At 72.2% G+C, this 57,039-nt stretch carries 49 protein-coding genes and 1 pseudogene (1 of these 50 only partly in view); 25 read left to right on the top strand and 25 right to left on the bottom strand.

From position 1 onward, the window contains the following. Positions 1–1,414 carry the 3' portion of a phosphocholine-specific phospholipase C gene (locus IE242_RS33845; protein WP_189866289.1) on the top strand. 644 nt of this gene lie to the left of the window's left edge, so the window shows 1,414 of its 2,058 coding nt (coding positions 645–2,058); its start codon lies beyond the left edge, outside the window; its stop codon occupies positions 1,412–1,414. Positions 1,415–1,430: 16 nt separating this feature from the next. Here the strand turns inward: IE242_RS33845 and IE242_RS33840 are convergent, their stop codons facing one another. Continuing rightward, positions 1,431–2,411 carry a hypothetical protein gene (locus tag IE242_RS33840; protein WP_189866287.1) on the bottom strand — a complete coding sequence of 327 codons (981 nt, stop codon included), beginning with the start codon at positions 2,409–2,411 and terminating at the stop codon, positions 1,431–1,433. Continuing rightward, positions 2,408–3,286, bottom strand: coding sequence for a phosphatase PAP2 family protein (locus tag IE242_RS33835; protein WP_189866285.1), 879 nt, complete (start codon positions 3,284–3,286; stop codon positions 2,408–2,410). Before IE242_RS33835 ends, IE242_RS33840 begins: the two co-directional genes overlap by 4 nt. Positions 3,287–3,510: 224 nt before the next feature. Here IE242_RS33835 and IE242_RS33830 point away from each other — a divergent pair, with 224 nt between their 5' ends. Continuing rightward, positions 3,511–4,170 (top strand): TetR/AcrR family transcriptional regulator, encoded by a 660-nt coding sequence (locus IE242_RS33830; protein ID WP_189866283.1) that lies wholly within the window; start codon positions 3,511–3,513, stop codon positions 4,168–4,170. Positions 4,171–4,361: 191 nt separating this feature from the next. Here the strand turns inward: IE242_RS33830 and IE242_RS33825 are convergent, their stop codons facing one another. The 3 genes from IE242_RS33825 to IE242_RS33815 form a co-directional block, all read right to left on the bottom strand. Next, complete coding sequence (locus IE242_RS33825) at positions 4,362–5,381, bottom strand: DUF2510 domain-containing protein (protein WP_189866281.1); 1,020 nt, start codon at positions 5,379–5,381, stop codon at positions 4,362–4,364. Positions 5,382–5,468: 87 nt separating this feature from the next. Beyond that, complete coding sequence (locus IE242_RS33820; protein WP_189866346.1) at positions 5,469–6,623, bottom strand: anhydro-N-acetylmuramic acid kinase; 1,155 nt, start codon at positions 6,621–6,623, stop codon at positions 5,469–5,471. Then, positions 6,614–7,933 carry an MFS transporter gene (locus tag IE242_RS33815; protein ID WP_189866279.1) on the bottom strand — a complete coding sequence of 440 codons (1,320 nt, stop codon included), beginning with the start codon at positions 7,931–7,933 and terminating at the stop codon, positions 6,614–6,616. The genes IE242_RS33820 and IE242_RS33815 overlap by 10 nt, the downstream gene beginning before the upstream one ends. A gap of 280 nt (positions 7,934–8,213) precedes the next feature. Here IE242_RS33815 and IE242_RS38730 point away from each other — a divergent pair. Beyond that, a pseudogene (locus tag IE242_RS38730) lies at positions 8,214–10,897 on the top strand (ATP-binding protein). Positions 10,898–10,965: 68 nt separating this feature from the next. Here the strand turns inward: IE242_RS38730 and pcaDC are convergent. The 7 genes from pcaDC to IE242_RS33775 are packed head-to-tail and all read right to left on the bottom strand — an operon-like array spanning position 10,966 to position 17,462. Then, a complete protein-coding gene (gene pcaDC, locus IE242_RS33805) occupies positions 10,966–12,093 on the bottom strand; it encodes a bifunctional 3-oxoadipate enol-lactonase/4-carboxymuconolactone decarboxylase PcaDC (protein WP_189866277.1) in 1,128 nt (375 codons plus the stop codon). Then, positions 12,090–13,421, bottom strand: a complete 1,332-nt coding sequence (gene pcaB / locus IE242_RS33800; RefSeq protein WP_189866275.1) for a 3-carboxy-cis,cis-muconate cycloisomerase — start codon at positions 13,419–13,421, stop codon at positions 12,090–12,092. The genes pcaDC and pcaB overlap by 4 nt, the downstream gene beginning before the upstream one ends. Then, positions 13,418–14,023 carry a protocatechuate 3,4-dioxygenase subunit alpha gene (gene pcaG / locus IE242_RS33795; RefSeq protein WP_189866272.1) on the bottom strand — a complete coding sequence of 202 codons (606 nt, stop codon included), beginning with the start codon at positions 14,021–14,023 and terminating at the stop codon, positions 13,418–13,420. The genes pcaB and pcaG overlap by 4 nt, the downstream gene beginning before the upstream one ends. Before the next feature lie 6 nt (positions 14,024–14,029). Then, positions 14,030–14,803: a protocatechuate 3,4-dioxygenase subunit beta gene (gene pcaH, locus IE242_RS33790; RefSeq protein WP_189866270.1), complete on the bottom strand. Its 774-nt coding sequence runs from the start codon at positions 14,801–14,803 to the stop codon at positions 14,030–14,032. A gap of 9 nt (positions 14,804–14,812) precedes the next feature. After that, complete coding sequence (locus IE242_RS33785; protein WP_189866344.1) at positions 14,813–16,015, bottom strand: thiolase family protein; 1,203 nt, start codon at positions 16,013–16,015, stop codon at positions 14,813–14,815. 2 nt (positions 16,016–16,017) lie between these two features. Further along, the gene (locus IE242_RS33780) at positions 16,018–16,707 is read right to left on the bottom strand and encodes a 3-oxoacid CoA-transferase subunit B (RefSeq protein ID WP_189866268.1); all 690 of its coding nucleotides are present in this window, start codon (positions 16,705–16,707) and stop codon (positions 16,018–16,020) included. Next, positions 16,707–17,462: a CoA transferase subunit A gene (locus IE242_RS33775; protein ID WP_189866266.1), complete on the bottom strand. Its 756-nt coding sequence runs from the start codon at positions 17,460–17,462 to the stop codon at positions 16,707–16,709. Before IE242_RS33775 ends, IE242_RS33780 begins: the two co-directional genes overlap by 1 nt. A gap of 206 nt (positions 17,463–17,668) precedes the next feature. Between IE242_RS33775 and IE242_RS33770 the strand changes: the two genes are divergently transcribed. Next, positions 17,669–18,133, top strand: a complete 465-nt coding sequence (locus IE242_RS33770) for a MarR family winged helix-turn-helix transcriptional regulator (RefSeq protein ID WP_189866264.1) — start codon at positions 17,669–17,671, stop codon at positions 18,131–18,133. A 21-nt stretch (positions 18,134–18,154) separates the two neighbouring features. Here the strand turns inward: IE242_RS33770 and IE242_RS33765 are convergent, their stop codons facing one another. Continuing rightward, the gene (locus tag IE242_RS33765; protein WP_189866343.1) at positions 18,155–19,126 is read right to left on the bottom strand and encodes a DUF3048 domain-containing protein; all 972 of its coding nucleotides are present in this window, start codon (positions 19,124–19,126) and stop codon (positions 18,155–18,157) included. A 190-nt stretch (positions 19,127–19,316) separates the two neighbouring features. Here IE242_RS33765 and IE242_RS33760 point away from each other — a divergent pair, with 190 nt between their 5' ends. Further along, positions 19,317–20,507 carry a zinc-dependent alcohol dehydrogenase gene (locus tag IE242_RS33760; protein ID WP_189866262.1) on the top strand — a complete coding sequence of 397 codons (1,191 nt, stop codon included), beginning with the start codon at positions 19,317–19,319 and terminating at the stop codon, positions 20,505–20,507. Between the two features lie 45 nt (positions 20,508–20,552). Here the strand turns inward: IE242_RS33760 and IE242_RS33755 are convergent, their stop codons facing one another. Next, the gene (locus IE242_RS33755; protein ID WP_189866260.1) at positions 20,553–21,614 is read right to left on the bottom strand and encodes an ATP-dependent DNA ligase; all 1,062 of its coding nucleotides are present in this window, start codon (positions 21,612–21,614) and stop codon (positions 20,553–20,555) included. 74 nt (positions 21,615–21,688) lie between these two features. On the opposite strand from IE242_RS33755, the gene ligD reads away from it, so the two are divergent. Continuing rightward, positions 21,689–22,708: a non-homologous end-joining DNA ligase gene (ligD, locus tag IE242_RS33750; protein ID WP_189866258.1), complete on the top strand. Its 1,020-nt coding sequence runs from the start codon at positions 21,689–21,691 to the stop codon at positions 22,706–22,708. Positions 22,709–22,778: 70 nt separating this feature from the next. On the opposite strand, the gene IE242_RS33745 is transcribed toward ligD, so the two are convergent. Continuing rightward, positions 22,779–25,028, bottom strand: coding sequence for an OmpL47-type beta-barrel domain-containing protein (locus tag IE242_RS33745; protein WP_229859791.1), 2,250 nt, complete (start codon positions 25,026–25,028; stop codon positions 22,779–22,781). Beyond that, entirely contained in the window at positions 25,028–27,556 is a 2,529-nt protein-coding gene (locus IE242_RS33740) for a ThuA domain-containing protein (protein WP_189866256.1), read from the bottom strand. Before IE242_RS33740 ends, IE242_RS33745 begins: the two co-directional genes overlap by 1 nt. Before the next feature lie 225 nt (positions 27,557–27,781). Between IE242_RS33740 and IE242_RS33735 the strand changes: the two genes are divergently transcribed. The 3 genes from IE242_RS33735 to IE242_RS33725 all read left to right on the top strand — a co-directional run bounded on the left by IE242_RS33735 (position 27,782) and on the right by IE242_RS33725 (position 30,327). Then, the gene (locus IE242_RS33735) at positions 27,782–28,753 is read left to right on the top strand and encodes a multicopper oxidase domain-containing protein (RefSeq protein ID WP_189866254.1); all 972 of its coding nucleotides are present in this window, start codon (positions 27,782–27,784) and stop codon (positions 28,751–28,753) included. A 61-nt stretch (positions 28,754–28,814) separates the two neighbouring features. Continuing rightward, positions 28,815–29,015 (top strand): type II toxin-antitoxin system VapB family antitoxin, encoded by a 201-nt coding sequence (locus tag IE242_RS33730; protein WP_189866339.1) that lies wholly within the window; start codon positions 28,815–28,817, stop codon positions 29,013–29,015. Between the two features lie 253 nt (positions 29,016–29,268). Continuing rightward, complete coding sequence (locus IE242_RS33725) at positions 29,269–30,327, top strand: LacI family DNA-binding transcriptional regulator (RefSeq protein ID WP_189866252.1); 1,059 nt, start codon at positions 29,269–29,271, stop codon at positions 30,325–30,327. Between the two features lie 164 nt (positions 30,328–30,491). On the opposite strand, the gene IE242_RS33720 is transcribed toward IE242_RS33725, so the two are convergent. Beyond that, positions 30,492–30,671 (bottom strand): hypothetical protein, encoded by a 180-nt coding sequence (locus IE242_RS33720; RefSeq protein ID WP_189866250.1) that lies wholly within the window; start codon positions 30,669–30,671, stop codon positions 30,492–30,494. Positions 30,672–30,946: 275 nt separating this feature from the next. Here IE242_RS33720 and IE242_RS33715 point away from each other — a divergent pair, with 275 nt between their 5' ends. Then, positions 30,947–31,210, top strand: coding sequence for a WhiB family transcriptional regulator (locus IE242_RS33715; protein ID WP_229859789.1), 264 nt, complete (start codon positions 30,947–30,949; stop codon positions 31,208–31,210). Positions 31,211–31,376: 166 nt separating this feature from the next. Then, positions 31,377–31,589: a hypothetical protein gene (locus IE242_RS33710; RefSeq protein ID WP_189866247.1), complete on the top strand. Its 213-nt coding sequence runs from the start codon at positions 31,377–31,379 to the stop codon at positions 31,587–31,589. A gap of 140 nt (positions 31,590–31,729) precedes the next feature. On the opposite strand, the gene IE242_RS33705 is transcribed toward IE242_RS33710, so the two are convergent. The 4 genes from IE242_RS33705 to IE242_RS33690 form a co-directional block, all read right to left on the bottom strand. After that, on the bottom strand, positions 31,730–32,704 hold the full coding sequence (locus tag IE242_RS33705) for an acyl-ACP desaturase (RefSeq protein ID WP_189866245.1): 975 nt from the start codon (positions 32,702–32,704) through the stop codon (positions 31,730–31,732). 239 nt (positions 32,705–32,943) lie between these two features. Continuing rightward, entirely contained in the window at positions 32,944–33,720 is a 777-nt protein-coding gene (gene ddaH, locus IE242_RS33700) for a dimethylargininase (protein WP_189866243.1), read from the bottom strand. A 198-nt stretch (positions 33,721–33,918) separates the two neighbouring features. Next, on the bottom strand, positions 33,919–36,249 hold the full coding sequence (locus IE242_RS33695; RefSeq protein WP_189866241.1) for an ATP-binding cassette domain-containing protein: 2,331 nt from the start codon (positions 36,247–36,249) through the stop codon (positions 33,919–33,921). Between the two features lie 10 nt (positions 36,250–36,259). Then, complete coding sequence (locus tag IE242_RS33690; RefSeq protein WP_189866239.1) at positions 36,260–37,885, bottom strand: ABC-F family ATP-binding cassette domain-containing protein; 1,626 nt, start codon at positions 37,883–37,885, stop codon at positions 36,260–36,262. Positions 37,886–38,258: 373 nt separating this feature from the next. Here IE242_RS33690 and IE242_RS33685 point away from each other — a divergent pair, with 373 nt between their 5' ends. Continuing rightward, entirely contained in the window at positions 38,259–38,447 is a 189-nt protein-coding gene (locus IE242_RS33685) for a hypothetical protein (protein ID WP_189866237.1), read from the top strand. A gap of 48 nt (positions 38,448–38,495) precedes the next feature. On the opposite strand, the gene ssgD is transcribed toward IE242_RS33685, so the two are convergent. Beyond that, positions 38,496–38,912: a spore wall synthesis regulator SsgD gene (ssgD, locus tag IE242_RS33680; protein WP_189866235.1), complete on the bottom strand. Its 417-nt coding sequence runs from the start codon at positions 38,910–38,912 to the stop codon at positions 38,496–38,498. Between the two features lie 423 nt (positions 38,913–39,335). Here ssgD and IE242_RS33675 point away from each other — a divergent pair, with 423 nt between their 5' ends. The 3 genes from IE242_RS33675 to mmpA all read left to right on the top strand — a co-directional run bounded on the left by IE242_RS33675 (position 39,336) and on the right by mmpA (position 40,833). Further along, entirely contained in the window at positions 39,336–39,659 is a 324-nt protein-coding gene (locus IE242_RS33675; protein ID WP_189866233.1) for a plasmid stabilization protein, read from the top strand. 215 nt (positions 39,660–39,874) lie between these two features. After that, complete coding sequence (locus IE242_RS33670) at positions 39,875–40,564, top strand: endonuclease V (protein ID WP_189866231.1); 690 nt, start codon at positions 39,875–39,877, stop codon at positions 40,562–40,564. Positions 40,565–40,686: 122 nt separating this feature from the next. Beyond that, the gene (gene mmpA, locus IE242_RS33665; RefSeq protein WP_189866230.1) at positions 40,687–40,833 is read left to right on the top strand and encodes a morphogenic membrane protein MmpA; all 147 of its coding nucleotides are present in this window, start codon (positions 40,687–40,689) and stop codon (positions 40,831–40,833) included. A 57-nt stretch (positions 40,834–40,890) separates the two neighbouring features. Here mmpA and IE242_RS33660 read toward each other — a convergent pair whose 3' ends face one another. Next, positions 40,891–42,144, bottom strand: coding sequence for a saccharopine dehydrogenase family protein (locus IE242_RS33660; RefSeq protein WP_229859787.1), 1,254 nt, complete (start codon positions 42,142–42,144; stop codon positions 40,891–40,893). A gap of 233 nt (positions 42,145–42,377) precedes the next feature. Between IE242_RS33660 and IE242_RS33655 the strand changes: the two genes are divergently transcribed. From IE242_RS33655 to IE242_RS33640, 4 genes are all read left to right on the top strand, one after another. Beyond that, a complete protein-coding gene (locus IE242_RS33655; RefSeq protein ID WP_189866227.1) occupies positions 42,378–43,514 on the top strand; it encodes a CaiB/BaiF CoA transferase family protein in 1,137 nt (378 codons plus the stop codon). A 67-nt stretch (positions 43,515–43,581) separates the two neighbouring features. Next, positions 43,582–44,796: an acetyl-CoA C-acetyltransferase gene (locus tag IE242_RS33650; protein WP_189866225.1), complete on the top strand. Its 1,215-nt coding sequence runs from the start codon at positions 43,582–43,584 to the stop codon at positions 44,794–44,796. Positions 44,797–44,853: 57 nt separating this feature from the next. Then, positions 44,854–47,028 (top strand): 3-hydroxyacyl-CoA dehydrogenase NAD-binding domain-containing protein, encoded by a 2,175-nt coding sequence (locus tag IE242_RS33645; RefSeq protein ID WP_189866223.1) that lies wholly within the window; start codon positions 44,854–44,856, stop codon positions 47,026–47,028. A gap of 109 nt (positions 47,029–47,137) precedes the next feature. Beyond that, complete coding sequence (locus tag IE242_RS33640; protein ID WP_189866221.1) at positions 47,138–47,803, top strand: SDR family NAD(P)-dependent oxidoreductase; 666 nt, start codon at positions 47,138–47,140, stop codon at positions 47,801–47,803. Positions 47,804–47,848: 45 nt separating this feature from the next. On the opposite strand, the gene IE242_RS33635 is transcribed toward IE242_RS33640, so the two are convergent. Next, on the bottom strand, positions 47,849–48,547 hold the full coding sequence (locus tag IE242_RS33635) for a MerR family transcriptional regulator (protein WP_189866219.1): 699 nt from the start codon (positions 48,545–48,547) through the stop codon (positions 47,849–47,851). A 260-nt stretch (positions 48,548–48,807) separates the two neighbouring features. Between IE242_RS33635 and IE242_RS33630 the strand changes: the two genes are divergently transcribed. The 5 genes from IE242_RS33630 to IE242_RS33610 all read left to right on the top strand — a co-directional run bounded on the left by IE242_RS33630 (position 48,808) and on the right by IE242_RS33610 (position 54,740). After that, entirely contained in the window at positions 48,808–50,286 is a 1,479-nt protein-coding gene (locus tag IE242_RS33630) for an amino acid permease (RefSeq protein WP_189866217.1), read from the top strand. Positions 50,287–50,328: 42 nt separating this feature from the next. Next, positions 50,329–50,808, top strand: coding sequence for a macro domain-containing protein (locus tag IE242_RS33625; RefSeq protein WP_189866215.1), 480 nt, complete (start codon positions 50,329–50,331; stop codon positions 50,806–50,808). Positions 50,809–50,951: 143 nt separating this feature from the next. Next, positions 50,952–51,428, top strand: a complete 477-nt coding sequence (locus IE242_RS33620) for a F0F1 ATP synthase subunit B family protein (protein WP_189866213.1) — start codon at positions 50,952–50,954, stop codon at positions 51,426–51,428. Positions 51,429–51,666: 238 nt separating this feature from the next. Then, complete coding sequence (locus IE242_RS33615) at positions 51,667–52,908, top strand: M14 family metallopeptidase (RefSeq protein WP_229859795.1); 1,242 nt, start codon at positions 51,667–51,669, stop codon at positions 52,906–52,908. A gap of 92 nt (positions 52,909–53,000) precedes the next feature. Next, positions 53,001–54,740 (top strand): BCCT family transporter, encoded by a 1,740-nt coding sequence (locus tag IE242_RS33610; protein WP_189866209.1) that lies wholly within the window; start codon positions 53,001–53,003, stop codon positions 54,738–54,740. A 201-nt stretch (positions 54,741–54,941) separates the two neighbouring features. On the opposite strand, the gene IE242_RS33605 is transcribed toward IE242_RS33610, so the two are convergent. Then, positions 54,942–55,913: an FAD-dependent oxidoreductase gene (locus IE242_RS33605; RefSeq protein ID WP_189866207.1), complete on the bottom strand. Its 972-nt coding sequence runs from the start codon at positions 55,911–55,913 to the stop codon at positions 54,942–54,944. 66 nt (positions 55,914–55,979) lie between these two features. Between IE242_RS33605 and IE242_RS33600 the strand changes: the two genes are divergently transcribed. Continuing rightward, positions 55,980–57,014 carry an oxidoreductase gene (locus IE242_RS33600; protein ID WP_189866205.1) on the top strand — a complete coding sequence of 345 codons (1,035 nt, stop codon included), beginning with the start codon at positions 55,980–55,982 and terminating at the stop codon, positions 57,012–57,014. Positions 57,015–57,039: the final 25 nt, after the last annotated feature.

Here is a 57,039-nt window from a genome sequence, read left to right as displayed (position 1 = left end):
GATCTCCTGGAAGATCTACCAGGACATCGGCGACGGCCTGGACGCGAAGGGCTCCTGGGGCTGGATATCCGACGCCTACCGCGGCAACTACGGCGACAACTCCCTCCTCTACTTCAACAAGTACCGCAACGCCCAGCCCGGCGACCCGCTGTACGACAAGGCCCGCACCGGTACGGACGTCAAGGCGGGCGACGGCTACTTCGACCGGCTGAAGGCGGACGTGAAGGCGGACCGGCTGCCGCAGATCTCGTGGATCGCGGCCCCCGAGGCCTTCAGCGAGCACTCGAACTGGCCCTCCAACTACGGCGCCTGGTACATCGCGCAGGTCCTGGACGCGCTCACCTCCAACCCCGCGGTCTGGGCGAAGACGGCACTGTTCATCACGTACGACGAGAACGACGGCTTCTTCGACCACATCGTGCCGCCGCTGCCGCCGGCCTCCGCCGCGCAGGGCAAGTCGACCGTCGACGTCTCCCTCGACCTCTTCCCGGGCAGCGGCAGCCGGGTCGCCGGGCCCTACGGCCTCGGCCCGCGCGTGCCGATGCTGGTCGTGTCGCCGTGGAGCAAGGGCGGCTACGTCTGCTCCGAGACCTTCGACCACACCTCCATCGTCCGGTTCATGGAGCGCCGCTTCGGGGTCCGCGAGCCGCAGATCTCGCCCTGGCGCAGGGCCATCTGCGGCGACCTGACCAGCGCCTTCGACTTCTCGCGCAAGGACAGCAGGCCGGCCGCGCTGCCGGACACCGACGCGTACGAGCCGCAGGACCGCGACCGTCACCCCGACTACCGTCCGACGCCGCCGTCCGACGCGCGCCTGCCCCGGCAGGAGCGCGGGCTGCGCCCCGCCCGCCCGCTGAGGTACGCGCCGTCCGTGGACGGCTCGGCGGACCCGGCGGCCGGGACGTTCACGCTGACCTTCGCCTCCGGGGCCAGGGCGGGAGCCGCCTTCCACGTCACCTCCGGCAACCGCACGGACGGCCCGTGGACGTACACCACCGAGGCGGGGAAGCGCGTCTCCGACACCTGGAACGCGGCGTACTCGAACGGCTCGTACGACCTGACCGTGCACGGCCCCAACGGCTTCCTGCGCGTCTTCCGGGGTCCGGGCGGGGCGGCCGGTCCCGAGGTGACCGCCCGGCACGCGGGCGACGACATCGAGCTGTCCTTCACCAACAAGGGCTCCGGCACGGTGAGCCTGAAGATCGTCGATGGATATGGCGGGCGGCCCCGCACGGTGCGCGTGCGGGCCGGCGCCACCGTCCGTCACACCGTGGACCTGCGCGCGAGCAGGCGCTGGTACGACCTGACCGTCACCTCCGAGGGCGACTCCGGCTTCCTGCGCCGGTTCGCCGGGCACGTCGAGAACGGGCGGGCGGGCGTCAGCGACCCGGCGATCGGCGCGCTGGGGCGGTGATGTCGCACCGGTCGCGCTAGAGGCGCGTGAGACGGGTGCCCGGCTGCCTCGGCAGCCGGGCCGGCTCGTGCGGAACCGGGTGCGCGGGCAGCGCGAGGACCGCGGCGACCGGGTGCTCCTCGCCGGCCGGGCCGGCGGGTGACTGCCCGGTGGCGGTGGCGGCGGTGGCAGGGGCCGGTTCCGGTGCCGAGCGGCACAGCGCCACCACGCCGAGTGCCGCCGCCACCGCCCCGGCGAGGGCGAGCAGCAGGCCCGCGGCACCGCCCCGCAGCTGCTCGCCGAGCAGGGAGAGGCCGATCACCGCGGCCGCCACCGGATTGGCCAGCGTGACCACGGCGAGCGGGGCGCCGAGACCGTCCCGGTAGGCGGTCTGCGACAGCAGCAGCCCGCCCGCAGCGAACACCGCGACCAGCACGGCGACGCCGATCACCTGGGCGTCGAACGGCGAGCCCGAGCGGTCCGTCGCGGCCACCGTCACGGTCTGGGTGAGCGCCGACGCGACGCCCGAGGCGACGCCGGACGCGGTCGCGTGCCGCAGCCCGGGCCGGGTGCCGGGCCGGGCCAGCAGCCCGATCAGCGCCGCCGTCGCCCCGGCGACCGCCAGCGCCTCCGGCACGCTCAGTACGTCGTCGGGGGCGGGCCCGGAGGCGGCGGCCAGGAGCGCGGCCAGCCCGCCGAGCGTGAGGGCCGTGCCCCGCCACTCCACGGCGCTCACCCGCCGTCCGGCCAGCCGCGCCCCCAGCGGTACCGCGGCCACCAGGGTCAGCGCGCCGAGCGGCTGCACCACGGTCAGCGGGCCGTACTTCAGGGCCACGACATGCAGCAGGGCGGCCGCCGCGTTCAGCGCGACCGAGCCCCACCACGCCCCGCTCGCCAGCATCCGCAGCGCTCCCGCGCCGCCGCTGCGGGACGCCAGCCGTTCCTGGGCGACGGCCGCGGCGGCGTACGCGACCGCCGAGACCAGCGACAGGACGACGGCGACGAGGAAGGCACTCATCGGCCCGCTCCCGCCAGGGCGACACGGTCGGACGGCAGGAGCTTGTGGTGCCGGGTCCGCCCGGCACCGGACGCGTCCGGTCGTGCCCAGCGCACCGCGGCGAGGGCGAGGCCGAGCAGCGCGGAGGCCACGAGCGAGTCGAGCCAGTAGTGGTTGGCCGTGCCGACGATCACCAGCAGGGTGAGCAGCGGATGCAGCAGCCAGAGCCACCGCAGGCGCGACCGGGTCGCCGCGATCAGGCCGATCGCGACCATCAGCGCCCAGCCGAAGTGCAGCGAGGGCATCGCCGCGAACTGGTTCGCCATGGTGTCGGTGGCCGGCGCCGCCCCGTACACCGTGGGTCCGTACACCCGCCCGGTGTCGACGAGCCCCGACACGTCGAGCATGCGCGGCGGTGCGAGGGGGAAGGCGAGGTGCAGCACGAGGGCGGCGGCGGTGACGGCGGCCAGCGCCCGGCGGGCCCACACGTAGTGCGCCGGGCGCCGCAGATAGAGCCAGACCAGGAAGGCGGCGGTGGCGGGGAAGTGAACGGCCGCGTAGTAGGTGTTCGCCACCCGTATGAGGCCGTCGCCGTGCAGGAGCAGCGACTGGATCGCGCCCTCGCCGGGCAGGTGCAGCGCCCGCTCCCAGCTCCACACGTGGTGCGCGTTGCGGAAGGCCTCGCCGGTGTGCCCGTTGGCCAGCAGCCGGCCGGACTTGTAGACGAGGAAGAGCCCCGCGACGAGCAGCAGCTCACGGACGAGCGGCGGGCGTGCGGCGGGGGAGGGGTCCGGGGGGACGGTGGGGCGTTGCGGGGGTACGGCCGGGCCGGGCGGGGACTGCCGTCGTGCGGGCGCGTCGGACGCGCGTGCCGCCGGTGCGGTTCGGGTTTTCATCCCCGGCCCTTTCGTCCGTGGTCGGGCCGGCGGGTGCGCCGGCTTCTGGTGCTCGCCGCGGCCGTACCGGTACACAGCGAGCTGTACGTGTCAGCGATACACATCAGTACCGATACGGGGCGGTTTCGATACGCCAGTGTACCGATACGCGGTCGTATCGGTACACTGGCGTATCGGAGAGCTGGACAGAGCGAAACAACGGGTCAGTCGGAAAGCGAGGAGCCATGACGTCGCAGGCAGCGGGCGGTCCCGGGCCGGAGTCGGCCGTCGCCTCGCGCCGCTCCAAGCTCACGCCCGAGCGTGAGCGGGAGTTCTTCGACGCCGTGCTCGACCAGATCCGCGAGTGCGGCTACGAGGCGGTGACCATGGAGGGCGTCGCCGCGAGCACCCGCTGCAGCAAGTCCACCCTGTACCGTCAGTGGAAGACCAAGCCGCAGTTCGTGGCGGCCGCGCTGCGCGCCAGCCGCTGCCCCCGGTTCGCGGACATCGACACCGGCTCCCTCGCCGGGGACCTGCGCGAGGTGGCGCGGGAGGGCGGCACCCGGTCCGGCCGGGACACACGGCTCCTCCAGGCGCTGGCGCACGCGATCACGCAGGACGAGGAGCTGCAGCGCGCGCTGCGGGACGCCTTCGTCGAGCCGGAGCTCGCCGCGCTGCGGAAGATCATCGACCGTGCGGTCGCCCGGGGCGAGATCGCCGCGGACCACCCCGCGCTGGAGTACGTGCCCGCGCAGATCCTGGGCGTGCTGCGGATGCGCCCGGTGCTGGACGGGCAGTACGCGGACGAGACGTATCTCACCCGGTTCGTGGAGGCAGCGGTGCTCCCGGCGCTCGGGCTCGGCCCCACGCCGCCGGGCGACAAGCCGTCGGAGGACGGCACCTAGAACCCGGGCCGCCGTCCGAGGGATGACCGGACGCGCGGACCCGGCCGCGCCGCACCGTGGGGACGGGGGCGGCGCGCACCCCCCGGCCGGGTGGGGTCCTTCTTGAGCGGAGAGGGATCCCACCCGGCTGAAGCCTCGTGGCCGGCGCCGCGGCTCGCCGGCTGTTCCGGGCCGCCGCTGCGCGCGGCCCGTCAGACGTTCTGGCCGCTGCCGCCGCCGGAGACCTTCTTGATGCCCTCGGTGATCTCGTCGATGACGGCCTGCCCGGGCGCGCCGGAGCCGGCGTCGGTGCCGAAGCGGACCACGACCAGCCGGTCGGGGTCGGCGGGCGCCGGGAACACGAGCGACTGGACGTACCCGTCGGCGCCCTGCTGCGTGACGACCTTCCAGCGGACCGCGTAGCCCTTCTGCCCGGCCACCGTCACCGCCTCGGAGACGAGTTCCTCATGCGAGGTGATCTTCCCGTAGGTCGTGCCGCCGTAGGATTCCTCGGCGTTCTCCTCGATGTCCGCCTTGGCGGCGGCCTCGGCCGTGGTCGCCTCCAGGCCCAGCGCCTCGGCCGGTGCCGAGTAGGCGCCCCCGGGCGTGCACGACTTGGAGGTGTCGCCGGGGCACTCGTAGGCGCCGTCGGCCGTGATCTGAGCACCCACCGAGAGCGCCGAGGCCGACCAGCCGTCGGGTACGGGGATGCCGATGCCGTTCATCGAGTCGACGGCGTACCCGTCCTCGACCTGCGGCTGCGCGGACCCGCCCGGCGCCGGCACACCGCCGTCCGAGCCGCCCGAACCGCCGCCGGGTCCCCCCTGGCCGCCTTGTCCGCCCGGTCCTTCCTGTCCGCCGGGACCGCCCTGGCCGTTCTGCCCGCCCGGACCCTGGGAGGAGCTCGCGGAGTTGTCGCCGTCGTTCGCGGTGAGGGCGTACGTGCCGATGCCTATGCACCCCAGGACCACCGCGGCCACGCCGACGGCGATGCCGGTGTGCAGGCCGCGCCGCGCGCCGGGCGCCGGAGGGACCGGGCCGGGCGGGTAGGGGGCGTACGGGCCGGCGGCCGGCGGCTGCGCCGGTGGACCCCACGCGGCGTCGGCCGGGGCCGCCTCCGCGGGCCGGATCCGGTCCGTCCATGCGTTGCCGTCCCACCAGCGCTCGGTGGCGGGGCCGTCACTTGTCTGCCCCGGGTCGGGGTACCAGCCGGGAGGAGTCACCTGCGTCATGGGGCCACGGTATGAGGTCAGGCTGAAAAGCGGATGAGAGGGGCCGCGGCTGCCGGCCGGCCCCTGCTCCCGTGTTCCGTCAACCGCTCACGTCACCACCAGCCGCACCGGCGCCCGCCCGGCGCGCGGCACCACCGGCAGCCCGCCGCGTCCGGGGGTGACCGACCCGAGCACGCTCGCGTGCCGCGCGCCCGTGCTCACCGGATCGGTGCCCGGCAGCCCGTGCACCGTCAGGAAGCCCAGCACGGCGAACGCGTACGCCTCCTTCGCGGCCGCCGGCAGGCCCAGCGCGTCGGAGACGCGCAGCGGCACGCCCGGCAGCTCCTCGCCCAGCATGCGTATCAGCACCGGGTTCCGGGTGCCGCCGCCGGAGGCGAACACCTCCGTGGCCCGTACGGAGCGCACCGCGTCCGCGACCGTGCGGGCGGTGAGCCGGGTGAGCGTGGCGACCACGTCCTCCGTCGGCAGTCCGGGGAACCCCGCCAGCGCGGCGCGCAGATGACCGCCGTGGAACAGCTCCTTGCCCGTCGTCCTGGGCGGCGGCAGCGCGTAGTACGGCTCGTCGAGGAGCCGGGTCAGCAGCGGACCGTGCACGGTGCCCCGGGCGGCGAGGGCGCCGTCCACGTCGTACGGCAGACGCCCGCCGGTGCGCTCGCGTACCGCCGTGTCGAGGAGGGCGCATGCCGGCCCGGTGTCGAACGCGGTGCCGTCCGGCGCGGTCAGGTTGGCGATGCCGCCGAGGTTCAGCGCGACCGGGGTGCCCGGCCGGCCGCGCAGCCACAGCAGGTCCACCAGGCTCACCAGGGGGGCGCCCTGCCCTCCGGCGGCGATGTCGCGCGGCCGGAAGCCGGAGACCACCGGCAGTCCGGTCGCCTCGGCGATCCAGGCGGGCTGCCCGATCTGGAGGGTGCCGTGCACCGTGCCCCGGTCGGCCCAGTGGTACACGGTCTGGCCGTGCGAGGCCACCAGCTCCGCGCGCCCGCCGCACAGTTGACGGTCCGCCTCCGCCGCGACCGCCGCGAAGGCCCGCCCGATCAGCGTGTCGAGCCGGCAGACCGCCGCGAGGGTGGTGGCCGCCGGGGGCAGGGCCGCGGCCAGCGACGCGCGCAGCCCGTCGTCGTACGGCTCGCCGAGGTGCCCGAGCGGCCTGAGCGTGAGCGTGTCCCCGGCGAGCTCCAGATCCGCCGCCGCGGCGTCGACGGCGTCGTACGACGTGCCCGACATCAGCCCGATCACCCGCACCTCCGCCCCCTCGGCCCCCTCGGCTCCCTCGACCCCCCTGGCTTCCACGGCTTCCCCGGCTTCCTCGACGGCAGGAGCGCGAGCGCGCTCACCGCGCACGTCGCCGCCGCGTAGTACGCCGGGATGTCCACGTTCCCCGTCCGCTCGATCGTCTCCGTGATGATCAGGCCCGCGCTGCCCGAGAAGACGGCGTTGGACAGGGCGTAGGCCAGGCCCAGGCCCGTGTAGCGGACGGTCGTCGGGAACATCTCGGCGAGCATGGTCGGACCGGGTCCCGCCATCAGCCCCACCACCGCGCCCGCCAGGCACACCGCCGCGCCCTTGGCCCCGTTCGGCGTGCCCTCGTCCTGCAGCAGGCCGAGCAGCGGCAGCGCGAGCGCCGTGACCAGCAGCGCGCCCGCCAGCATCACCGGCCGCCGCCCGACCCGGTCGCTGAGCCACCCCGCGGGGACGATGGTGAGGGCGAAGCCGAGGTTGGCCAGCACCGTGGCCACCAGCGCCTGCTGGAACGTGGCGTCCAGGCTGCTCTGCAGATAGGAGGGGAGGACCACGAGGAAGGTGTAACCGGCCGCCGCCCAGCCCATGATGCGCGCGGCGCCGAGGGCGATCGCCGCCGCGACCGCGCGGGGCGGCGGCCGCACCGCCGCCCGCTCCGCCCGGAACGCCGGCGTCTCGTCCAGCCGCAGCCGCAGCCACAGCGCGCCCAGCCCGAGCGGCAGCGTCAGCAGGAACGGCAGCCGCCAGCCCCAGGAGTTCAGCTCCTCCGTGCTGAGGACCGTGGCCAGCAGTGCCGCCACCCCGGCCCCGCCCAGCAGCCCCAGCGCCACCGTGAACGACTGCCACGACCCGTACAGCCCGCGCCGGCCCGGCGGGGCGAACTCCGTCATCACCGACACCGCGCCGCCGAACTCCCCGCCCGCGGACAGTCCTTGCAGCACGCGCAGGAAGGTCAGCAGCCACGGGGCGAGGACGCCGACGTCCGCGTACGTGGGCAGCGCGCCGATCAGCGTCGTCGCGCCCGTCATCAGCGAGATCACCAGGATCAGCACCGGGCGGCGCCCGAACCGGTCACCGAGCCGGCCGAACAGCGCGGCGCCGACCGGCCGGAAGAAGAAGGCGAGCGCGAACGACGCGTACGTCTTCACCAGGGCCTCGATCTCGCTGCCGCCCTCCGGGGTGAAGAAGCGGGCCGCGATGACCGTGGCGAAGTAGCCGTAGACGCCGAACTCGTACCACTCGATGAAGTTGCCCACCGAGCCCGCCAACAGCGCCCTGCGGGATGCCCTGGGGGAGGGCGCGGAGGTGGTCATGCCGATTCCTCCCGGAGAGGGCCGGAGACGGGGCGGAGGGCGGAGGGCGGAGGGCGGAGGACGGAGGACGGGCGGACGATGTTGGAAAATAAGCTTCAGTTCAGCGGCTGTTGACTGTCAATAACTTTCACCACGGCTGGTCGGTGGCCTGTCGCGTCGTCCCCGGATGTCCCGTGTCACCCGTGATGGCCACAGGTGTACCGACCGTCCGCCATCGCGGCCACAGGACGGCTACGCTCGAAAGCCGTACGTCGTTTGGGCGACCTGGGGAGGTAGCGGGATGACGGAGGCAGCGCCGGGAGCGGTCGCCTCGGCCTCCCTGTGGGAGCGCGACGAGGAACTCGCAGCCGTCAGAGAGGCCGTCGACGCCCTGCGCGAGGACCACGCCTCACGGGGGAGCCTGCTGGTCTTCAGCGGCGAGGCCGGGATCGGCAAGACAGCGCTCCTCGGCGAGACCCGCCGGATGGCGGAGGCCCTCGGCTGCACCGTGTGGGCGGCGCGCGGCGGCGAGACCGTCACCTCCGTTCCCTTCAATGTCGTACGGCAGCTGCTCCAGCCCGCGCTCGTCTCGCTCATGCCCGACGAGGCACGGGAGTACCTCGGCGACTGGTACGGCATCGCCGGACCCGCCCTCGGCATAGCGGAGCCGGGCGACCGGCAGGCCGACCCGCAGGGCGTGTGCGACGGACTCGTCGCGGCCGTCACCCGGCTCGCCCGGCGCTGCTGGCCGCTCGTCCTGCTGGTCGACGACGCGCACTGGGCCGACCAGGAGACCCTCCAGTGGCTGGCCGCGTTCACCGAGCGCCTCACCGAGCAGTCCGTGCTCGTCGTGGTCGCCCACCGGCCGGGCGAGGCCGGCGGCGAGCGTGCCCGGCACCTCGACGCGGTGGCCGCCGCGGCGGCCCGCCCGGCGGCCATGCTGAGCGCGCTGACCCCCGAGGCGACCGCCGGGCTCACCCGCGCCACGGTCGGCGCGCAGGCCGACGCCCCGTTCTGCCGCGAGGTGTGGGCGGTCACCGGCGGCAACCCGTACGAGACGGTGGAACTGCTGGCCAAGGTCCAGGACAGCGGCCTGGAACCGGTCGAGGGCTCGGCGACGGAGCTGCGCGCCCTGAACCGCTCGGCACGCGGCCGCGGTCTGGTCGCCCGCCTGGAGGGCCTCGGCATCGATGCCACCCGCTTCGCCTGGGCCGCCGCCATCCTCGGCACCGGCATCTCCGTGGACCTGGTGGCCACCCTCGCCACCATGCGCCGCGAGGACGCCGCGCGCTGCGCCGGACTGCTCACCGCGGCCCGCATCCTCTCCCCGACCGACCCGGCGGCCCGGCGGCCCGGCGGTTCGGCGACGGCGAGCTGGAGTTCGTCCACCCGCTGATCGCCAGCGCCGTCTACAACTCCATCCCGGACGCGCTGCGCACCGCCATGCACGGCGTCGCCGCCCAGGTCGTCGCCGACTCCGGCCTCGGCGCCGCGGCCGCCTCCCGGCACCTCCTCGAAGTGCACCCGGACGACGACGCCGAACTGGTCCAGCAGATGCGCGAGGCCGCCCGCGAGCACCTCGCCGTCGGCGCCCCCGACGCGGCCCGCCGCTGCCTGGAGCGGGCCCTGCTGGAACCGCCCGAGAGGCACATCCACGCGCGCGTGCTCTACGAGCTGGGCTGCGCCACCCTGCTCACCTCGCCCGCCACCACCATCGAGTACCTGCAGGCCGCGCTCGCCATGCCCGGCCTCGACGGCGACGTACGCGTGGACGCCGTCTACCGTCTCTCCCAGGCGCTGCTGCACAACGACCAGCTGGAGGAGGCCGTCCGCACCGTCGACGCGGAGGCCGCCCGGCTCGGCCCCGGACCCGCCCGGATGCGGCTCCAGGCCGTGCACTACATGTGGGAGGGCATTCACGCGGGCGAGGGACACTCACCGGCCCGTTCCCGCGAACTCGCCACTCTCGCCGCCACGTGCACCGGCCGGGACAACTCCGAGCGCGCGCTGCTGATCCTGCGCGGCTTCGACGCCATGACCCGCGGCGAGAACGCGGAGGAGGTCGTCGAGTTCTGCGACCACGCCCTCGTCAACGGCCGGCTCGCCCCCGGACTCGGCTGGACCGACACCGAGTGGGGCATCGAACTGCTGCTGATGCTGGCCAACTGCTACGCGTACGCGGACCGGCTCGACCGCGCCGAGAGCCTCTACACCGAGGCCCTGCACGCCTATGAGACCGCGGGCTGGAGCGGCGGCCACCTCTCCCTGGCGCACGCCTACGTCGGCCTCGGGCACCGCAGACGCGGCAGGCTCCGGGAGGCCGAGACGTCCCTGCGCGAGTCCCTGCGCATCGCCGAGCGGGTCGGCCGCGGGCTGCCGCTGTACTGGACCGCCACATGCAACCTCGTCGACACGCTGCTCGCCCGCGGCCACGTCGACGAGGCGTGGGAGATCGCGGAACGGTACGGCTTCGCACCGCCGTACCCCTCCACCATCGTGCTGCCCGACTGCCGCACCGTCCGCGGCCGGCTGCTGCTCGCCACCGGCCGCCGGGAGGACGGCGTCAACGAACTGGAGGCCGCGGAGAAGGCCGCCATGGCCCGCGGCCACCACAACACGGTCCTGGCGCCCTGGGCCGGCGAGCTCGCCCGCGCGCTGGCCGATGAGGACCCGCGCCGCGCGGCCGAACTCGCCGTCGCCGTACGCCGCCAGGCCGAACGCTTCGGCACGGACACGGCCATCGGCGAGGCCGTCCGGGTGGCCGCGGCCCTGGAGACCGGCCCCCGTGCCGTCGCGCTGTACGCCCAGGCGGTCGCCTACCTGGAGGCGTCCCCCTGCGCCTACGAGCACGCCGCGGCCCGCGTGGAGCACGGCGTCGCCGCCCGCTCGGCCACGGAGGTCCGCAAGGGCCTGACGCTGGCGCGGTCGTGCGGGGCGGACGGACTGGTGGCCCGGGCGCGGCAGACGCTCGAGGAACTGCCGTAGCGCGATGTGACGGTGGGGGTGGAGGAACGCGGATCCGCGTTCCTCCACCCCCACACCCGCTCATCTCGTCAGGCCCGCTCCCCGTCCTCCTCCGCGAGCACCCGCTGGGCCACCGCGAACGCCGAGTTGGCGGCCGGGACCCCGCAGTAGACGGCCGTCTGCAGCAGTACCGCGCCGATCTCCTCCGGGGTGAGCCCGTTGCGCCGGGCGGCGCGCACATGCATGGCCAGCTCGTCGTAGTGACCGTGCGCCACCAGCGCCGTCATGGTGATCATGCTGCGCTCGCGGCGCGCCAGCGTCGGGTCCGTCCAGATCTCGCCCCATGCGTAGCGGGAGATGAAGTCCTGGAACCGGGCCGTGAACGCGGTCTGCCGGGACTGCGCGCGGTCCACGTGCGCATCGCCGAGGACCTCCCGGCGCACTTCCATCCCCCGCAGGGCGCCGCCGGAGAAGTGCGTGCGCAGCGCCGTCAGCACGGCCTCCGGGCGCTCGGCGGGAGCCAGGTGGGAGGCGCCGGGGATCTCGACGAGGGCCGCGCCGGGCACCGCGTCGGCGATCTCCCGCAGATGCGCGGGCGGTGTCGCCGGGTCCTCCCGGCCCGCGATCAGCAGGGTCGGAACGGAGATCTCCGCGAGCCGGTCGCGCAGGTCGAACGCCGCGAGCGCGTCACAGCAGGCGGCGTACGCCTCCGGGTCGGCGTTCCGGTGGTCGTCCACCAGCCGGGGCACGGCGAAGCCGGGCGTGAACCAGCGCGCGTCCGCCGACTCGGCGAGCCCGGCCAGGCCCTCGCGGCGGACCAGCTCGGCCCGCTCCTCCCACGGCTTCGAGCCGTTGAAGTGGGCCGACGAGCAGATGACGGCCAGGGACGACACCCGCTCGGGGTGGTGCAGGGCCAGGTGCAGGCCCACCGCGCCGCCCAGGGAGACACCCGCGTACGCGAACCGCTCGACGCCGAGCGAGTCCGCGAGCCGCAGCACCAGGCCGGCGAGGTCGCCCACGGTCGCCCCGGCGCCGACCAGGCCGGCCGCCGAGCCGCCGTGCCCGGGCAGGTCCCAGCGCACGACCCGGTGCGCGGTCGACAGCTCGGGCGCCACCTTGTCCCACAGGGCGTACGAGGTGCCGAGCGAGGGGCCGAGGAGCAGCGGGGGAGCGCTCTCGGAGCCTTCGGTGCGGTGGTGCAGCAGTGCGTGTGTCAACGTCGCTCCAGAGCGCGGTCGATCAGGGCTCCGGCGGAGCCGGTGTAACGGGCGGGGTCGGTCAGCTCGCCGAGGTCGACGTCCTTCAACTCCGACTCTTCCGCCAGGAGTTCGGCCAGCGACCGGCCCTCGCTGTAGGTGCGCTTCGCGGCCTCGGTGAGGAGTTCCTTGGCGCGGGCCCGGCCGAGCACCGGGGCCAGCTCGGCGGCCAGCCGCTCGGAGACGATCAGTCCGTGGGTGAGGTTCAGATGGCGGCGCATGGCGTCCGCGTGCACCTGGAGCCCCTCCGCCAGCTCGGTGGCGTCCCGGGCCGCGGCCCCGGCCAGCCGGAGCAGGTCGCGCAGCGGCTCCCACTCGGCGTGCCAGGCGCCGGCGGGGCGCTCGTCCTCGGCGGCCAGTGAGCCGTACAGCGTGGCCGCGAGCTGCGGGGCGCGCCGGGCGGCCGCGGCGATCAGCGTGGACCGTACGGGGTTCGCCTTGTGCGGCATCGCGGACGAGCCGCCGCCGCTGCCCTCGGAGACCTCCGCGATCTCGGTCCGGGCGAGGACGAGCACATCGGCCGCGATCTTCCCGAGGGCGCCCGCGGTGAAGGCGAGCGCACCGGCGAGGTCAGCGACCGGGGTGCGCAGGGTGTGCCAGGGGAGGAGGGGTTCGGCGAGGCCGAGTTCCCGGGCGTACGCGGCGGTCAGCTCCGTCGGGTCGGACGCGCCGAACGCGGTGAACGCCGCCAGCGTGCCCGCCGCGCCCGCGAGTTGAGCGGGCAGACCGTCCCGTACGGCCGTGAGGCGGTCCCGTGCGTCGAGGACCAGCGCACGCCAGCCCGCCGCCTTCAGCCCGAACGTCGTCGGCACCGCGTGCTGGGTGAGCGTCCGGCCCGGCATCGCGGTGTCGCGGTGTTCCGCGGCCAGCCGGGCCAGCGCGCGTTCCGTGCGGGCCAGGTCCTCCAGGGCCGGGCCGAGCGCGCGCACCGCGACCAGCATCATGGCGGTGTCCATGATGTCCTGGCTGGTCGCGCCCCGGTGGACGTACGGGCCGTACTCCTTGCCGACCGCCTCGGTCAGGTCCGCGACCAGCGGGATGACCGGGTTGCCGCCGCCGCGGGCGCGCGACGCGAGGGACCGTACGTCGAAGCGGCCGACGTCCGCCGCCTCCGTCACCGCGGTCGCCGCCCCGTCCGGGGCGAGCCCGAGCGAGGCCTGCGCGCGCGTGAGGGCGGCCTCCGCGTCGAGCAGCGCCCGCAGGAACGCGGTGTCGCTCGTCGCGGAGGCGGCCGGGGAGCCCGTCCAGCCGGGGGCCAGCAGCCCGCCGTCGGAATCGGCAGGGATCACGTGAACTCCAGGAAGACCGTCTCGCCCTCGCCCTGAAGGCGGATGTCGAAACGGTACGTGCCGTTGCCCTGGTCCTCGGCGATCAGCGTGTCGCGGCGCTCCGGCGCGAGCTGCGCCAGCAGCGGGTCCGCGGCGAGCGCCGCCTCGTCGCCCGGCAGGTAGATGCGGGTGAACAGGTGCACGAGCAGACCGCGCGCGAAGATGCACGCGCTGATGTACGGGGCGCTCTGCCCGCGGGCGCCGGGCCGCAGCGTGTGCGCGTACCAGTGGCCGTTGGCGTCGGTCTGGATGCGGCCGAAGCCGGTGAACTCCACGCCGTTGCGGCCGAGGAACCCGCCGCTCGCGGGGTCGCGGCGCATCGAGCCGTCGGTCGTGGAGATCTTCCCGTCCGGGTCCGGCCCCCACAGCTCGACGAACGCGTCCGGCAGCGGCTTGCCCTCGCCGTCCAGCACATAGCCCTGGACGGTGATGGTGTCGGGGTGGTTGAGGGGCGCGATGTCACCGCCGCCGGGGAAGGGGAGCGCGTACCCGTAGAACGGGCCGACCGTGTGCGACGGGGTGGGCAGCACGTTCTCCGGGCTGCTGGTGTCGATCTTCGTCATGGCGGGTCAGCGACCTTCCTCGATCCAGGTGGCGTTCGGGCCGTCCAGCACGATGTCCCAGTGGTAGCCGAGCGAGAACTCGGGCACCGACAGGCTGTGGTCGTACGTGGCGACCAGCCGCTGCCGGGCCGCGTCGTCCGTCACCGACTGCAGGATCGGGTCGTACGGGAACAGCGGGTCGTTCGGGAAGTACATCTGGGTCACGAGCCGCTGTGTGAACGCCGAGCCGAAGAGGGAGAAGTGGATGTGGGCGGGGCGCCACGCGTTGACGTGGTTGCGCCACGGGTACGGGCCCGGCTGGACGGTGGTGAAGCGGTAGAAGCCGTCGTCGTCCGAGAGCGTGCGGCCCACACCGGTGAAGTTCGGGTCCAGCGGGGCGTCGTGCTGCTCGCGCTGGTGGGCGTAGCGGCCCGCCGAGTTCGCCTGCCAGATCTCGATGAGCTGGCCGCGCACCGGGCGCCCGTCGCGGTCCAGCAGCCGGCCGGAGACCGTGATGCGCTCGCCGATCGGCTCACCGTTGTGCTGCCGGGTCAGATCGTTGTCGATCTCGGTGATGTCGCGCTCGCCGAAGGCGGGGGAGGACAGCTCCACCAGCTCCGGGTCCTTGGTGACGTCGATCTGGACCGGCGGCTGTTTCGGGTGGCGCAGGGTGGAGGAGCGGTAGGGGGCGTAGTCGCGGCGCGGGTGGTGCTCCACGGGCGCACCGGCGGCGACGCGCTTCTCGTACGCGGCGTGGTTCTCCGCGATCTCCTGGTCCATGTCCTGCTGGGTCAGAGTCATCAGTGGTTCCTACCGTTCGAGAACGAGGGCGAGGCCCTGGCCGACGCCGATGCAGAGGGTGGCGACACCGGTGCCCGAACCCTTGCGGGCGAGCTGGTGGGCGACGGTGCCGGCGAGGCGGGCACCGGAGGCGCCGAGCGGGTGGCCGAGGGCGATGGCGCCGCCCTGCGGGTTGAGGACCGCCGGGTCGAACTCGGGCCACTCGGCCACACAGCCGAGGACCTGCGCGGCGAACGCCTCGTTCAGCTCCAGCACGTCCAGGTCGGCGAAGGACCTGCTCGCCTTGGCGAGCGCGCGGTTCGTCGCCTCCACCGGGGCGAGCCCGAAGTACTGCGGGTCGATGGCGGAGACCCCGGTCGCCGAGACCCGGGCGAGCGGCTCACGGCCGGTGGCCTTCAGGCCCTCCTCGTCGACCAGCAGCAACGCGGCGGCGCCGTCGTTGAGCGGGGAGGCGTTGCCCGCGGTGACGGTGCCGTTCTCCTTGCGGAAGGACGGCTTGAGCTTGGCCATCGCCTGGAGGGAGGCGTCCTGGCGGACGCACTCGTCGGCGGCGTACAGCACCGGGTCGCCTTTGCGCTGCGGCACGGGCACGGCGGCGAGCTCAACGTCGAACAGGCCCTCGGCCTGCGCCTTCGCCGCCTTCCGGTGCGAGGCGAGCGCGAACTCGTCCTGCTGCTCACGGCCGATCTTGTGCTTGTCGGCGATGAGCTCGGCCGACTCGCCCAGCGGGATCGTCCACTGCGGGTCCATCCTCGGGTTGACCATGCGCCAGCCCAGCGTGGTCGAGTACAGCTCGGCGTGTCCGGCGGGGAACGGCTTGTCGCTCTTGGGCAGCACGTACGGGGCGCGGGTCATCGACTCCACACCACCGGCCAGCGCGATGTGCGCGTCCCCGAGGGCGATGGCGCGGGCCGCCTGGATCACGGCCTCCAGACCGGAAGCGCACAGCCGGTTGACGGTCACGCCGGGCACGGAGGTGGGCAGACCGGCGAGCAGGGCGGCCATGCGGCCGACGTTGCGGTTCTCCTCGCCGGCGCCGTTGGCGTTGCCGAAGTAGACGTCCTCGATGCGGGAGGGGTCCAGGTCGGGCATACGGGCGAGGAGTTCGCGGATGGCATGCGCGGCCAGGTCGTCGGGGCGGACGGAGGCGAGGGCGCCGTTGTAGCGGCCGATGGGGGTGCGGACGGCATCGACGATGTAGACGTCGCGCAGACTCATGACGAAATCTCCTCGTTGAGCGTTTCGAGTTCTTCTGCTGCTGCCGCGATCTCTTCCGTGATACGGACCTTCGCGGCGGTCTTGGCGACGATCTCGTCGACGGTGACGCCCGGCGCGGTCTCGACGAGGACCAGGCCGTCCTCCGTGACGTCCAGGACACCGAGGTCGGTGATGATCCGGTTCACGCACGCCTTGCCGGTCAGCGGCAGCGCGCACTCCTGAAGGATCTTCGGCGAGCCGTCCTTCGCGGTGTGCGTCATGACGACGATGACGGTGCGGGCACCGTGCACCAGGTCCATCGCCCCGCCGATACCGGTGATCATCTTGCCGGGGATGGCCCAGTTCGCCAGGTCACCGCCGGCCGACACCTGCATGGCACCGAGCACGGCGACGTCGATGTGCCCGCCGCGGATCATCGAGAACGACAGCGACGAGTCGAAGAAGGACGCGCCCGGCAGCACCGTCACGGTCTCCTTGCCCGCGTTGATCAGGTCGGGGTCGACCTGGTCCTCCGTCGGGTACGGACCGGTGCCCAGGATGCCGTTCTCCGACTCCAGGACCACCTCGACGTCCGCCGGGAGGTAGTTGGGGATCAGCGTCGGCAGGCCGATGCCGAGGTTGACGTACTGGCCGTCCTTGAGCTCGCGCGCGGCGCGGGCGGCCATCTCCTCACGGGTCCAGGACATCAGTTGCTTACCGTCCGCTTCTCGATCATCTTGTTCGCCGCCTGCTCGGGCGTGAGCGCGACCACGCGCTGCACGAAGATGCCCGGCAGGTGCACCGCGTCCGGCTCGATCTCGCCGGGCTCGACGAGCTCCTCGACCTCGGCGATCGTCACCTTGCCCGCCATCGCCGCGAGGGGGTTGAAGTTCCGCGAGGACTTGCTGAAGACGAGGTTCCCGTGGCGGTCGCCCTTGGCGGCCCGGACGAGGGCGAAGTCGGTGCGGATGCCGCGCTCCAGCACGTACTCGGTGCCGTCGAACTCGCGGACCTCCTTCGGTGGCGAGGCCAGGGCGACGCCGCCGTTGCCGTCGTAGCGCCAGGGCAGTCCGCCGTCGGCGACCTGCGTGCCCACGCCGGCCGGGGTGTAGAAGGCGGGGATCCCGGCCCCGCCGGCCCGCAGCCGCTCGGCCAGGGTGCCCTGCGGGATCATCTCGACCTCGAGCTCACCGGCCAGGTACTGCCGCGCGAACTCCTTGTTGGCGCCGATGTACGACCCGGTCACGCGCGCGATCCGGCCGGCCGCCAGCAGCACCGCGAGCCCGGACTCCATCGCGCCGCAGTTGTTGGAGACCACGCTCAGCCCGCCGGTCCCGCGCTCGTACAGCGCCTGGATCAGTACATTCGGCACGCCGCTCAACCCGAACCCGCCGACCGCCAGCGACGCGCCGTCCGGCACGTCCGCCACCGCCTCAGCGGCTGTCGGCACCACCTTGTCCATCGGTACAGCCCCATCTCTCGATGCAGAAAATAGTCAGCGCACTGATTATTTCCGCGAGGTTTCCCGTACGCTGCCACTCCCCGGGGCGACCGTCAAGACCTTGAAGAAAAACCTGGTCAACGCCACAAGGGAAGCGGCAGGACTCTGGGGACATGCACACGGTCACCCGCTATCGTTCAGTACACGGAACGAATTGAGGAGCGCATATGGCGGCGGTGGACCTGACCTCCCACCCCGGGCACCTCGCCCGGCGGCTCCAGCAGGCGCACTACCTGCTGTGGAACACGATGGTCTCCGAGGAGATCACCTCGCCGCAGTTCGCGGTCCTCAACACGCTCGTCGCCGAACCCGGCCTCGACCAGCGCACGGTGGGGGAGCGGGTCGGACTCGACCGGTCCACCATCGCCGAGGTGATCAGCAGGCTCAGCCGGCGCGGGCTCCTCGACAAGGTCCGCGACCCGCAGGACGGCCGCCGCTTCCTGCTGCGCCTCACGGACGACGGCACCCGCACGCACCGCAGACTGAGCGTGCGCACCGCCCGGATGAACCAGGTCTTCCTGGCCCCGCTCTCCGCCGCGGAACAGCATCAGTTCTTCGACCTCATCCAGCGCGTGGCCGACGCCGCGGAGGGGCTCCGCAACCCGGCGGAACCCCTCGTCACACGGTCCTGAACAGGGCGGCCGCCGCTCGGCTCAGGCCGGGGAGTCCTGGGAGTCCTGGGCGTACACCACCCACACCTGGCCCTCGGCGAAGTTCACCGGGCTGCCGTCCGCCGTGGTGAACTCCGTGCCCTCCGTGGCCGCCGGACGCTGCCAGTTCACGTCGAACACCTTCCCGTCCCGCAGCACCCGCGCCTTCCCCGAGCCCACGGTCTCGGTGTACGGCGTGGTGCTGCCCCGGACGTCGTGGTAGGCGGAGTCGCGCACCTTCACGTACTGCACGACCACGGTCGCGGGAGCCGGCCGCCCGCCGTCCGTCGTCTCCGCCGGCGCGCCGTCCATGCTCACCAGCCAGCGCTGCCGGTCCGCCGACCAGGTGAAGGTGAAGCCGGCCGTCGGGTAGCGGACGGTGTACGAGTTCTGCGGGGTGCCGCCCTCGGGAGCCGGGCCCTGGCGGAATCCCGTCGTGAGCCGGCCGGCGCCCGGAGCGGAGCCGACCAGCCGCTCGGGGCGCAGATAGAGGTTGTGCGGCGCACGCCTGCCGGAGTCGCGGTAGTAGGCGTCGGGCGCGTCCTTCGGCGTCTCCGCGTGCAGCGGCGCGCTGTCGATCAACGGCAGCAGCTTGTTCTGTGCTCCCGAGAACGCGAGCGTCGGCTCGTCGAACTGCCGCAGCAGCTCCAGGTCCGACTCCCGCGCGCTGCGCACCGGCCCGACGGCCTCCGGCAGCTTCGTCGCGTACACGGCCATCAGCCGGCTCAGCCCGCCCTCGACCTGTTCCGCGTACACGACGTCCGCCGCGTCGAGCCCCGTCTGCGGGCGCGCCGCACGTACGTTGTCGATCTTCACCGCCAGAACGGACGTCCCGCCCTCCGCGGGATCCTCCCCGCTCCCGTCGGTGCCGCTCACGGTGCAGCCCGCCGTCACGACGGCCAGCAGCGCCGCCGCCGCACCGTGCCGCAGCACCTTCGTCCTCTTCGCCACGCCCGATAAGCCCGCCACACCCATCATGGCCCCCTGTCCGTCTCTCCCGATCGTGCGTCGATTGTCCGCCGGCCGTTTCCGGGACGTCCCTCGATTCGGCACCGGGGGCCCGGGTACCCGACCGTCACCGACGGACGGACGTGGCGAGACACCACAAGGAGCCACGAACCGTGACGAGAAGAGCTACGAACCGTCAGGGACGGAGCATCAGGCGATGAAGGCAGTGACATGGCAGGGCAGGCGGGACGTACGGGTGGAGACCGTGCCCGATCCGGTGATCAAGGAGCCGACGGACGCGATCATCAGCGTCACCTCCTCCGGGCTGTGCGGCTCGGACCTCCACCTGTACGAGGTGCTCACGCCCTTCATGACACCGGGCGACATCCTCGGCCACGAACCCATGGGCATCGTCGAGGAGGTCGGCCCCGAGGTGCCGAACCTCAAGCCGGGCGACCGGGTCGTGGTGCCGTTCCAGATCGCGTGCGGCCACTGCTGGATGTGCGACGCGGAACTGCCGACCCAGTGCGAGACCACCCAGGTCACCGGTGAGGGCATGGGCGCGGCCCTCTTCGGCTACACCCGGCTGTACGGCGCGGTGCCCGGCGGCCAGGCGGAGTACCTGCGCGTCCCGCAGGCCCAGTACGGGCCGATCAAGGTGCCGGAGGGCCCGCCGGACGACCGGTTCGTCTACCTCTCCGACGTGCTGCCCACCGCATGGCAGGCCGTGCAGTACGCGCACATCCCGCCCGGCGGCACCGTCGCCGTGCTCGGGCTCGGGCCCATCGGTGACATGGCCTGCCGCGTCGCCCAGGTACAGGGGGCGTCGCGGGTGTTCGGCGTGGACCTGGTCCCCGAGCGGCTGCGCCGGGCGCGCGAGCGGGGCGTGGAGACGTTCGACCTCAAGGACTTCGACGGCGAGAAGGAGCTCGTCGCGGCGATCCACGACCGGACCGACGGGCGCGGCCCCGACTCCGTGATCGACGCCGTCGGCACCGAGGCCCACGGCAGCGCGGCGGCCCGCCTCGCCCAGAACGCCGCCGGGCTGCTGCCGCGCGCCATCGGGTCGAAGATCGCCGAGCGCGTGAGCGTGGACCGGATGGCCGCCTTCTACACGGCCATCGACCTGGTGCGGCGCGGCGGCACCATCTCGCTGTCCGGGGTGTACGGCGGCATGGCCGACCCGCTGCCGATGCTGACCATGTTCGACAAGCAGATCCGGCTGCGCATGGGCCAGGCCAACGTCCGTACCTGGGTAGACGAGATCCTGCCGCTGCTGACGGACGACGATCCGCTGGGCGTCGACGGCTTCGCCACGCACCGGCTGCCCCTGGACGAGGCGCCGCACGCGTACCAGGCGTTCCAGCGCAAGGAGGAGGGCACGGTGAAGGTGCTCATGCAGCCGTGAGCCGGCCCGTACGGTACGGCGGCCCCACCCTGGAGGGTCGCCGTTTCACCCGAGGATCTCCCGCAGGTCGTATCGGACCGGCTCCTCCAGCTGCGCGTACGTGCAGCTCTCCGCCGTGCGGTCCGGGCGCCAGCGGCGGAAGCGGGCCGTGTGCCGGAACCGTGTCCCGTTCTCCATGTGGTCGTACGCCACCTCCGCCACCCGTTCGGGCCGCAACGGCACCCAGGAGAGGTCCTTCTTCCCCGACCATCGGCTCGGCGCGCCGGGCAGCCGCGCCGTCTCGTGCGCCACCTCGTCCGACCACGCCGCCCAGGGGTGCCCGCTCGCGTCCGCCATCCGCAGCGGCGCCAGCTCCTCCACCAGCTCCGCGCGGCGCTTCATGGAGAACGCCGCGCTCACGCCGACGTGCTGGAGGGTGCCCCCGGCGTCGTAGAGGCCGAGGAGGAGCGAGCCGACGACGGGGCCGCTCTTGTGCAGGCGGTAGCCCGCGACCACCACGTCCGCCGTGCGCTCGTGCTTGATCTTGTACATGGCGCGCTCGTTCTGCCGGTAGGGCAGCGCGGGCGGCTTGGCGATCACCCCGTCGAGGCCCGCCCCCTCGTACTGCTCGAACCACTCCTCGGCCACATCGCGGTCGGTCGTCGCCGGAGCCAGGTGAACGGGCGCGGTGACGTCGGACAGGATTCTCTCCAGCAGGGCCCGCCGGTCGGTGAGCTGGACGTCGAGCAGTGACTCGTCGTCCAGCGCGAGCAGATCGAAGGCCACGAAGGAGGCGGGGGTCCGCTCCGCGAGGGTGTTCACCCGTGAGGCGGCCGGGTGGATGCGTTCCGTGAGCGCGTCGAAGTCGAGCCGGCCGTCCCGGGCGAGCACGATCTCCCCGTCCAGTACGCACCGCTCGGGCACCCGCTCCCGCACCGCCGCCACCAGCTCGGGAAAGTACCTGGTCAGCGGCTTGCCTGTACGGCTGCCGAGCTCCACCTCGGCTCCGTCACGGAACACGATCGCCCGGAACCCGTCCCACTTCGCCTCGTACTGCATGCCGGGCGGGATCCGCGCCACGGGCTTGGCGAGCATCGGCAGTACGGGAGGCATCACCGGAAGATCCATGCTCCGAGTCTGCGGGGTTGCGTCATGATGTGCCCGGTATGCGAGCTATGTGCGGTACGCCTACCGTTGCTCGCATGGGCGACGCGGTGGAACTGGAGGCGGACGGCAGAACGGTACGGCTGTCCAGTCCGGACAAGATCTACTTCCCCGAGCATGGCTTCACCAAGCTGGACCTCGCCCGCTATTACCTCGCCGTCGGCCCCGGCATCCTGCGCGCCCTGCGCGACCGCCCCACCACCCTCCAGCGCTACCCGGACGGGCTGGACGGCGAGTGGTTCTTCCAGAAGCGGGCGCCGAAGAACATGCCCGGCTGGATCCCCACCGCCCACATCACCTTCCCCAGCGGCCGCAGCGCCGACGAGATGTGCCCCACCGAGGTCGCCGCCGTGGTGTGGGCCGCCCAGTACGGCACGCTCACCTTCCACCCCTGGCCGGTACGGCGCACCGACGTCGACCACCCGGACGAACTCCGCCTCGACCTCGACCCCCAGCCCGGCACCGGCTACGCCGACGCCGTGCGCGCCGCCCACGAACTGCGCGAGGTGCTCCACGAGTACGGCGGACTGCGCGGCTGGCCGAAGACCTCCGGCGGCCGCGGCCTGCACGTCTTCGTACCGATCCGACCGGAGTGGACCTTCACCCAGGTACGGCGCGCCGCCATCGCCGCGGCGCGGGAGCTGGAGCGGCGGATGCCGGAGCGGGTGACCACCGCGTGGTGGAAGGAGGAGCGGGGCGAGAAAATCTTCGTCGACTACAACCAGACCGCGCGGGACCGCACGATCGCCTCCGCCTACTCCGTGCGCCCCCGCCCGCACGCCCCGGTCTCGGCCCCCCTGACCTGGGACGAGGTCGGCGCCGCCGTGCCGGACGACTTCGACCTCGCCACCATGCCCGCCCGGTTCGCCGCGCTCGGCGACGTGCACGCCGACATGGACGAGCACGCCTTCTCCCTGGAGGCCCTGCTGGAGCTGGCCTCCCGCGACGAGCACGACCACGGGCTCGGGGACCTGCCGTATCCGCCGGAGTATCCGAAGATGCCGGGGGAGCCGAAGCGGGTGCAGCCGAGCCGGGCGAAGAAGCCGCAGGCCGGCTGAGCGCGCGGGCCACGGCCGGAGGACGCCGTCCGTCCTCCGGCCGCGGCCCGCTTCCGCGCCGTACAGCCGGTTACAGCTCCATGATCCGGATGTCCCGGTACGACACCACGTCCGTCGTGCCGTGAACCTGGAGCCCGATGTACCCGGAGGCGAACCGCCGGCCGTCCGTGCCCGGGTCGTCCGAGCGCGCCGGGTAGAACTCCTGGCCGCCGGTGTTGTCGAACTCGTTGATCAGCACGCCGTTGCGGTACACCGAGTAGTGCTGGTCGACCACGCGGATCTCGTAGTCGTTCCAGGTGCCCTTCTCGGTGACGCCCGCTCCGGCCAGGCCCACACGGTCGAAGCCGTAGATCGATCCGGTCTTGTACATGTCGCCGTCGGGCCGGTCGTGCACCTGCACCTCGTGCCCGTACTTGATGGCGACCCACTCGGGCCGTGACTCCTCCGGGTGGTCGTGGACGTACGGGAACCGCACGAACACGCCGCCGTTGGTGTTGGCCGTGCCGGGCGCGTCGTCACGCCACTGGAGCCGCAGCGAGAAGTCGCCGTACTTCCGCTCCGGGAACCACAGCATGCCGAGCCCGCCCCGCGACGTCCCCGAGGTGATCGAACCGTCGGCGTTCAGCCCGAACGAACCGCCGCCCACGTGCTGCCACCTGGCGAAGGACTCCTCCGTGCCGTCGAGGATCGACCGGTAGCCCTCGGTCTGGCCGGGCGTGCCGATACCGGACTGCCGGGCCGCCTTCCGGATGGCCTCCAGCTCCCGCTGGTCGATGACGCCTTCCTTGAGCAGCTTCTCCGTGACCTCCCTGACGTGCTTCAGGAAGAGCTGCTGGGACGTCCACTCCTTCTCGTCCTCGATCAGCTCGTTGATCCGGCATCGGTTGTTCGTGAGCCGGTTCGGCACCCCGGAGTCCACCGTGCCGACGATGACCGTCAGCCGCTCGTCCCACTCGGCGCAGGCGGGCGCGGGCACGCCGCCACCCGCGGCGACCGTGAAGCTGACCGTGCGCGCCTCGGCGGTGTTGCCCGCCTTGTCGCTCGCGCGGTACGCCACCGAGTGCGCGCCCACACGGTCCACGACCACGGGTGCGGTGTAGGCGAGGTACGGACCGCCGTCGAGCGAGTACTCGACCGCGGCGACCCCCGAGCCGCCGTGCTCGTCGGTGGCGCTCACGGTGACCTTGGCACTCTTGATGTAGGCGCCGGAGGAGTTCCGCTCGCCCTCCACGGTCGCCCCGGTCACCGGCGGGGTGGTGTCCTCGACGGGCGGCGCGACGACGGTGAACGCGACGTTCTTCGCGTCGGACACGTTCCCCGCCTTGTCCGTGGCCCGGTACCGCACCACGTGCGCACCCACCTCGTGCACCATCACGGGCGCGGTGTACGGCTGCCACGCGCCGTCGTCACCGATCGCGTACTCGATCGTGTTGACGCCCGACCCGGTGTCGGATGCGGAGACGGTGACGGTCGCCATGGCGACGTAGTCGCCCTCGGCGCTCTGCTCACCGGTCACGGTCGCGGACGTCTCCGGCGGCGCGGTGTCGTCCGTCGGCGGCGCCACGACGGTGAACTCGACGCTCTTCTCGGCGGCCGTGTTGCCCGCCTTGTCGACCGCCCGGTACCGCACCTTGTGGCTGCCGACCTGGTCGACGACGACGGGGGTGGTGTACGGCTGCCAGGCGCCCCCGTCGCCGATCGCGTACTCGACGCGCTCGACGCCGGAGCCGCCCGGGTCGGTGGCGCCGACGGCGACGGTCGCCGAACCGACGTACGCGCCGTCGGCGTTCTGCGACCCGCTCACCTCGGCACTCGTCTCGGGCGCGGTGGTGTCGTCGCCGGTTCCCTCGGTGACGACGAGGACGCCCTGCATCTGCCCGTGGCCCGGGATCGTGCAGTGGTAGCGGTAGCGGCCGGGAGTGAGGGTGACCTCGGCGGTGTGGCGGCCGCCCTGGTCGTCGAAGGGGTTGGCGAGGATGTTGAGCGAGACGTCGTTGTTGTACTCCGGATCGGAGACGTCGAACGTCAGCGTGTGCGGCATCCCGGTGGTGTTGCCGGTCGCCTCACTGTTCTCGAACACGATGGTCGTCGCGCCCGCCACCGCGGTCTGCGGGGCCGACGCGTAGGAGTCGATGTCGTTGTCGGCGGTCCAGGTCAGGACCTGAGCCGCGGCGATGGGCTCGTCCACGGGCAGGGGCCGGCCGAACGCGGCCGTGGACGTCAGCCCGAGCACCATGAGCAGGGCCGCCAGCAGGGCCGTCCACAGATGCCGTCGTGGGCGGGCGGGTCTCGCGTATCTCCTGGACATCGTGGAGGACATCACTGCGCCTTCCTCGCCAGCTGGCCGGCCGCGGGGGTCGGGCCGCCACCGGTGTAGGTGACCCGCCACAGCGCCGACTTGGCGTCCGAGGTGAAGAAGCCGCGCCCGTAGTCGAGCACGTACAGCGCGCCGTCCGGGCCGAACTTCCAGTCCATGAGGTTCTTGATGCCGTCGTTGCCGATCGGCACGATCTTCTTCAGCGACTCCGAGTGGATCGGCAGCCCGCCGTCCCCCTGTGTCTTCGGGTCGGTGATCACGGCGTTGCGCGGCTGGTCGGCGTCGTACAGGTCGCCGACGAACCACTTGCCGTCCCAGTAGGCGGGCCACTGCCCGGCACCGGTCACGGTCTCGTCGTACCGGAAGACCGGTCCGTTCATCGCGGCCTGCCCGCCGCCCTTCAGCCACGGCAGCAGATAGGTGGCTTCCTCGTTCTCGTACGAGGGGATGCCGTTCGCGTCGCGCGGGAAGTCGGGGGCGCCGCCCTGGGGCGAGTACCAGATGTTGTTGCCCGTCACCGGCGGCAGGTTGACCAGGCCGTCGTTGTTGGGGGACTCGTTCTTGGGGGCGTCACAGTCGTACCAGCCGAGCGGCTTCGACGGGTCCGGCAGGTTGCGGTCCCGGTAGGGCTGCTTGTTGCCCATGCAGTACGGCCAGCCGCGGTTGCTCGCCTTGTCGATGACGGCGAACGTGTCGTACTTGGCCGGGCCCCAGGTCGGCGACGGTGCGCTCGCGTCGGGGCCGACCCAGCCCGCGTAGAGGATGTCGGTCTGCTTGTCGACGAAGATCCGGGCGGGGTTGCGGACGCCCATCACATAGATCTCACCGCGGGTCTTGCCGCCGCCCTCGGCGGTCTCCTTGCCGGTGAAGAGGTTGCCGGCCGGGAGCGTGTACGTGCCGTCGGACTCGGGGTGGATGCGCAGGATCTTGCCGTTGAGGTTGTTGGTGTTGCCGGCGGTGCGGCGCGCGTCCGCGAACGAGACGCCCTTGTAGTTGGGCTGCGGGTTGTTGCCGGAGTAGCCGTCGCTGAACTGGCTGGAGTTGTTGTCGCCGGTAGCGATGTACAGGTTGCCCTTGGAGTCCCAGGCCATCCCGCCGCCCGCGTGGCAGCAGCTGTGGATCTGCACCGGCCACTTCAGCAGTACCTTCTCGCTGCTGAGGTCCAGCTTGTTGGTGGCGCGGTCGAGGGTGAAGCGGGAGACGTAGCGCTCGGCCATGCGCTTGTCGCGGTCGATACGGGAGTGCGGGGTGTAGTGCAGGTACACCCACCCGTTCTCCTCGAACCGCGGATCGAGCTCGATGCCGAGCAGACCTTCCTCGACCTTGACGAGTTCGTCCCCGCCGCCTTTGTTGCCGAAGACGGTCAGCTCACCGGCGAGGGTGACCTTCTTGGTCTTCGGGTCGTAGACGTGGATCTGACCCTTGCCCTTGCCGATGTCGGGGTTGTTCCAGTCGGTGATGACGGGCTGGGAGGAGTCCGTACCGCCGCGCCCGATGTAGAAGACGCGGCCGTCGGGAGCCGTGACGAGCCCGTGCGGCTCGCCGATCTGGTCGTTCTGGCCCGGCTGGTTGGGCTGGGTGAGGCGTTCGGCCTTGTAGTGGGAGGTGATGGTGGCGGTGCAGTCGGCGCGGCTGAGGCGGGTGGTCCACAGCAGGGCGCCGCGCAGGTGCGTACGGAAGTCGGTCTCGTCGTACGACGACACGGTGCCGCCCATGGCGGTGTAGAAGGAGCGGCCGCCGTCGTAGTCACGGCACCAGCTGACCGGGTGGTCCCAGCCGTTCTTGCTCGCACCGGGGTCGTACGTCGACTCGCGCACCCGGGCCACGGTGTGCACGTCGCCGGAGGGGTTCTTGACCCAGTTGAACCACTGGTCGGGCCGCTTCCACTGCACCGGCAGGTCCTTCGTCGCCGGGTGCCGCCGGTCGCCGACCTCGACGGTGGCACGCTGGACGGCGGTCGGGCCGGAGGCGGCAGGGCGGGCGCCGATGAGCCCGGTGAACCAGTCCGAGTACGGCTCGGCGCGGGCCGCGTCGTGGAGGCCGACGAATCCGCCGCCGGCCTCCATGTAGGCCTCCAGCCCGGCCTCCTGCTCGGGGTCGAGGACGTCCCCGCCGCCGGTGAGGAAGACGACGGCGTTGAAGCGGCTCAGCCGGGTCTCGTTGGTGAAGACGGAGGCGTTGTCCGTGGCGACGACCGTGTAGCGCTGGTCGGCGGGCCCGCTCAGTCCGATCTTCTCGATGGCCTCGATCCCCGCGTTGACGAGAGGGGACTCCTCCCCGGCGGCGGCCGAGCCGTAGAAGACCAGGACCCGGACGTCGGCGCTGCCCGGCGGGGACTTGATCGACATCGTTGTCAGCGCCGTATCGGGCGCGGGTTCGGGCCGGGCGCTCGCGGCGGGGCCCGTGAGGACCCCCGCGGTGACGACACCGGCGGCGAGCGTGGCGATGGTGGCGCGTCTTGCTCTGCTCGGTCTGCTCGATCTGCTCGGCTTCCTGGCGGACAAGGACGTGTGGTGCGGTGGGCGCCGCATGTGGTCCTCCACCCCTCGTTGGTCACAGGTCACAGCAACAGCGCCAAGAAGCTAGACCTCTTTTCGCGGCTCGCCAATAGGTATGACCGCGATCCAACGAACTTTGTCCTGAGTGTGGAAAAACGACGGAGGCGCGGCTACCGTCTCACAGGTTCTTCTCAGGCATCTCCTATCCCAGTCACCTCCGTACCTCCGTACATCACTTGTCAGAGTGGGGAGTCGAGCATGGACAGACGCGGCTTCAACAGGCGGGTGCTCCTGGGCGGGGCGGCCGTCGCGACATCGACATCGTTGTCCCTCGCATCCGAGGCCGGCAGTGTCGCGGAGGCCGCGGAGGCGCCGCGCACGGCGCCCGCCGGCGGCGAGGTGCGGCACATGAAGCTCTACATCGAGAAGCTTCCCGACGGGCAGATGGGCTACGGCCTCGAGAAGGGCAAGGCGACGGTCCCCGGACCGCTGATCGAGCTCAACGAGGGCGACACCCTGCACATCGAGGTGGAGAACACCATGGACGTGGCGGCGAGTCTGCACGTCCACGGCCTGGACTACGAGATAACCAGCGACGGCACGAAACTCAACAAAAGCCACCTCGAGTCGGGTGACACCCGCACCTACACCTGGCGCACCCACGCCCCCGGCCGCCGCAAGGACGGCACCTGGCGGGCGGGCAGCGCGGGTTACTGGCACTACCACGACCACGTGGTGGGCACCGACCACGGCACGGGCGGCCTCCGCAAGGGCCTCTTCGGCCCGGTGATCGTCCGCCGCGCGGGCGACATCCTGCCCGACAAGACCGTCACGGTCGTCTTCAACGACATGCTCATCAACAACAAGCCGGCGCACTCGGGCCCGAACTTCGAGGCCACGGTGGGCGACCGGGTCGAGTGGATCGTGATCACCCACGGCGAGTACTACCACACCTTCCACGTCCACGGTCACCGCTGGGCGGACAACCGCACGGGCCTGCTGACCGGCCCCGACGACCCCAGTCAGGTCATCGACAACAAGATCACGGGGCCTGCGGACTCGTTCGGCTTCCAGGTGATCGCCGGGGAGGGGGTGGGAGCCGGTGCGTGGATGTACCACTGCCATGTTCAGAGCCACTCCGACATGGGGATGGTGGGGCTGTTCCTGGTGAAGAAGGCGGACGGGACGATCCCGGGGTACGAGCCGGGCGGCCATGAGCATGAACACTGACAACTGCGGTCTCCGCGCCGCGCAGTGATGAGAGTGCGGATGCGACGCGATGGGGGGCACTGTGGCGAAGGTCAACATCAGTCTCGACGCCGAACTCGTGGTGGAGGCGATGGTCCTGGCGGGAATCGGTTCGCCTCAGGACGCGATCGAGGCGGTCGTGCGGGACTACATCGCCCGTGGCCACCGCACGGAGGCCCGCACCGAGCTCAAGGACCAGCAGCTGCGCGAACTGGACGTCAAGCCGCAGGAGCCGCAGGGCTGAACTCCCGGCCCTGGAGAGTCACCCGCGACAGAGGGGCACCGGGCGAGGAGGGTCCGGCCATGGGTGGACGCCGTCACCCCTGGTAGGGGGCTTCCCCTCATCGGGGAGCTCTCGCCTTGTCGAGGGCGCCGTCCCGGACCGGCAGACGTTGTCGAACTGGGGCCAGAACCCTGACGGCGGACCCGGGGAGCGCTCTCGCGCGGGCCCCGGTCATGGCTATCCTGACCGGCAGCCGCCGATGAGGAGCCACGAAGTGACCGAGACAGCGCCGCGTCCCACCCTGGAGGCCGTGGCCGCGCGGGCCGGGGTGTCGCGGGCCACCGTCTCCCGGGTCGTCAACGGCGGTGAGGGCGTGCGCGAACCGCTCGTCGAGCGGGTGCGCCGGGCCGTGGAGGAACTCGGGTACGTACCGAACCAGGCCGCCCGCAGTCTGGTCACCCGACGGCACGACGCCGTCGCCGTCGTGATCGCCGAGCCCGAGACCAGGGTGTTCGCCGACCCCTTCTTCGCCCTCCAGCTGCGCGGCATCAGCAAGGAGCTGACCGCGCACGACTCCCAGCTGGTACTGCTCCTCACCGAGAGCCGGGACGACTACGCGCGCGTGGGACGCTATCTCGCGGGCGGGCACGTCGACGGCGCGCTCGTGTTCTCGCTGCACCTCGACGACCCACTGCCGGAGCTGATCCGTGGCGCGGACGTCCCCACGGTGTTCGGCGGGCGGCCCGGCTGGGGCGAGGGCGCGCGCGGCACGGCGCCCACGCCGTACGTCGACAGCGACAACCGCGGTGGCGCCCGGGACGCCGTACGGCACCTCCTCGGCCTCGGCCGCAGCCGTATCGCGCACATCACGGGCCCCCTCGACCAGACCTCGACCGTGGACCGGCTCGACGGATACCGGGACGTCATGGCGGACGCCGATCCGCGGCTGGTCGTCGAGGGCGACTTCACGCCGGCCGGCGGGGAGCGCGCCATGCGGGAGCTGCTGGACCGCTGCCCGGACCTGGACGCCGTCTTCGCCGCGAACGACCTGTCCGCCTCGGGCGCGCTGCGCGCCCTGCGCACACTCGGGCGCCGCGTTCCCGAGGACGTCGCCCTCGTCGGCTTCGACGACATGCTGCCGGTGGCGGAGCAGACCGACCCCCCGCTGACGACGGTGCGTCAGAACACGGAGGAGATGGGCCGGTTGATGGCCAGCCTGCTGCTGCGTGGACTGGACCGCCAGGGCGGCGGCGGGGCCGAGGAGCCCGGAGCGGGAGGCGCGCCGTCCGGCGTCGTCCTGCCGACCACGCTGGTGCGGCGCGCCTCGGCCTGAGCGCGGCTCCGGGGGTAAGGAACCCGGGACAGCCATGGGCGCTCGTCTTCGTGGTCGTCCTGAACGGTTGAGGCGCCGAAGGGGGCAGGCGAGCTGGGCTGGTCGACGCCTCGCCGAGGCCGGAAGCTGAGAAGCGCCGCCCTTCGTCCGGTGCGGTCCGGGGATCACCGGGCGCCTCCGTCGAGTGGTGCGGGGATACGGGCGGCCCGCAGCTCCTGCAGGCCGGGGACGTGGGGGCAGAGGGTGCCGGGGCTGACGCCGAGCAACTCGGCGACCGAGGTGATCGGGTGCTCGGGGCTGGGCAGCATGTCGCGGGCGGCCCGGACGATGTCCGCGTCGACCACGGTCGGCCGTCCGCCGACCTTGCCGGCCGCGGGCGGCGACCAGGCCCTCGCGGGTGCCGGGCTGTGAGCGGGTCACGCTCCGGCTCCACGGTCGTTCTCACCGATGGCCACGGTTCCACTGATCTCGAGGCCGTACCTCAGCCGCTTACCCAATGTCCCGTCGGGGCATTTGTCCTGGTGCTGTACGGGGGCGGCGCGGAGCCGGCGGGTGCGAGTCCGCCCCCGTTGATGCGGCGTTGATCGAACGTTTTTCGCCGCCCGGCACGATCCCGTCCATGTACATCGACACACTCACCCCGCCTTCCGTCGCCCGGCCGGAGCAGGCGCTGTGCGCGCAGACCGGGGCCGACTTCTTCTTTCCCGAGCCGGGGAGCTCGGTGCGGGAGGCCAAGCGCATCTGCGGCATGTGCGAGATGCGCTCCGCCTGTCTGGAGTACGCGCTCGCCAACGACGAGCGCTTCGGCGTCTGGGGCGGACTGTCCGAGAAGGAGCGGCTCCGCCTCCGGCGTGCCGACCCGAACAAGGGGATCGGACGCTGACGGCTTAGTCAGTACGCGAGGCCCGCCGCAGCAGGCACGATCCCCGCATGCACAGCACCCCGCGGCAGCAGGCCGACAGTCTGCTGCACGCCCTCGACCCCCTGCCGTACCCGCAGCGCATGCGCGAACTCGTCCGGCGCGTCCCTTCGACCACCCGCTGCGGCCCGTGCTGGAGGAGCTGGAGAGGCGCGGGCCGTACGAATGCGGGCTCGCGGTCGTGGCGGCGGCCGTCGGACGGGACATCGAGTGGACAGCCGGTCGTCTCGGGGGCCGTACGGACTGGCCCGCGCCCTGGCGCGACGTACATGGTGAACTGCGCCGCCACCCGGTGCCCGACGTCCGCGACGCGGCGCTGGCCGAGGTGACGGCGCGCGAGTGATCCCGCGTGCGCAGGACGGAAGTCCGCCGGGGACGCCCGAGCCCGCGGGCCGTCGGGCACGGGCGTCCCCCGGGAGCCTCCGGCAGGCGTCTCCGGCAGGCGTCTCCGGCAGGCTTCCCCGATGTCTGCCGCTTCGCCGGCTACTTGCCGGCCCGCGCCGCCATCCGTGCCCGCCGCGCCTCCAGCTTCTCGTCGAACTTGCGGGCCTCCGCGTCCAGTCCGCCCATGTAGAGACCCAGCTCCTCCTGTGCCTTCAGGCCCTCCGGGCCGAGCCCGTCGATCTCCATGATCTTCAGGAAGCGCAGCACCGGCTGGAGCACGTCGTCGTGGTGGATGCGCAGGTTGTACACGCCGCCGATGGCCATCTGGGCGGCGGCGCGCTCGAAGCCGGGCATGCCGTGGCCCGGCATGCGGAAGTTCACCACGACGTCGCGGACCGCCTGCATCGTGAGGTCGGGCGCGATCTCGAACGCCGCCTGCAGCAGGTTCCGGTAGAAGACCATGTGCAGGTTCTCGTCGGTCGCGATGCGCGCCAGCATGCGGTCGCAGACCGGGTCGCCGGACTGGTGGCCGGTGTTGCGGTGCGAGATGCGCGTGGCCAGCTCCTGGAAGGCGACGTACGCGACGGAGTGCAGCATCGAGTGCCGGTTGTCCGACTCGAAGCCCTCGCTCATGTGCGCCATGCGGAACGCCTCGAGCTTGTCGGGGTCCACCGCGCGCGAGGCGAGCAGGTAGTCGCGCATCACGATGCCGTGGCGGCCCTCCTCGGCCGTCCAGCGGTGCACCCAGGTGCCCCACGCGCCGTCACGGCCGAAGAGCGAGGCGATCTCGTGGTGGTAGCTGGGCAGGTTGTCCTCGGTCAGCAGGTTCACCACCAGCGCTATGCGGCCGATCTCGGTGACCTTGGACTGCTCCTTCTCCCAGGGGTCGCCGTCCTCGAAGAGGCCGGGGAAGTTCCGGGCGTCGCTCCACGGGACGTACTCGTGCGGCATCCAGTCCTTGGCGACCTTCAGATGGCGGTTCAGTTCCTTCTCGACCACTTCCTCCAGTGCGTACAGCAGGCGGGCGTCGGTCCAGTCTGACGAGCTGCCGAGAGAGGGAGAGGCGATCGACACAGTTGCTCCATGGGGACGGGGATGACGTGCGTGGCCACGAGCGGGTGACCCTAACCTACGGTGTCGTAGCCTACGAAACCGTAGCCTACGACACCGTAGGTTACGAGACCGTAGGTTAAGCATGCCGTAAAGACCGCTGATCACCGCATGCGCAGGACGCTCATCCGGACATGTGAAAGGCCCCTGACCCGAAGGCGCCGGGGCCGAACGGGTGGGGTCCGGAGAGGGCGTTCACCCCATCAGGCGTGCAGCTCCCGCAGCCGCACCGACAGACACGTCACGCAGCCCTCGAGCTTCTCGAACTCGCTGATGTCCACCACCACGGGCTCGTACCCGAGGTCCGCGAACAGCTCGGCGGTCCTGGGCGCGCTGGCGGCCATCAGCAGCTTGCCGCCGCCGAGCAGCACCACATGCGCCCCGGACGCCTCCGGAACGGGCAGGAACCGCGGGAACAGTGACGGGGCGTCGAGGAGCGGGATGCGCCCGACGACCGTGCCGTCGGGCAGCGCGGTCACCGCGGACTTCAGATGCAGCACCTTGCTCACCGGTACGGCCGCGACCCGCGCCCCGAGCGGCTCGAAGGCCGCCCTCAGCTGCTGGATCCCGGCCGCGTTGGTGCGCCCGCCGCGGCCCGCGTACACCGTGTCGCCGATCTTCAGGATGTCGCCGCCGTCCAGAGTGCCCGGTTCCCAGATCCAGTTCACCGAGCAGCCGAGCCCGGCCACGGCCTCCTCGACCCCGGCCGTCTCGGCCCGGCGGGAGGCGGCGCCGGGCCGGGTGATCAGGGCGACGTTGCGGAACATCACGACCGTGTCCTCGACGAACACCGAGTCCGGGCAGTCGTCGGCGGGTTCCACCTCGACGGTCTCCCAGCCGTGTGCGCGCAGGGCCTCCGCGTACGCCTCCCACTGCTCGACCGCGAGATCGACGTCGACCTCCCCGCGCTCGACGTGCGTGACCAGCCCCTCGTTCAGACGCGGGCTGGGGCGGCGGATGAGGGCCTTCTTGCTGGGCACTGCGGATCTCCGTCTCGGGCGTTCTCGTGGCGTACGCCTGGTGTTCGCGGTGTGTTCGCTCCGGGCGTCCTTGTATTCGAAAGCCCGTTGGTATCCCGGCCCATCATGCAGTCCGGGTCCGCAGGGACAAAAACGCCCGCAGATGCGCACGGACCCACCCAGGAACCTCCGCGGGAGCCGCCGCGGGCCGCCGGTCGTTCAGCCGGCGACCCGGCGCAGATGCTCCGCCGTGAACGACCCCTGTGCGTCCAGCAGTTGCCCCGGCGTCCCCTCGAAGATCACCCTGCCGCCGTCCCGGCCGCCGTCCGGACCCAGGTCGACGACCCAGTCGGCGTGCGCCACGACGTCCAGGTTGTGCTCGACGACCACGACCGTGTTGCCCGCGTCGACGAGCCGGTCGAGCAGGGTGAGCAGCGTGCCGACGTCCGCCATGTGCAGTCCGGTCGTCGGCTCGTCCAGGACGTACACCACGCCCGTGCGGTGCAGACGGGTGGCCAGCTTGATGCGCTGCCGCTCGCCGCCGGAGAGCGTGGACAGCGGCTGCCCCAGCGTCAGATACGTCAGCCCCACGTCCCGCAGGGCCCCCAGTCGGCGCCGTACGCCCCGGTCGTCTCCCTGGACAACGCTCTGGACAACGCCCTGTTCATGGTCTCGGCCGTCGCCCCGGCCGGCGAAGAAGTCCAGTGCCTGCTCCGCCGTCATGTCCAGCACGTCCGCGACGGAGCGGCCGCCCACCGTCAGCCGCAGCACCTCCTCCTTGAAGCGCCGCCCCTCGCAGTCCCCGCAGGTCGTCGTCACCGGGTCCATGAACGCCAGGTCGGTGTAGATGATGCCGCGCCCCTGACATGTCCCGCAGGCACCCGCCGAGTTGAAGCTGAACAGCCCCGCGTCGGCGCCGGTCTCGCGCGCGAAGATCTTCCGTACGGTGTCCATGACGCCGAGGTACGTCGCCGGTGTCGACCGCGCCGAGATCCCGATCGACGACTGGTCGACGACCACGGCGTCCGGGTGTGCCGCCACGAACGCGCCGGAGACCAGGGTGCTCTTGCCGGATCCGGCGACCCCGGTGACCACCGTGAGGACCCCGGTGGGGAACTCCACGGTCACGTCCCGCAGGTTGTGCCGGTCCGCGCCCTTCACCCACAGCCCGCCCGTCGCCCGCCGCGGCCGCTCCTTGACGGTCGTACGGCGCCGCAGGCACCGCCCGGTCGGGGTGTCGGCCGCCGCCAGCTCGCGCGGGGTGCCCTCGAAGATGACGTGCCCGCCGCCCGTTCCCGATCCCGGCCCCATGTCGACGACGTGGTCGGCGAGCGCGATGACGTCCGGGTCGTGCTCGACGACCAGCACGGTGTTCCCCTTGTCCCGCAGCCGCAGCAGCAGATCACCGAGGCGCCCCACGTCGCGCGGGTGCAGCCCGACGCTCGGCTCGTCGAAGATGTACGTCATCCCGGTCAGACTCGACCCGAGGTGCCGTACGGTCTTCAGCCGCTGCCCCTCCCCGCCGGACAGCGTGGCCGTCTCCCGGTCGAGGCTGAGGTAGCCGAGGCCGATGGCGTCGATCCGCTCCAGCGCGGCGACGGCGGCCGACGCGATCGGGCCGGCCACCGGGTCGTCGATCTGCCGCAGCATCCCGATGAGGTCACTGACCTGCATGCGCGTGCAGTCGGCGATGCTCAGGCCGTTGATGCGGGTGGCCAGCGCCGCCGCGTTCAGCCGGGCACCCCCGCAGACCGGGCAGGTGTCCTCGGTGAGGAAGCGCTGCGCGAGGTCGCGTGTCTTCTGGCTCATGCCCGACAGGTCCCGCTTGAGGTAGAGGCGCTCGAAGCGGTCGGCGAGCCCCTCGTAGTCGGTGCTCCAGGTGCCGCCGGAGCCCGTCACCTCCACCTTGCTGCCGGGAGCGCCGCGCATCAGGAAACGCCGCTCCCGCGCCGTGAAGTCCCGCACCGGCTTGTCCGGGTCCAGCTCGGGAGTGTTCGTCCAGGTCTGCCCGTGCCAGGTGCCCGCGGCGAACGGCGGGAACCGGACCGCGCCGCCCGCCAGGGACCTGTCCTCGTCGAGGATCCGGTCCCAGGCGGGCTGCACCGAGCGCCCGAGCCCGTCGCAGTCCGGGCACATCCCCGACGGGTCGTTGAACGAGTACGCGGTCGCCGGGCCCGCGCTGGGCGTGCCGTGCCGGGAGAACAGCACGCGGATCACGGAGCAGATGTCCGTCATCGTGCCGACCGTGGACCGGGAGTGGCCCCCGACCGGCCGCTGGTCGACGACGATCGCGGGGGAGAGGTCCTCGATGGCCTCCGCGTGCGGCCGCTCGTACTTGGGCAGCCGGTTGCGGATGAACCAGGTGAACGACTCGTTCAGCTGGCGCTGCGACTCCACCGCGATCGTGTCGAACACGACCGAGGACTTCCCCGATCCCGACAGGCCGGTGAACACGGTCAGCCGGCCTTTCGGGATACGGAGGGTGATGTCCTTGAGGTTGTTCTCCCGGGCCCCTGAGATACGGATGTGACTGACGTCGGCGTGGTTCATGCACCCGACGCTAGAAGGGATACCCGACAGCCTCTGTCGTGATTTCCCTCAGCTTCCCGTCCTCCAGCAGCAGCCGCCGGGTGATGCCGATGGAGTCCAGGAACGGCAGGTCGTGGCTGGCCACGATCAGCGCTCCCTCGTACGACTCCAGGGCCGTGGTGAGCTGCCGCACGCTCGCCATGTCGAGGTTGTTCGTCGGCTCGTCGAGCATCAGCAGCTGCGGTGCGGGCTCCGCCAGCATCAGCGCGGCGAGCGCCGCCCGGAAACGCTCCCCGCCGGAGAGCGTCCCGGCCGGCTGGTCGGCCCGCGCCCCCCTGAACAGGAAGCGGGCCAGCCGCGCCCGGACCCGGTTGTTGGTGGCGCCCGGCGCGAACCGGGCCACATTCTCGGCGACCGTCAGCCCGTCGTCGAGCACGTCGAGCCGCTGCGGCAGGAAGCGCAGCGGCACGTGGGCCGTCACCTCGCCCGCCACCGGCTCCAGTTCGCCCGCGATGGTGCGCAGCAGCGTGGTCTTGCCCGCGCCGTTGCGGCCGAGCAGCGCGATCCGCTCCGGCCCGCGCAGATCGAGGACGCCGCCGGCCTCGCCGCCGTACCGCAGCCGGAGGTCCTGGATCGTGAGGACGTTCCGGCCCGGCGGTACGGAGGTGTACGGGAGCTCGACGCGGATCTCGTCCTCGTCCCGTACGGCCTCCACCGCATCGTCGAGGCGTTCCTTCGCCTCGGCGAGCCGCTCCTCGTGCAGGATGCGGTGCTTGCCCGCGGACTCCTGGGCCGCGCGCTTGCGCGCCCCCATGACGATCTTCGGTTCGCGTTTCTGCTCGTACATCTTCTGCCCGTACTTCCTGCGGCGGGCGAGCTTCACCTGTGCGTCGACCAGTTCGCGCTTCTGTTTCTTCAGGTCGGCCTCGGCGACGCGCACCATCCGCTCGGCGGCCTCCTGCTCGGTGGCGAGGGCCTCCTCGTACGCGGAGTAATTGCCGCCGTACCAGGTGACCTCACCGGAGTGGAGGTCCGCGATCTGGTCGACCAGCTCAAGCAGTTCCCGGTCGTGGCTGACGACGACCATCACCCCGGACCAGGACGCGACGGCGTCGTACAGCCGGCGGCGCGCGTACAGGTCGAGGTTGTTGGTCGGCTCGTCCAGCAGGAGCACGTCCGGCCGGCGCAGCAGCAGCGCGGCCAGCCGCAGCAGCACCGACTCGCCGCCCGACACCTCGCCGATGGTGCGGTCCAGGTCGATGTGGCCGAGCCCGAGTTCGCCGAGGGTCGCGCGGGCGCGCTCCTCGACGTCCCAGTCGTCGCCGACGGCCGTGAAGTGCTCCTCGGCCACGTCGCCCGCCTCGATGGCGTGCAGCGCGGCGCGGACGCCCGCGATGCCGAGCGCCTCGTCGACCCGCAGGCCGGTGTCGAGCGTCACGTTCTGCGGGAGGTAGCCGACCTCGCCCGCCACGCGGACCGTGCCGTCGGCCGGGACGATCTCCCCGGCGATCAGCTTCAGCAGGGTCGACTTGCCCGATCCGTTGACGCCGACGAGCCCGGTCCGGCCGGGGCCGAACGCGATCTGCAGGTCGTCGAAGACGGGAGTGCCGTCGGGCCAGGCGAAGGAGAGGGAGGTACAGGTGATGGATGTTGACATGGCGGCCTCACGGTTGCTTGGTGCGGTCAGGGGCAGACGCGTGAGAGACACCGCGGAGCGACGGAGCGACGGAATGAGGCGGGAGCGAAGGGAGGAACGCCGAGAAGGAAGCCCCGCGCCGGAGGAACGGCTCGTACGCCGAGGTCGCACGCTGCGCACACACACGACGGTGTGTTCACGCGGTGTCTCAGGACCTCAGACGAGCAACGTCCTTCTCCAATCGACGGCAACAGGACCGTCAAGAACGGTACGAGGGCGCTCCGCGGGCTGTCAACGAATTAACGTGGCCCATGGCCCATGGCCACCGGCCCAGGAGGGTGGAGCGGGCCCGCAGGGACAGGAGGCCCGGCGGATCCTTCAGGGGCCGCTCTCGGTGGACGGGGTCTCCGAGCGGGACGCGGCCCTGGTCGCCCTCGCCGCGGGCCGCGAGCGTGAGGCGCACAGGGCCCGTGTCGAGGCGCTGACCGGACGCAGCGGCGCCGCGGCCCCCGCCCTGCGGAAGGTGCTCGGGGAGGTGCGCACGGCGCTGTTCGCGGTGGTCACGGTCACGGCGGTCACCTGAGTCCGGTGACCGTGCCCCGGGTGTCCGGCGATGTCGAGGCGGTGTCGCTCAGGCGGCGTCCCGCATCAGCTCCGCGAGGTCGTGGTCGAGGTCGACCTGGAGGTACTCACGGCCGAGGGGGACCTCCTCGGTCGTACGGTCCAGGAAACGCCGTACCTCGTCCGCGCGGACGTGGATCACGGCCGTCCCCTCCGGGGCGTGGAACTCCAGGACCAGACGCTCGTACCCATAGGGCCGCACCCTCACGTCGCCGTGGCCGGCCCGCTCCTCCAGGCCGGTCACGAACAGGTCCCGGGCGAACGTCCACGAGACCTCGACGCCCTCCAGCGTGGCGGGGGCGGGGAAGGTCATGCGGACCGCGAAGGGGTCGCGCCGGTCGTAGTGGAGGGTGGCGGGAATGCTCTGCATCCGCGGTGCGGCGGCGACGAGGCGGGCCTCGACGGGCTGCTCGATGACGGTGGACAACGCCTTGCTCCCTCGTGACGACTTAACAGACCTGACGGACCTGACGAACATCGGCCGGGCACTTGAAGAGACGATGGAACGAGTCACTCCGTGCACTGGGGGATCGAGTGACCTCTGTCACCGAATCCATTCACTGTGGCGATCCATTTCCGGTCCCGCTCTTCCTGGACATCCGGGAGGACACGCGCGCGCGGTCCACGGTTCCCGCCGCAGGCCAACTGGACGCCGCTGAGGGAGCGGAAGGGCGGCGAGTGCCATGAGGGCTGCGGGGACATCGGGTTGTGAGAGGCGCACGGGACGGGCGGTGGGCGGGGCTGCGCCATCGGCGGCGCAGGGCTGCGCCATCGGGCGCAAGGTGACCAGGAGAGGGATGTGCAACGGCCGCGAAGGGGGTACCCGATTCGCAGAAGGAAAGGAGCGATCATGCCACGCGGTTCCAGCCCCAAGAGGGAACGGCAGTACGAGCACATCAAGAAGAGCGCCCAGGACCGGGGCGAGAGCACCCAGCGCGCCGAGGAGATCGCCGCCCGGACCGTCAACAAGGAACGGGCCCGGTCCGGCGAGTCCAAGACGGCCAGCCGCACCTCCACCAAGGACATGTCCTCCGGCGAGCGCGGCGGCCGGCGCTCGGGCCAGGGCTCCCAGGGACCGACGTACGACCAGCTGTACGAGGAGGCCAAGCGCCGGAACATCCGCGGCCGGTCGGACATGAACAAGAGCGACCTGCAGAAGGCCCTGGGCAAGTAGGGCCGCCGGCCCCGGCCGAAGCCTTGGGTCCAAGCCATGTATTCCAGACCGAACTCTGATAGGCCAGGCCAGACCCTGATATGCCAGGCAGACCTTCTTTCCAGGCCCTGATTCCACGCCCTGGTGGTTGCAAGCCCTGGTTCCGAGACCTGGGCGAACAGCGCCGGGGCCCGGCACGGGCGCCCGGCCCCGGGGACCGTAGGCTCGGCACCACCATGACGACCGTGCGGATCCCCGCGGGCTGGCCCGCGACCGAAGAACAGGCCCTGGCCGTGCAGGACGAGCTGCGCGGCGGGGTGGTCCTCGACGAGACCGGCCCGCCGCCCGGCACCGGGCACGTGACCGGTGTGGACGTCGCCTACGACGACGCGCGGGACATCGTCGTGGCGGCGGCCGTGGTCCTGGACGCGGCGACCCTCGGCACGGTCGCCGAGGCCACGGCCGTCGGCCGCGTCTCCTTCCCGTATGTGCCCGGACTGCTCGCCTTCCGGGAGATCCCCACCGTCCTCGCCGCCCTGGAGGCGCTGCCCTGTGCCCCGGGGCTCGTCGTGTGCGACGGGTACGGGCTCGCCCACCCGCGCCGCTTCGGTCTCGCCAGCCATCTCGGCGTCCTCACCGGGCTCCCCGCCATCGGGGTCGCCAAGAACCCCTTCACCTTCACCCACGACGATCCGGGTCCCGCGCGCGGGAGCAGCTCCCCGCTCCTCGCGGGCACCGAGGAAGTGGGCCGCGCGCTGCGCACCCGGGACGGCGTCAAGCCGGTGTACGTGTCCGTCGGCCACCGGGTGAGCATCGACAACGCGTGCGCGCACACCCTCGCGCTCACGTCCGGTTACCGGCTTCCGGAGTCCACCCGTCGCGCGGACGCGCTGTGCCGGCGGGCACTCAAGGAGGCTCAAGTGTGAGGCGGGGCACGGGGGTTGCCCGGTGCCTGAGATCGGGGTGCGGTCAGAGGCCGCGTCTGAGTACCCGGTCTGAGTACCTCTACGGATGTGAGCACGGCGCCCTGGTGGGCACGCTGGTTCCCATGACGACACGCCGCGCCCGGAAGCCCGCCGCCAGTTCCGTCCAGCCCGCCGGGCGGGCCGTGACGGCGGGGCTGGTCCTCGCCGTGCTCGCCGGCCTCGCCTGGGTCGCCGGGATGGTCTACACGGTCAGCGGGTGGGCCGGGTAAGGACCCTGCCCCAGGAAGTCGGTCATTACCGGACCCACCCGCCGACCGCGCGGCGTCTCACCGTGAGGCGGCCACCCGGAACCCGATCCCCGCCGCGCGCAGCCGCCCGATCAGGGCGTCGCCCATCGCGACCGCCGTCGTGACCTGTCCCGCCGTGTGCGGAAGGCCGTCGAGGGCCAGGCACAGCGCCGACTCGGCCAGCATCTTCGCCGTCTCGCCGTAACCGGGATCACCGCCCGACACCTCCGTGAGCACGCGGTGCCCGCCGCCCTCGCCCACGAAGCGCACCGAGAACCAGCTCCGCTCCCGCCGCTCCGCGCTCGGCCCGTCACCGGGCTTCAGCCGCGACGACAACCAGCGCCGAGCGGGCGGCAGTTGGGCGGCCGCGACCACCCCGCCCACGGCGGCGGTCCCGCCCACCGCGTACGGCAGGCTCTCGACGGCCGCGTAGTGGCGGTAGCGGAAGTCCGGCCCGTACCGCCGCAGCGCCCGTGCCGACCGCTCCACCACCTGCCCGTCGATCGTGGGCAGCGGAAGCGCCCACGCGCCGACCTCGCCCGCGAACCGGGGCGCACCCAGTGCCGCACGGACCCGCCGCCCCGGCGTCCGCGGCTCGTGCCGCCGCCGGTCCCGCGCCGCGGCCAGCAACTGCCGCCCGCGCGAGAACTGGGTGAGCGCGGAGGCGAACGTACCGCCCGAGAACATCGCGCCGGTCCGCACGAACCCGTCCACGGTGACCGGCACCCCCTTCGGGAGCTGCCGCACGGTGAAGTACACACCCAGGTCGTGCGGGACGGAGTCGAAGCCGCAGGAGTGCACCAGCCGGGCCCCGGTCTCCCGCGCGCGTGCGTCGTGCCGTACGTACGTCAGGTCCACGAACTCCGGCTCGCCGGTGAGGTCCAGGTAGTCGGTGCCGGCGTCGGCGCACGCGGCCACGAGGTCCCCGCCGTACGTCAGGTACGGGCCGACCGTCGTGGCCAGCACGCGCGTACTGCGGGCGAGTTCGCGCACCGAGCCGGGATCGGCGGCGTCCGCGGTCAGCACCCCGACGCCCTCGCCGCCGGGCAGCCGCTCGCGCAGCCGCTTCAGCTTCCGCTCGCTGCGGCCCGCGACCGCCCACCGCAGGTCCTGCGGCGCGTGCGCGGCGAGGTACTCCGCCGTGAGCTCGCCGACGAATCCCGTGGCACCGAAGAGCACGATGTCGTACGCGCGGTCCGGCCGGTGTGCCCGGTCAGGCCGGTGTGCCCGGTCAGGCCGGTGTGCCCGGTCCGCCGGCAGGTCGGCCCGCTCCGCTCCGTCGTGCATGCTCATGACACTCCTAGCCCGCGCCGTTGTGGGTGGCCGAGGCTAGCGTGCGGGACGAGCGCCCGGGCCGGCGGGACGCTCGCGTCATCCCTGTTCCGGCCGGGGGCGCGCCCCGGAGGGACTCGTCCGCCACCGGGGTACCGTGGCTAAGCGCTTGCTCGTTCAGGTCTTGTGCCGAGTGGAACCCGTTCTTAGCATCGTTGGTGTTACATCAGGAGTGTCACATCGCAGGGGGTGCGATGACAGTGGCAGGGACGCCCGGGCGCGGCCCGCTCGGCGGCGTGCGCGTGGTCGAACTCGCCGGCATCGGCCCGGGGCCGTTCGCGGCGATGCTGCTGGGCGACCTCGGCGCCGACGTGGTGCGGGTGGACCGCCCCGGCGGCACGGCGCTCGGCATCGACCCCGCGTACGACGTCACCAACCGCAACAAACGCTCGGTGATCGTCGACCTCAAGGCCGAGGACGGCCCGGACACCGTGCTCGACCTCGCCGAACGCGCGGACATTCTCATCGAGGGCTACCGCCCGGCCGTCGCCGAACGCCTCGGGATCGGCCCGGAGGCCTGCCACGCCCGCAATCCCCGGCTCGTCTACGGCCGGATGACCGGCTGGGGACAGCAGGGCCCGCTCGCCCCGCGCGCGGGGCACGACATCGCCTACCTCGCGCCGACCGGCGTCCTCGGGATGATCGGCGATCCGGACGAGCCGCCCGCCGTCCCGGCCAACCTCCTGGGCGACTACGCGGGCGGCTCCCTCTACCTCGTCGTCGGTGTCCTCGCCGCCCTGCACCACGCGCGCGCGACCGGCACCGGACAGGTCGTGGACGCGGCCATCGTGGACGGCGCCGCGCACCTCGCCACGATGATCCACGGCATGCTCGCCGCCGGGAGCTGGCAGGACCGGCGCGGCGCCAACCTCCTCGACGGCGGCTGCCCCTTCTACGGGACGTACGAGACCGCCGACGGCCGGTACATGGCGGTGGGCGCCCTGGAGCAGCAGTTCTACGACGAGTTCACCGCACTGCTCGGCATCGCGGACCAGCTGCCGGACCGCTGGGACCTGGCGCGCTGGGACGAGCTGCGCGAGACGGTCGCGGCCCGCTTCAGAACCCGTACGCGCGACGAGTGGACGGCCGTCTTCGCGAGCTCCGACGCGTGCGTGGCGCCCGTGCTGTCGCTGCGCGAGGCACCGCACCACCCGCACCTCGCCGCACGCGGCACGTTCACCGAGGCGGACGGCATCACCCAGCCCGCGCCCGCGCCCCGTTTCTCCGCCACCCCCGCCTCCGTACGCGGTGGCCCCGCCCGGCCGGGCGACGGCACCGCGGACGTGGCCCGCGACTGGGGCATACCCCGTCTGCTGAAGGACGGCCGATGACCGGTCCCGCCGCCCTTTCCGACACCTCCGAACGGCCCACCCTCCCGCCACCCGAAAGGCCACACCCGTGAGCACCGAAGCGTACGTGTACGACGCGATCCGCACCCCGCGCGGGCGCGGCAAGGCGAACGGCGCCCTGCACGGCACCAAGCCCATCGACCTGGTGACCGGACTGATCCACGAGGTCAGGCGCCGCTTCCCCGGCCTCGATCCCGCCGCGATCGACGACATCGTGCTCGGTGTCGTCGGCCCCGTCGGCGACCAGGGCTCCGACATCGCCCGCATCGCCGCGATCGCCGCCGGACTGCCCGACACGGTCGCCGGCGTCCAGGAGAACCGCTTCTGCGCATCAGGCCTCGAAGCCGTCAACATGGCGGCGGCGAAGGTCCGTTCCGGCTGGGAGGATCTGGTGCTCGCGGGCGGCGTCGAGTCGATGTCGCGCGTGCCGATGGCCTCCGACGGCGGCGCCTGGTTCGCCGACCCGATGACCAACCTGGCCACCAACTTCGTACCGCAGGGCATCGGCGCCGACCTCATCGCCACCATCGAGGGCTTCTCGCGGCGCGACGTCGACGAGTACGCGGCGCTGTCCCAGGAGCGGGCGGCCACCGCCTGGAAGGACGGCCGGTTCGAGCGCTCCGTCGTCCCGGTCACCGACCGCAGCGGGCTCGTCGTCCTCGACCACGACGAGCACATCCGGCCCGGCACCACCGCCGACTCCCTCGCGAAGCTCAAGCCGTCCTTCGCGGACATCGGCGACCTCGGCGGCTTCGACGCCGTGGCGCTGCAGAAGTACCACTGGGTCGAGAAGATCGACCACGTCCACCACGCGGGCAACTCCTCCGGCATCGTGGACGGCGCGGCCCTGGTCGCCATCGGCTCCAAGGAGGTCGGCGAGCGCTACGGGCTCACCCCGCGCGCGCGGATCGTCTCCGCGGCCGTCTCCGGCTCCGAGCCCACCATCATGCTCACCGGTCCCGCACCCGCCACCCGCAAGGCCCTGGCGAAGGCCGGGCTGACCATCGACGACATCGACCTGGTCGAGATCAACGAGGCCTTCGCGGCGGTCGTGCTCCGCTTCGTGAAGGACATGGGGCTCTCCCTGGACAAGGTCAACGTCAACGGCGGCGCCATCGCGCTCGGCCACCCCCTGGGCGCGACCGGGGCCATGATCCTCGGCACGCTCGTCGACGAGCTCGAGCGCCAGGACAAGCGGTACGGGCTGGCCACGCTGTGCGTGGGCGGCGGCATGGGCATCGCCACGATCGTCGAGCGCCTGTAACCCCAGCGGACCACGAGCGGCCCACGAGACTTCTCACGCAGACCGGAGACCCACGTCATGACCGAGCCCACCACCATCCGCTGGGAACAGGACGACACCGGTGTCGTCACCCTCGTCCTGGACGACCCCAACCAGTCCGCCAACACGATGAACCAGGCCTTCCGGGCCTCCATCAAGGCGGTCGCCGACCGCGCGGAGGCCGAGAAGGACTCCATCCGCGGGATCATCTACGCCTCCGCCAAGAAGACGTTCTTCGCGGGCGGCGACCTCAAGGACATGATCAAGGTCGGTCCCGAGAACGCGCAGGACGCGTTCGACACCGGCATGGAGATCAAGGACTCCCTGCGCCGTATCGAGACCCTCGGCAAGCCGGTCGTCGCGGCCATCAACGGCGCGGCCCTCGGCGGCGGCTACGAGATCGCCCTCGCCAGCCACCACCGCGTCGCCCTCGACGCGCCCGGCTCCAAGATCGGCCTCCCCGAGGTCACCCTGGGCCTGCTCCCGGCGGGCGGCGGCGTCACCCGCACCGTACGCCTCATGGGCATCACCGACGCCCTGCTCAAGGTGCTCCTCCAGGGCACCCAGTACAACCCGCAGCGCGCCCTGGACAACGGCCTCGTCCACGAGCTCGCCGCCACGCCGGAGGAGATGCTGGCCAAGGCCCGCGCCTTCATCGAGGCGAACCCCGAGTCGCAGCAGCCCTGGGACCGGCCCGGCTACCGGATCCCCGGCGGCACCCCGGCGAACCCGAAGTTCGCGGCGAACCTGCCCGCCTTCCCCGCCAACCTGCGCAAGCAGCTCAACGGCGCCCCCTACCCGGCGCCCCGCGCCATCATGGCGGCCGCCGTGGAGGGCTCCCAGGTCGACTTCGCGACGGCCCAGGTCATCGAGGCGCGCTACTTCACCGAGCTGCTCACCGGGCAGACCGCGAAGAACATGATCCAGGCGTTCTTCTTCGACCTCCAGGCCGTCAACTCCGGCGCCAACCGCCCCAAGGGCGTCGAGCCCCGCAAGGTCCGCAAGGTCGCCGTGCTCGGCGCCGGGATGATGGGCGCGGGCATCGCCTACTCGTGCGCCCGCGCGGGCATCGAGGTCGTCCTGAAGGACGTGTCCCTGGAGGCCGCGCTCAAGGGCAAGGGCTACTCCGAGAAGCTGTGCGCCAAGGCCGTCGGCAGGGGCCGTACGACCAAGGAGAAGGCCGACGCGCTGCTCGCCCGCATCACGCCCACCGCCGAGGCCGCCGACGTGGCGGGCTGTGACGCGGTGATCGAGGCGGTCTTCGAGGACGCCACGCTCAAGCACAAGGTGTTCCAGGAGATCGAGAACGTCGTCGCCCCGGACGCGCTGCTCTGCTCCAACACCTCCACCCTGCCCATCAGCGAGCTCGCCGAGGGCGTGGAGCGGCAGACCGACTTCATCGGGCTGCACTTCTTCTCGCCGGTCGACAAGATGCCGCTCGTCGAGATCATCAAGGGGCGGCGCACCGGTGACGAGGCCCTGGCCCGCGCCTTCGACCTGGTCCGGCAGATCAACAAGACGCCGATCGTCGTCAACGACAGCCGCGGCTTCTTCACCTCCCGCGTCATCGGCCACTTCATCAACGAGGGCGTCGCCATGGTCGGCGAGGGCATCGAGCCCGCCTCCGTCGAGCAGGCCGCGGGCCAGGCGGGCTACCCCGCCAAGGTGCTCTCCCTGATGGACGAGCTGACCCTCACCCTGCCGCGGAAGATCCGCCAGGAGACGAAGCGGGCCGTCGAGGAGGCGGGCGGCACCTGGACCCCGCACCCTGCCGAGGCGGTCATCGACCGCATGGTCGACGAGTTCGGGCGCACCGGCCGCAGCGGCGGCGCCGGCTTCTACGAGTACGGCGAGGACGGCAAGCGGGGCAGCCTCTGGCCCGGCCTGCGCGAGCACTTCACCGAGCCCGGCAAGCGGATCCCGTTCGAGGACATGCAGGAGCGCATGCTGTTCTCCGAGGCGCTGGACACCGTCCGGCTGCTGGAGGAAGGCGTGCTGACCTCCGTAGCCGACGCCAACATCGGCTCCATCCTCGGCATCGGCTTCCCCGGCTGGACCGGCGGCGTGCTCCAGTACGTCAACGGCTACGAGGGCGGGCTGCCCGGCTTCGTAGCCCGCGCGCGGGAGCTCGCCGAACGCTACGGGGACCGTTTCCAGCCGCCGGCGCTGCTGGTGGAGAAGGCCGAGCGGGGCGAGACCTTCAGCGACGGCTGAGGCGCGGCTGAGCCGCCGCCCCAGCCGGGCCGAGCGCGCGGCAAGGGCCCGTTCCGGACGAGTGGAACGCGCCCTTGCCGCCGCCCGGCGGCTCACCAAGACTCGGCCCATGGAGACGCGCACAGCCCTGGTGACCGGAGCGGCCCAGGGCCTCGGGCAGCAGTTCGCCGTCGCGCTCGCGGGGCGCGGCTACCGGGTCGCGGGACTGGACCTCCAGCCGCAGCCCGAGACGGCCGGGAAGATTCTCGACTATGTGGAGCTGGTCGTCCCCGACGTCACCGACGAACAGCAGCTCCGCCAGGCGCTGGAACAGGTCATCGACCGGTTCGGCACGCTGCACGTGCTGGTCAACAACGCGGAGACGGTGCCCGAGGCGGATTTCGAGGACATCACGCCCGAGGAGTGGCGCCATGTGATGCGGTTCAACCTGGAGGCGCCGTACCTGCTGACCCGTGCCGTGCTGCCGTACCTGAAGGCGGCGGGCTGGGGCCGCATCGTGAACATCGCCTCGTCGGCCGTCCTGTCCGCCCCGCCGACGATGGTGCCGTACGTCACCTCGAAGGCGGCCCTGATCGGCTTCACCCGGGTGCTGGCCTCGGCCCTCGGCCCGTACGGCATCACCGTCAACGCGATCGCCCCCCGCACGCCGCACGCCGCGCCGGCCGTCCAGGAGCCCGCCGACCTGGTGTCGACGCTGATGTACGTGGTGGACGAGGGCAGCGGCACCGTGACCGGGCAGACGCTCAACGTGGCGGGCGGCCCGGTGCCCGGATAGGCCCTGGACGAGGTCCCGGGTGAGGTCTCCGGCCGCGCGGCCGGCTCAGGTCTCCTTCAGCCACTCCCGGAGCTCCTCCCGCAGCGACCGCTGGAACGTCGTCAGCAGCGCCTGTACGACCAGCGGCTGCATGTGCGCCGACAGGGACTTCACCGCCTGCGGATCGCGTTCGGCCACAGCGTCGCGCAGCAGCCGCGACAGGGCATGGGCCGCCGCGCGGGAGTGGTCGAGGAGGACGGTGCGGGCCGCGAGGACCGTCTCGTGGGACAGCGGTACGTCGAGGAGCTGGACCCCGAGCCTGAGGAGGCCGGTGTCGACCTGGAGGGAGCCGTCGTCCGCGGGCGCGACCACGTTCATCGCCCCCAGCCGGGCCACGTCCTCCTCGCTCAGCGCCCGGCCCGCCAGCCGGTCCAGCTCGTCCCGGGTCAGGGTCTCCACGGTGTCCGGTGCCCAGGAGGCCACCACCGCGCGGTGGAGGGCGAGGTCGTGGGCGCTCAGGTCCGGCGGCAGCTGCTGGAGGTAGCGGTCTATGGCCGCCAGCGTCATGCCCTGGCGCTGCAACGCGTCGATCAGCTCCAGCCGGGCCAGGTGCTCCAGGCCGTAGTGCCCCACCCGGCGCGGGCCGATCACCGGCGGCGGCAGCAGCCCCCGGGTGCTGTAGAAGCGGACCGTGCGCACCGTGACGCCCGCCCGCGCGGCCAGTTCGTCGACGGTGAGGGTGGGCCCTTCGGCCTGGGTCGTCATGTACAGCAGTATCGCTGTCTCACCAATGGTGTGAAACCCGTTGTCCACGACCCGGTGACCATGGTGCGGGTCCCCGGGACCATGGTGCTCACCCCCGCTGACCATGTGAGATGAGCCGCTCTGTGAGATCCGTTACCGCGCGCGGGGCGGTCCCCGGGGGAACGTGGCCCCTTGGTCTGTGCCTACACTCGAGCGCCGACCAGGCACAACACGACACCCGGGCGCGACCCGCCCGGGGGCATCAGAGTTTGGATCCACCCGTGAGCAAGGACGCCGTCTCCACGGCACCGGCCGCAGCCCGCACCGACGCGGCCCACGGGCCCGCTGACGCGGGCGACGCCGGTTACAGCAAGGACCTCAAGGCCCGCCACATCAACATGATCGCCATCGGGGGAGCGATCGGCACCGGCCTCTTCCTGGGCGCCGGCGGGCGCCTGCACAGCGCGGGCCCCGCGCTCGCCCTCGCCTACCTGGTCTGCGGCGTCTTCGCCTTCTTCGTGGTCAGGGCCCTCGGCGAGCTGGTCCTCTACCGGCCCTCCTCCGGCTCCTTCGTGTCGTACGCGCGCGAGTTCCTCGGTGAGAAGGGCGCGTACGTCGCCGGGTGGATGTACTTCCTCAACTGGTCCACGACCGGCATCGCCGACATCACCGCGATCGCGCTGTACACGCACTACTGGAGCTTCTTCACCGACATCCCCCAGTGGGTGCTGGCGCTGATCGCCCTCGCGGTCGTCCTGGCCGTCAACCTGGTCTCCGTCAAGATCTTCGGCGAGATGGAGTTCTGGTTCGCGATCATCAAGGTCGCCACGCTGGTCGCGTTCATGCTGGTCGGCATCTTCCTGCTGGCCACCCAGCACGACGTCGGCGGCCAGACGCCCGGCCTGAGCGTGATCACGGACAACGGCGGGATCCTCCCGCACGGCGTCATGCCCGTCGTCATCGTGATGCAGGGCGTGATCTTCGCGTACGCCGCCCTGGAACTGGTCGGCGTCACCGCGGGCGAGACCGCCGAGCCCGAGAAGGTCGTCCCGCGCGCGGTTAACTCGATCATGTGGCGCGTGGGCCTGTTCTACGTCGGCTCGGTCGTCCTGCTGGCCCTGCTGCTGCCCGGCTCGGTCTACTCGGCGGACGAGAGCCCCTTCGTCACGGTCCTCTCCCGGATCGGCGTCCCGGCGGCGGGCGACGTGATGAACCTCGTCGTCCTCACCGCCGCGATGTCCTCGCTCAACTCGGGCCTGTACTCCACGGGCCGCATCCTGCGCTCCATGGCCATGGCGGGTTCCGCGCCGAGGTTCACCGCGCGGATGAACCGCAGCCAGGTCCCGTACGGCGGCATCCTGCTCACCTGCGGGGTGTGCGTGCTCGGCGTGGGCCTCAACTTCCTCATGCCCTCCCAGGCCTTCGAGATCGTCCTCAACGTGGCGTCCCTCGGTATCGTCAGCACCTGGGTGATCATCATGATCTGCCACCTGATCTTCGTCCGCCGTGCCAAGGCGGGCCTGGTCGAGCGACCGTCCTTCCGGCTGCCCGGCAGCCCGGTCACCGAGATCGCCACGATCGCCTTCCTGCTGGCCGTGCTGGGCCTGATGTGGAACGACCCCGAGGTCGGCCGTCGCACGCTGCTGCTGATCCCGCTGATCGCGGTCCTGCTGGTCGTCGGCTGGTTCGGGATCCGCCGCCGGGTCGGCCGCAACGCGGCCGAGAACCCGTCCGGACAGTCGGCGAAGCTCACGAAGTAGCAGGTCACGGCCACTGTCAGTGGCTGCCCCTACGGTGGCGTCATGTCGGAGATCGCGTATGTCCGGGGTGACGCCGCCCTGCCGTCGGGGAAGGGCGTCAAGGTGATCGCCCATGTCTGCAACGACATCGGGGGCTGGGGGAAGGGCTTCGTCCTGGCGCTGTCACGCCACTGGCCGGAACCGGAGGCGGCGTACCGGGCCTGGCACCGCGACCGCGCGGCGAACGACTTCGGGCTCGGCGCGCTCCAGCTCGTCCAGGTCGAACGGTACGTGTGGGTGGCCAACATGATCGGCCAGCGGGGCACGAAGACGGGCAGCAAGGGAGTGCCGGTCCGCTACGAGGCGATCGACACTGCGCTCGGCCGGCTCGCCGACGAGGCGCTCGCGCTCGGCGCGTCCGTGCACATGCCCCGGATCGGCTGCGGTCTCGCGGGCGGGAAGTGGCCACGGATCGAGCCGCTCGTCATGGACCGGCTGATACGGCGCGGGATATCCGTGACGGTGTACGACCACCGGGACTGAGGAGACTGAGAAGGCTGAGGGGATGGTCGACGGCCGGACGGCCGGCCGTCGACGGGCCTTCGGTGGACTGTGACGGTCGATTGCCGGCCAAACTTGGCGCGTATGTGCGATGCCTCGTGTGCCTGAACGGGTAGGCCACGAGTATGGATCTTCTGCCCTACCCCATCGGTCCACTGAACCCGAGGGTCGAGCACCTGGTCATCGCCTTGGCGCTGTTCGCGCTCGCCTATCACGTCGTCTCCCGGCTGCTGCCCCGGATCAACCGCGTGCTCGCCGAGCGCGAGGAGGCGACCGAGGGTGCCCGGCGGCGGGCCGAGGCGGTGCTGGCGGAGGCGGAGGAGAAGCGGGCAGAGACCGCGTCCGTGCTCGCCGAGGCACGCCATGACGCCGCCCGCACCCGGCAGCAGGCGCGGGAGCAGGGCAGCGGGCTGGTCGCGGCCGCACGGGCGGACGGTCGGCGCGAGTGCGACGCCCTCCTCGCCGGGGAACGCGCCCGGACAGCGGCCGAGCACGCCGCCGCCGAGGCCGAGCTGCGCATGTACGTCTCGGAACTCGCCTCGGACCTCGCGAGCCGCGTGGTGGGCGAACGGATCACGTCCCGGGCGGAACCCCGCTCCTGAGACCGGAACCCCTGACACCCTCGCCCACTCCCTCTGCCCCCTCTATCCCTTCTGTCCATCTGCCCCGTCTGTCTCGAACGGCCCTCTTCTGCGCCGCGGTTGACCGCTGTACCGTCCGCCCATGCCGACACCGACACCAGCGCGCCGCAGGCGCCGCACGACCCGGGAGAGCCGGAGAACCTGGAGATCGCTCGCCACGGCGGCCACCGCCGCCCTCGCCGTCACCGCCGCCGGCCTGATGTCCGCACCGGCGCACGCCCGGGACGGCGGCGTCCCACCGCGCACCGGATTCGAACGTACGAACGGTGCGCGCTGGACCAGCCAGCCGGAGGAGTGGACGTTCCTCGCCGCGGTGGACCGCGCGAGCGACCGCGTGTCGGTCAGCCGCATCGGCACCACCGACCAGGACCGCCCCCTCCAGCTCGTCCGGATCGGCGGCGCACGCCCCACGACCCGCACCGTGCTCCTCGTGTGCAGCCAGCACGGCGACGAGCCGTCCGGCCGGGAGGCCTGCCTCACCACGGTCCGCGATCTCGCGTACGCGAAGGACAGGCGCACCAGGAGGTTCCTGGACGGCACCACCGTGCTCGTCGTGCCCACCGCCAACCCCGACGGCCGGGCCGCCGACACCCGCGGCAACAGTGACGGCGTCGACGTCAACCGCGACCACCTGGCGCTCCGGACGGCCGAGGCACGCGCCCTGGCCGCCGTCGTCCGCGACCGGGCCCCGGACGTCGTCTATGACCTGCACGAGTACGGAGGCACACCCGGCTACTACGACAAGGACCTGTTCGACCTCTGGCCGCGCAACCTCAACACCGGCACGGCCGTCCACGACGAGGCGCGGACCCTGTCGCGGTCCTACGTGCGCCCCGCCGCCGAGGTCGCCGGGTACACGACCGGGACGTACGGCATCTGGACCGACCCCGTCACCGGCGAACCGGTCCGGCAGGTCGCGGGCGACGGCCAGGAGCGCATCCTGCGCAACACGTCCGGCGTCAAGCACGCGGTCGGACTGCTCATCGAGAGCCGGGTCGAGCCGCTGACCCAGGTGGCCGAATCCGTCAACAACCGCCGCCGGGTGTCCTCACAGCTCGCCGCGCTGAAGGGTCTGTTCGCCTTCGCGGGCGAGCGCGGACGGCAGGTCGACGCGGCGACCGCGGGCGCCCGGCGCGCCGGTCTGCGGGACACCGGCCCGGTGTACATAGGCGGCGCGGACAACGACCCCGCCGAACCCACCGAGGTGATCGAGGACCCGCCCTGCGGCTACCGGCTCACCGGTGAACAGTACGGGGAGGTCAAGGACGAGCTCGCCCTGCACGGGGTGCGCGTACGGCACGCCGCCTCCGGGGACCACGGGGACCACGGCGCCGGTGTTCTGGTACCGCTGCGCCAGCCGCTGCGCGCTTTGGTGCCCCTGCTGCTCGACGAGCGGGCGCCGTACCGGCTGACCGCCGGGGCACCCGACCCCGACTGCTGAGTGACGGATACGGATCGCAGACGGTTGCGTCGAGCCTCACAGGTGGCAGGGCCGATCGGGGGAAGGAGTAGCTCCGTTCCAGCCATCGGGGAATGGCTCTGCCTGTGACGCGTGATCAGCATCGGACACCCAGTTATCACGAAGGAGGCGCGTTTCCGGGTTCGGAAGCGGGCCTCCGCGGTGGCGGACGGCCGGAGACGGACCGCATCGTCTTCGGCGTGACAGCCGTGCTCACCTTGGCCTTCGTGCTGTGGGGCGCCATCGCGACCGACTCGCTGCAGAGTGCGTCGGGCGCGATGCTCGGCGGGCTCATGCACAACGGCGGCTGGGCGTTCATGCTGGCCGCGTCCGCCTTCGTGGTGTTCGCCCTCTGGCTCGCGATCAGCCGCTATGGCCGGATCCATCTGGGCCGGGAGGGCGAGGGGCCGGAGTTCCGCACGGTCTCCTGGGTGGCGATGATGTTCAGCGCCGGCATGGGCATCGGCCTGATGTTCTACGGCGTCAGCGAGCCGCTCTCCCACTACGTCCAACCGCCGCCGGGCACCAGCCCCGCCAACTCCGGGGAGCGCATGGAGACGGCGATGGCGACCACCCTGTTCCACTGGACACTGCACCCGTGGGCGATCTACGCGGTGGTCGGCCTCGGCATCGCGTACAGCACGTTCCGCAAGCGCCGCCGCCAGACCATCAGTGCCGTGTTCACGCCGCTGATCGGCGAGAAGCACGCGAACGGCACGGTCGGCCGGGTCATCGACATCCTCGCGATCGTCGCCACCGTCTTCGGTTCCGCCGCATCCCTCGGCCTCGGCGCCCTGCAGATCGGCTCCGGCGTGCGGGAACTGGAGTGGATGGACGACGTGAGCACCGGGCTGCTCGTCGTCATCATCGCCGTCCTCACCCTGGCCTTCGTCGCCTCGGCGGTGTCCGGCGTGGAGCGGGGTATCCAGTGGCTGTCCAACACGAACATGGTGCTGGCGGTGATTCTCGCCGTGTTCGTGTTCGTCGTCGGGCCGACGATCATCGTCCTCGACCTGCTGCCCACGTCGGTCTTCGCCTACTTCGGCGAACTGCCCCGGCTCGCCGGCCGCACCGAGGCGTCCGGCGGCGACGGCGTCGCCGACTGGCTGGGCAGCTGGACGGTCTTCTACTGGGCGTGGTGGATCTCCTGGACGCCGTTCGTCGGCATGTTCATCGCCCGCATCAGCCGCGGCCGCACGATCCGCCAGTTCGTCGGCGGCGTCATCCTCGTCCCGAGCACGGTCACCCTGATCTGGTTCGCGATCTTCGGCGGTACGGCCATGAAGATGCAGGAGCGGCGGCAGCTCGGCGACGAGTCCACGCCCGAGGGACAGCTCTTCGCCGTGCTGCGGGACTACCCCGCCGCCACGGTCACCAGCCTGCTGGTGATGATCCTGGTCGGCATCTTCTTCGTCTCCGGAGCCGACGCCGCGTCCATCGTGATGGGCACCCTCTCGCAGCAGGGCGCGCTCGAGCCCGGCCGGTTCGTCGTCGTGTTCTGGGGCATGGTCACCGGCGCCGTCGCCGCCGTCATGCTGCTCGTCGGCAGCGGCGAGGGCGACGCGCTCACCGGTCTGCAGAACCTCACGATCCTCGCGGCGGCGCCGTTCGTGCTGGTGATGACCGGCATGTGCGTCGCCCTCATGCGCGACCTGCGCAAGGACCCGATCATCGTGCGCGAGGAGATGGCCGGCGAGGCCGTCGAACAGGCCGTCATCGAGGGCCACAAGAGGTACGACGGCGACTTCGAGATCCGTATCGGGCCCGGACCGGGCACGGAGACGGAGGGCGACCCGATCGGCAAGCACCACTGACCGGCGGGTGCTCAACGCCGAAGGGCCGGCAGCGGGCAGCGGTGCCCGCTGCCGGCCCTTCCACGAACGCCCCCGGCCCGGCTGTCAGCCGCTCCGCCATCACCGTGGGACGAGCACTGACCGGCGGTCGCCGCTGAAGGGGCGGTTCCGGGATCAGCGCCCGCGGCGCAGCCGGGGCACCAGAGCCCGCGGTCGCCCCGCTCACGGGGCGGCTTCCCGTCCGGCCGCCAGCCGCGCCACCTCCCGGGCGCAGCCCCGGGCGACGGTGACGCCCGCGCCGCCGTGACCGTAGTTGTGCACCAGCACCCGTCCGCCCGGCAGGGACGCACGCTCCAGGCGCACGGCGGCGCGGGACGGCCGCAGTCCCACGCGGTGGTCCAGCACCCGCGCCCCCGCGACCTCCGGACGCATCGCGGCGCAGCGCCGCACGATCGCCTCGGCCGTGGCCGGATCGGGCACCGTGGACCAGTCGTCCTCCTCGGCCGTCCCGCCGAGGATCAGCCCGCCCGGCTGCGGCAGCAGATACGTACTGGCCGCCGACGCATGGTCCACCGACGTCAGCCAGGTGGTGACGCCCGGGTTCTCCACCACGACCAGCTGCCCCCGCACAGGCCGTACGGACGGATCGGGGACCAGTTCCCGGGCACCGAGACCGGTGCAGTTCACCACCACCGGCGCGGCGGCGACGGCTTCGGCGAGGTCCGTCACGGCCCGCTGCTCCACCACCCCGCCCGCTGCGGCCAGCCGCTCCCGCAGCCACCGCAGATGCGCCGGCATGTCGATCAGCGGCAGCCGCGCCCACAGGCCGGCGCCCGCGTACTCCGCGGAGGTCGCCGCCCGCAGCCCGGGCACCCGCGCCGCCCACGCGCCCAGCCCGTCCAGCCGCGTCTCGCCGTGTACCCCCTCGACCATCCGTACGCCCGTCTCGTCCGGCCGCGCCGCCAGCCGCTCGTACTCGGCGAGCGATTCCAGCGCCCAGGCACCGACGCGCGCCTCCGGTTCGATCCGGTACGGCCACCACAGTCCGCCGGCGACGGCCGAGGTGGTCCGCTCCGCGGGCTCCCGCGTCCACACCCGCACCCGCCGTCCGTCCTCCGCGAGGACCAGGGCCGTCGTCAGTCCGATGACCCCGCCCCCGACCACGATCACATCACCGCTCGCCCGTCCCGTCACCCGGCGACGGTAGCGGAATATGTCATGCCGTGCTCACATCGGTCCCGCTCTGGGGATACTCACACCATGTCTGCCGAGCATCCCGAGTACGCGACCTTCGGCCTGGCACCGGCCATACGCGCCGGCGGCGTCCTCGCCAACGGTGACTACCAAGTGCACCGGGACTTCGTGGACTTCATCGTCGACGGGCGCCCGCTGCTGTTCCGGCTCTCCGACCTAGACGCCGTCTCCCCGCTCGCCTCCGACGTCCCGCCCGCCATCTTCACCGCGCAGGTGCGCGGCCTGCTGCTGGAGTCCGACGCCCCGCTGACCGGCGGCCGGTACGTCATATACGGCTGCCCCGAGTGCGAGGACCTCGCCTGCGGAGCGGTCACCGCGGTCATCGAGCGGGACGGCGACGACTACGTCTGGCGCGACTTCGCCTGGCAGACGCGGGAGGAGGCCGACCTGGAGCTGAACGGCTACCACGGCATAGGGCCGTTCCGGTTCCGCGGCGACGCCTACCGCGACGCCCTGGGCTCCCTGCTCACCGAGACCCCCGACGAGTCCGCGAGCCGGCGTGTGCTCCTGATCGGCGCCCGTGTCGCCGTGCTCGCCCGGCTCGCCGCCGCGCTGCGCACCATCGGCATCGGCGCGGACATCACCCAGGACGCCGCCGCGGTGCCCGCCGACGAGCTGCGCGCCTACGGCGCGGTCGCCTTCGGGCGGGCGGTGGACGAGGAGCGGCGCACCGCCGTACGACGGTCCTTCGAGCGTGCCGGGGTCGACGTCGCGTACGTCGACGGGCTCGCCCCGATCATCCCCCTGCTGGTGGCCCAGATCGAGAACGCCCTGGACCGCAGCCCGCCGGAACGGCGCCGTCTGGTCCGGCTGGTCGCCGCCGACGGCGCGGCGGGCGTCGAGGTCACCTCCACCTGCCGGGTGCGGCTGACCGCGTACCGGCTGGACCGGCTGTACCGCCCCCGCACACAGGAGATCTTCGACGGCACTCTGCCGGCCGGCCGCCACCGCATCGCACTGGATTCGAAGGCCGTGAAGGGTGAGTCGTTCATCGTCGCGCGGTCGTCGGGGAGCGTGCTGGTGGAGACCATGGCGCGCTGAACGGCCGGGCGGTGGCCACAGGCCA

The organism is Streptomyces poonensis (assembly GCF_014650915.1).
GTDB classification, from domain to species: Bacteria; Actinomycetota; Actinomycetes; order Streptomycetales; family Streptomycetaceae; genus Streptomyces; species Streptomyces poonensis.
The sequence above is the reverse complement of the archived record's forward strand: the minus strand, read 5'-3'. Positions and strand labels throughout refer to the sequence as shown.

What these genes read in the sequence shown, in the direction of transcription:
- IE242_RS33760 (WP_189866262.1), top strand. Translation starts at nt 19,317, where the DNA reads ATGAAGGCAGTGACATGGCAGGGCAGGCGGGACGTACGGGTGGAGACC.
- IE242_RS33745 (WP_229859791.1), bottom strand. Translation starts at nt 25,028, where the DNA reads ATGTCCTCCACGATGTCCAGGAGATACGCGAGACCCGCCCGCCCACGA.
- IE242_RS33755 (WP_189866260.1), bottom strand. Translation starts at nt 21,614, where the DNA reads ATGGATCTTCCGGTGATGCCTCCCGTACTGCCGATGCTCGCCAAGCCC.
- IE242_RS33775 (WP_189866266.1), bottom strand. Translation starts at nt 17,462, where the DNA reads ATGGACAAGGTGGTGCCGACAGCCGCTGAGGCGGTGGCGGACGTGCCG.
- IE242_RS33600 (WP_189866205.1), top strand. Translation starts at nt 55,980, where the DNA reads ATGTCTGCCGAGCATCCCGAGTACGCGACCTTCGGCCTGGCACCGGCC.
- IE242_RS33610 (WP_189866209.1), top strand. Translation starts at nt 53,001, where the DNA reads ATGGCTCTGCCTGTGACGCGTGATCAGCATCGGACACCCAGTTATCAC.
- pcaG (WP_189866272.1), bottom strand. Translation starts at nt 14,023, where the DNA reads ATGACGAAGATCGACACCAGCAGCCCGGAGAACGTGCTGCCCACCCCG.
- IE242_RS33635 (WP_189866219.1), bottom strand. Translation starts at nt 48,547, where the DNA reads ATGACGACCCAGGCCGAAGGGCCCACCCTCACCGTCGACGAACTGGCC.
- pcaH (WP_189866270.1), bottom strand. Translation starts at nt 14,803, where the DNA reads ATGACTCTGACCCAGCAGGACATGGACCAGGAGATCGCGGAGAACCAC.
- IE242_RS33815 (WP_189866279.1), bottom strand. Translation starts at nt 7,933, where the DNA reads ATGACCACCTCCGCGCCCTCCCCCAGGGCATCCCGCAGGGCGCTGTTG.
- IE242_RS33830 (WP_189866283.1), top strand. Translation starts at nt 3,511, where the DNA reads ATGACGTCGCAGGCAGCGGGCGGTCCCGGGCCGGAGTCGGCCGTCGCC.
- IE242_RS33675 (WP_189866233.1), top strand. Translation starts at nt 39,336, where the DNA reads ATGCCACGCGGTTCCAGCCCCAAGAGGGAACGGCAGTACGAGCACATC.
- IE242_RS33765 (WP_189866343.1), bottom strand. Translation starts at nt 19,126, where the DNA reads ATGGGTGTGGCGGGCTTATCGGGCGTGGCGAAGAGGACGAAGGTGCTG.
- IE242_RS33825 (WP_189866281.1), bottom strand. Translation starts at nt 5,381, where the DNA reads ATGACGCAGGTGACTCCTCCCGGCTGGTACCCCGACCCGGGGCAGACA.
- IE242_RS33835 (WP_189866285.1), bottom strand. Translation starts at nt 3,286, where the DNA reads ATGAAAACCCGAACCGCACCGGCGGCACGCGCGTCCGACGCGCCCGCA.
- IE242_RS33840 (WP_189866287.1), bottom strand. Translation starts at nt 2,411, where the DNA reads ATGAGTGCCTTCCTCGTCGCCGTCGTCCTGTCGCTGGTCTCGGCGGTC.
- IE242_RS33655 (WP_189866227.1), top strand. Translation starts at nt 42,378, where the DNA reads ATGACAGTGGCAGGGACGCCCGGGCGCGGCCCGCTCGGCGGCGTGCGC.
- IE242_RS33660 (WP_229859787.1), bottom strand. Translation starts at nt 42,144, where the DNA reads ATGAGCATGCACGACGGAGCGGAGCGGGCCGACCTGCCGGCGGACCGG.
- IE242_RS33770 (WP_189866264.1), top strand. Translation starts at nt 17,669, where the DNA reads ATGGCGGCGGTGGACCTGACCTCCCACCCCGGGCACCTCGCCCGGCGG.
- IE242_RS33780 (WP_189866268.1), bottom strand. Translation starts at nt 16,707, where the DNA reads ATGTCCTGGACCCGTGAGGAGATGGCCGCCCGCGCCGCGCGCGAGCTC.
- ligD (WP_189866258.1), top strand. Translation starts at nt 21,689, where the DNA reads ATGGGCGACGCGGTGGAACTGGAGGCGGACGGCAGAACGGTACGGCTG.
- IE242_RS33715 (WP_229859789.1), top strand. Translation starts at nt 30,947, where the DNA reads ATGTACATCGACACACTCACCCCGCCTTCCGTCGCCCGGCCGGAGCAG.
- IE242_RS33735 (WP_189866254.1), top strand. Translation starts at nt 27,782, where the DNA reads ATGGACAGACGCGGCTTCAACAGGCGGGTGCTCCTGGGCGGGGCGGCC.
- IE242_RS33690 (WP_189866239.1), bottom strand. Translation starts at nt 37,885, where the DNA reads ATGTCAACATCCATCACCTGTACCTCCCTCTCCTTCGCCTGGCCCGAC.
- IE242_RS33670 (WP_189866231.1), top strand. Translation starts at nt 39,875, where the DNA reads ATGACGACCGTGCGGATCCCCGCGGGCTGGCCCGCGACCGAAGAACAG.
- IE242_RS33615 (WP_229859795.1), top strand. Translation starts at nt 51,667, where the DNA reads ATGTCCGCACCGGCGCACGCCCGGGACGGCGGCGTCCCACCGCGCACC.
- mmpA (WP_189866230.1), top strand. Translation starts at nt 40,687, where the DNA reads ATGACGACACGCCGCGCCCGGAAGCCCGCCGCCAGTTCCGTCCAGCCC.
- IE242_RS33645 (WP_189866223.1), top strand. Translation starts at nt 44,854, where the DNA reads ATGACCGAGCCCACCACCATCCGCTGGGAACAGGACGACACCGGTGTC.
- IE242_RS33640 (WP_189866221.1), top strand. Translation starts at nt 47,138, where the DNA reads ATGGAGACGCGCACAGCCCTGGTGACCGGAGCGGCCCAGGGCCTCGGG.
- IE242_RS33695 (WP_189866241.1), bottom strand. Translation starts at nt 36,249, where the DNA reads ATGAACCACGCCGACGTCAGTCACATCCGTATCTCAGGGGCCCGGGAG.
- IE242_RS33740 (WP_189866256.1), bottom strand. Translation starts at nt 27,556, where the DNA reads ATGCGGCGCCCACCGCACCACACGTCCTTGTCCGCCAGGAAGCCGAGC.
- IE242_RS33620 (WP_189866213.1), top strand. Translation starts at nt 50,952, where the DNA reads ATGGATCTTCTGCCCTACCCCATCGGTCCACTGAACCCGAGGGTCGAG.
- IE242_RS33625 (WP_189866215.1), top strand. Translation starts at nt 50,329, where the DNA reads ATGTCGGAGATCGCGTATGTCCGGGGTGACGCCGCCCTGCCGTCGGGG.